This window comes from Vibrio hangzhouensis, from assembly GCF_900107935.1.
Taxonomy (GTDB): domain Bacteria; phylum Pseudomonadota; class Gammaproteobacteria; order Enterobacterales; family Vibrionaceae; genus Vibrio; species Vibrio hangzhouensis.
The window spans coordinates 1-57671 of sequence record NZ_FNVG01000006.1; the positions used below are offsets into that span (position 1 = coordinate 1).

Annotated in this window: 56 protein-coding genes (1 of these 56 running past the window's edge); 15 read left to right on the forward strand and 41 right to left on the reverse strand. The window is 44.4% G+C overall.

Annotated elements, in window-relative coordinates:
• Positions 1 to 158: 158 nt before the first annotated feature.
• The 8 genes from C4S60_RS07680 to C4S60_RS07720 form a co-directional block, all read right to left on the reverse strand.
• Positions 159 to 308, reverse strand: a complete 150-nt coding sequence (locus C4S60_RS07680) for a YoaH family protein (RefSeq protein WP_103879764.1) — start codon at positions 306 to 308, stop codon at positions 159 to 161.
• Between the two features lie 79 nt (positions 309 to 387).
• The gene (locus tag C4S60_RS07685; protein ID WP_103879765.1) at positions 388 to 1506 is read right to left on the reverse strand and encodes a conjugal transfer protein TraF; all 1119 of its coding nucleotides are present in this window, start codon (positions 1504 to 1506) and stop codon (positions 388 to 390) included.
• A gap of 92 nt (positions 1507 to 1598) precedes the next feature.
• Positions 1599 to 2477, reverse strand: coding sequence for a DUF2861 family protein (locus C4S60_RS07690; protein WP_103879766.1), 879 nt, complete (start codon positions 2475 to 2477; stop codon positions 1599 to 1601).
• Positions 2477 to 3136, reverse strand: coding sequence for a response regulator transcription factor VxrB (vxrB, locus tag C4S60_RS07695; RefSeq protein ID WP_103879767.1), 660 nt, complete (start codon positions 3134 to 3136; stop codon positions 2477 to 2479). The genes C4S60_RS07690 and vxrB overlap by 1 nt, the downstream gene beginning before the upstream one ends.
• Positions 3111 to 4505 carry a sensor histidine kinase VxrA gene (gene vxrA, locus C4S60_RS07700; RefSeq protein WP_244183066.1) on the reverse strand — a complete coding sequence of 465 codons (1395 nt, stop codon included), beginning with the start codon at positions 4503 to 4505 and terminating at the stop codon, positions 3111 to 3113. Before vxrA ends, vxrB begins: the two co-directional genes overlap by 26 nt.
• A gap of 722 nt (positions 4506 to 5227) precedes the next feature.
• Positions 5228 to 6604: a Re/Si-specific NAD(P)(+) transhydrogenase subunit beta gene (gene pntB / locus C4S60_RS07710; protein WP_103879770.1), complete on the reverse strand. Its 1377-nt coding sequence runs from the start codon at positions 6602 to 6604 to the stop codon at positions 5228 to 5230.
• Positions 6605 to 6613: 9 nt separating this feature from the next.
• Positions 6614 to 8152 carry a Re/Si-specific NAD(P)(+) transhydrogenase subunit alpha gene (pntA, locus tag C4S60_RS07715; protein ID WP_103879771.1) on the reverse strand — a complete coding sequence of 513 codons (1539 nt, stop codon included), beginning with the start codon at positions 8150 to 8152 and terminating at the stop codon, positions 6614 to 6616.
• 322 nt (positions 8153 to 8474) lie between these two features.
• Positions 8475 to 8750 (reverse strand): HlyU family transcriptional regulator, encoded by a 276-nt coding sequence (locus C4S60_RS07720; protein ID WP_103879772.1) that lies wholly within the window; start codon positions 8748 to 8750, stop codon positions 8475 to 8477.
• A gap of 300 nt (positions 8751 to 9050) precedes the next feature.
• Here C4S60_RS07720 and C4S60_RS07725 point away from each other — a divergent pair, with 300 nt between their 5' ends.
• Positions 9051 to 10289, forward strand: a complete 1239-nt coding sequence (locus C4S60_RS07725) for a GGDEF domain-containing protein (RefSeq protein ID WP_103879773.1) — start codon at positions 9051 to 9053, stop codon at positions 10287 to 10289.
• Positions 10290 to 10291: 2 nt separating this feature from the next.
• Here the strand turns inward: C4S60_RS07725 and C4S60_RS07730 are convergent, their stop codons facing one another.
• Both C4S60_RS07730 and C4S60_RS07735 read right to left on the reverse strand, forming a co-directional pair.
• On the reverse strand, positions 10292 to 11248 hold the full coding sequence (locus C4S60_RS07730) for a Solitary outer membrane autotransporter beta-barrel domain (RefSeq protein WP_103879774.1): 957 nt from the start codon (positions 11246 to 11248) through the stop codon (positions 10292 to 10294).
• 160 nt (positions 11249 to 11408) lie between these two features.
• On the reverse strand, positions 11409 to 12371 hold the full coding sequence (locus tag C4S60_RS07735; RefSeq protein WP_208623255.1) for a GGDEF domain-containing protein: 963 nt from the start codon (positions 12369 to 12371) through the stop codon (positions 11409 to 11411).
• A 234-nt stretch (positions 12372 to 12605) separates the two neighbouring features.
• Between C4S60_RS07735 and C4S60_RS07740 the strand changes: the two genes are divergently transcribed.
• Positions 12606 to 13046, forward strand: coding sequence for a DUF3069 domain-containing protein (locus C4S60_RS07740; protein ID WP_103879776.1), 441 nt, complete (start codon positions 12606 to 12608; stop codon positions 13044 to 13046).
• Between the two features lie 31 nt (positions 13047 to 13077).
• Here the strand turns inward: C4S60_RS07740 and modC are convergent, their stop codons facing one another.
• The 4 genes from modC to C4S60_RS07760 are packed head-to-tail and all read right to left on the reverse strand — an operon-like array spanning position 13078 to position 17111.
• Entirely contained in the window at positions 13078 to 14190 is a 1113-nt protein-coding gene (gene modC, locus C4S60_RS07745; protein ID WP_103879777.1) for a molybdenum ABC transporter ATP-binding protein ModC, read from the reverse strand.
• Positions 14187 to 14879, reverse strand: coding sequence for a molybdate ABC transporter permease subunit (modB, locus tag C4S60_RS07750; RefSeq protein ID WP_103879965.1), 693 nt, complete (start codon positions 14877 to 14879; stop codon positions 14187 to 14189). Before modB ends, modC begins: the two co-directional genes overlap by 4 nt.
• A gap of 4 nt (positions 14880 to 14883) precedes the next feature.
• Positions 14884 to 15642 carry a molybdate ABC transporter substrate-binding protein gene (gene modA / locus C4S60_RS07755; RefSeq protein WP_103879778.1) on the reverse strand — a complete coding sequence of 253 codons (759 nt, stop codon included), beginning with the start codon at positions 15640 to 15642 and terminating at the stop codon, positions 14884 to 14886.
• Positions 15642 to 17111, reverse strand: a complete 1470-nt coding sequence (locus tag C4S60_RS07760; RefSeq protein WP_103879779.1) for a cobyric acid synthase — start codon at positions 17109 to 17111, stop codon at positions 15642 to 15644. The genes modA and C4S60_RS07760 overlap by 1 nt, the downstream gene beginning before the upstream one ends.
• 181 nt (positions 17112 to 17292) lie before the next feature.
• On the opposite strand from C4S60_RS07760, the gene C4S60_RS07765 reads away from it, so the two are divergent.
• Together C4S60_RS07765 and C4S60_RS07770 are read left to right on the forward strand one after the other, a co-directional pair.
• Positions 17293 to 17670, forward strand: coding sequence for a YgiW/YdeI family stress tolerance OB fold protein (locus C4S60_RS07765; protein WP_103879780.1), 378 nt, complete (start codon positions 17293 to 17295; stop codon positions 17668 to 17670).
• 112 nt (positions 17671 to 17782) lie between these two features.
• Positions 17783 to 18319 (forward strand): hypothetical protein, encoded by a 537-nt coding sequence (locus C4S60_RS07770; RefSeq protein ID WP_103879781.1) that lies wholly within the window; start codon positions 17783 to 17785, stop codon positions 18317 to 18319.
• 59 nt (positions 18320 to 18378) lie between these two features.
• On the opposite strand, the gene C4S60_RS07775 is transcribed toward C4S60_RS07770, so the two are convergent.
• The 4 genes from C4S60_RS07775 to nrdD form a co-directional block, all read right to left on the reverse strand.
• Positions 18379 to 19089, reverse strand: coding sequence for an ATP-dependent zinc protease family protein (locus C4S60_RS07775; RefSeq protein WP_103879782.1), 711 nt, complete (start codon positions 19087 to 19089; stop codon positions 18379 to 18381).
• A gap of 57 nt (positions 19090 to 19146) precedes the next feature.
• Positions 19147 to 20331, reverse strand: coding sequence for an amino acid aminotransferase (locus C4S60_RS07780; RefSeq protein WP_103879783.1), 1185 nt, complete (start codon positions 20329 to 20331; stop codon positions 19147 to 19149).
• A gap of 138 nt (positions 20332 to 20469) precedes the next feature.
• Complete coding sequence (nrdG, locus tag C4S60_RS07785; protein ID WP_103879784.1) at positions 20470 to 20940, reverse strand: anaerobic ribonucleoside-triphosphate reductase-activating protein; 471 nt, start codon at positions 20938 to 20940, stop codon at positions 20470 to 20472.
• A gap of 32 nt (positions 20941 to 20972) precedes the next feature.
• A complete protein-coding gene (gene nrdD, locus C4S60_RS07790; protein WP_103879785.1) occupies positions 20973 to 23093 on the reverse strand; it encodes an anaerobic ribonucleoside-triphosphate reductase in 2121 nt (706 codons plus the stop codon).
• Between the two features lie 326 nt (positions 23094 to 23419).
• Here nrdD and C4S60_RS07795 point away from each other — a divergent pair, with 326 nt between their 5' ends.
• The gene (locus C4S60_RS07795) at positions 23420 to 24280 is read left to right on the forward strand and encodes an endonuclease/exonuclease/phosphatase family protein (protein ID WP_244183067.1); all 861 of its coding nucleotides are present in this window, start codon (positions 23420 to 23422) and stop codon (positions 24278 to 24280) included.
• Between the two features lie 7 nt (positions 24281 to 24287).
• Here C4S60_RS07795 and C4S60_RS07800 read toward each other — a convergent pair whose 3' ends face one another.
• The 6 genes from C4S60_RS07800 to C4S60_RS07825 all read right to left on the reverse strand — a co-directional run bounded on the left by C4S60_RS07800 (position 24288) and on the right by C4S60_RS07825 (position 30200).
• On the reverse strand, positions 24288 to 24476 hold the full coding sequence (locus C4S60_RS07800; RefSeq protein ID WP_103879787.1) for a YgaP family membrane protein: 189 nt from the start codon (positions 24474 to 24476) through the stop codon (positions 24288 to 24290).
• 75 nt (positions 24477 to 24551) lie between these two features.
• A complete protein-coding gene (locus tag C4S60_RS07805) occupies positions 24552 to 27725 on the reverse strand; it encodes an efflux RND transporter permease subunit (protein ID WP_103879788.1) in 3174 nt (1057 codons plus the stop codon).
• Positions 27726 to 27734: 9 nt separating this feature from the next.
• Positions 27735 to 28733 carry an efflux RND transporter periplasmic adaptor subunit gene (locus tag C4S60_RS07810; RefSeq protein ID WP_103879966.1) on the reverse strand — a complete coding sequence of 333 codons (999 nt, stop codon included), beginning with the start codon at positions 28731 to 28733 and terminating at the stop codon, positions 27735 to 27737.
• 206 nt (positions 28734 to 28939) lie between these two features.
• Positions 28940 to 29383 (reverse strand): YeeE/YedE family protein, encoded by a 444-nt coding sequence (locus C4S60_RS07815; RefSeq protein WP_103879789.1) that lies wholly within the window; start codon positions 29381 to 29383, stop codon positions 28940 to 28942.
• Positions 29384 to 29395: 12 nt separating this feature from the next.
• Entirely contained in the window at positions 29396 to 29812 is a 417-nt protein-coding gene (locus tag C4S60_RS07820; protein ID WP_103879790.1) for a YeeE/YedE family protein, read from the reverse strand.
• Positions 29813 to 29906: 94 nt separating this feature from the next.
• A complete protein-coding gene (locus tag C4S60_RS07825; protein WP_103879791.1) occupies positions 29907 to 30200 on the reverse strand; it encodes an ArsR/SmtB family transcription factor in 294 nt (97 codons plus the stop codon).
• A 201-nt stretch (positions 30201 to 30401) separates the two neighbouring features.
• Here C4S60_RS07825 and C4S60_RS07830 point away from each other — a divergent pair, with 201 nt between their 5' ends.
• Together C4S60_RS07830 and C4S60_RS23540 are read left to right on the forward strand one after the other, a co-directional pair.
• Positions 30402 to 32105 (forward strand): FAD-dependent oxidoreductase, encoded by a 1704-nt coding sequence (locus C4S60_RS07830; protein WP_103879792.1) that lies wholly within the window; start codon positions 30402 to 30404, stop codon positions 32103 to 32105.
• 161 nt (positions 32106 to 32266) lie between these two features.
• Positions 32267 to 32428, forward strand: coding sequence for a hypothetical protein (locus C4S60_RS23540; RefSeq protein ID WP_160111346.1), 162 nt, complete (start codon positions 32267 to 32269; stop codon positions 32426 to 32428).
• A 65-nt stretch (positions 32429 to 32493) separates the two neighbouring features.
• On the opposite strand, the gene C4S60_RS07835 is transcribed toward C4S60_RS23540, so the two are convergent.
• From C4S60_RS07835 to C4S60_RS07855, 5 genes are all read right to left on the reverse strand, one after another.
• Positions 32494 to 32877, reverse strand: coding sequence for a cytochrome b562 (locus C4S60_RS07835; RefSeq protein WP_244183069.1), 384 nt, complete (start codon positions 32875 to 32877; stop codon positions 32494 to 32496).
• A 133-nt stretch (positions 32878 to 33010) separates the two neighbouring features.
• Positions 33011 to 33754, reverse strand: a complete 744-nt coding sequence (locus C4S60_RS07840) for a phosphatase (RefSeq protein ID WP_103879793.1) — start codon at positions 33752 to 33754, stop codon at positions 33011 to 33013.
• 69 nt (positions 33755 to 33823) lie between these two features.
• A complete protein-coding gene (locus tag C4S60_RS07845) occupies positions 33824 to 34300 on the reverse strand; it encodes an RNA-binding S4 domain-containing protein (RefSeq protein WP_103879794.1) in 477 nt (158 codons plus the stop codon).
• A 104-nt stretch (positions 34301 to 34404) separates the two neighbouring features.
• Positions 34405 to 34878: a hypothetical protein gene (locus tag C4S60_RS07850; RefSeq protein ID WP_103879795.1), complete on the reverse strand. Its 474-nt coding sequence runs from the start codon at positions 34876 to 34878 to the stop codon at positions 34405 to 34407.
• 9 nt (positions 34879 to 34887) lie between these two features.
• Complete coding sequence (locus C4S60_RS07855) at positions 34888 to 37002, reverse strand: LruC domain-containing protein (protein WP_167390967.1); 2115 nt, start codon at positions 37000 to 37002, stop codon at positions 34888 to 34890.
• Positions 37003 to 37340: 338 nt separating this feature from the next.
• Here C4S60_RS07855 and ylqF point away from each other — a divergent pair, with 338 nt between their 5' ends.
• The 4 genes from ylqF to C4S60_RS07875 all read left to right on the forward strand — a co-directional run bounded on the left by ylqF (position 37341) and on the right by C4S60_RS07875 (position 42528).
• Complete coding sequence (gene ylqF / locus C4S60_RS07860; RefSeq protein WP_103879797.1) at positions 37341 to 38279, forward strand: ribosome biogenesis GTPase YlqF; 939 nt, start codon at positions 37341 to 37343, stop codon at positions 38277 to 38279.
• Positions 38280 to 38563: 284 nt separating this feature from the next.
• Positions 38564 to 40735: a YccS family putative transporter gene (gene yccS, locus C4S60_RS07865; protein WP_103879798.1), complete on the forward strand. Its 2172-nt coding sequence runs from the start codon at positions 38564 to 38566 to the stop codon at positions 40733 to 40735.
• Positions 40736 to 40896: 161 nt separating this feature from the next.
• Positions 40897 to 41109, forward strand: coding sequence for a hypothetical protein (locus C4S60_RS07870; protein WP_103879799.1), 213 nt, complete (start codon positions 40897 to 40899; stop codon positions 41107 to 41109).
• Positions 41110 to 41268: 159 nt separating this feature from the next.
• A complete protein-coding gene (locus C4S60_RS07875; RefSeq protein ID WP_103879800.1) occupies positions 41269 to 42528 on the forward strand; it encodes a hydroxymethylglutaryl-CoA reductase in 1260 nt (419 codons plus the stop codon).
• 51 nt (positions 42529 to 42579) lie between these two features.
• Here the strand turns inward: C4S60_RS07875 and luxQ are convergent, their stop codons facing one another.
• The 5 genes from luxQ to C4S60_RS07900 form a co-directional block, all read right to left on the reverse strand.
• Positions 42580 to 45147, reverse strand: coding sequence for a quorum-sensing autoinducer 2 sensor kinase/phosphatase LuxQ (gene luxQ / locus C4S60_RS07880; protein ID WP_103879801.1), 2568 nt, complete (start codon positions 45145 to 45147; stop codon positions 42580 to 42582).
• Positions 45148 to 45149: 2 nt separating this feature from the next.
• A complete protein-coding gene (locus C4S60_RS07885; protein ID WP_103879802.1) occupies positions 45150 to 46253 on the reverse strand; it encodes an autoinducer 2-binding periplasmic protein LuxP in 1104 nt (367 codons plus the stop codon).
• A 68-nt stretch (positions 46254 to 46321) separates the two neighbouring features.
• Entirely contained in the window at positions 46322 to 46612 is a 291-nt protein-coding gene (locus C4S60_RS07890) for a GIY-YIG nuclease family protein (protein ID WP_425275112.1), read from the reverse strand.
• A gap of 59 nt (positions 46613 to 46671) precedes the next feature.
• Positions 46672 to 47328 carry a YceH family protein gene (locus C4S60_RS07895; protein ID WP_103879803.1) on the reverse strand — a complete coding sequence of 219 codons (657 nt, stop codon included), beginning with the start codon at positions 47326 to 47328 and terminating at the stop codon, positions 46672 to 46674.
• 100 nt (positions 47329 to 47428) lie between these two features.
• Positions 47429 to 47644 carry a hypothetical protein gene (locus C4S60_RS07900; protein ID WP_103879804.1) on the reverse strand — a complete coding sequence of 72 codons (216 nt, stop codon included), beginning with the start codon at positions 47642 to 47644 and terminating at the stop codon, positions 47429 to 47431.
• 191 nt (positions 47645 to 47835) lie between these two features.
• On the opposite strand from C4S60_RS07900, the gene C4S60_RS07905 reads away from it, so the two are divergent.
• Together C4S60_RS07905 and C4S60_RS07910 are read left to right on the forward strand one after the other, a co-directional pair.
• On the forward strand, positions 47836 to 48153 hold the full coding sequence (locus C4S60_RS07905) for a DUF496 family protein (RefSeq protein ID WP_006072802.1): 318 nt from the start codon (positions 47836 to 47838) through the stop codon (positions 48151 to 48153).
• A gap of 278 nt (positions 48154 to 48431) precedes the next feature.
• A complete protein-coding gene (locus C4S60_RS07910; RefSeq protein ID WP_103879805.1) occupies positions 48432 to 48677 on the forward strand; it encodes a YgjV family protein in 246 nt (81 codons plus the stop codon).
• Between the two features lie 62 nt (positions 48678 to 48739).
• Here the strand turns inward: C4S60_RS07910 and C4S60_RS23875 are convergent, their stop codons facing one another.
• The 3 genes from C4S60_RS23875 to C4S60_RS07920 form a co-directional block, all read right to left on the reverse strand.
• Positions 48740 to 48862, reverse strand: a complete 123-nt coding sequence (locus tag C4S60_RS23875; RefSeq protein ID WP_279626942.1) for a hypothetical protein — start codon at positions 48860 to 48862, stop codon at positions 48740 to 48742.
• A 115-nt stretch (positions 48863 to 48977) separates the two neighbouring features.
• On the reverse strand, positions 48978 to 49553 hold the full coding sequence (locus C4S60_RS07915) for an SOS response-associated peptidase (protein ID WP_103879806.1): 576 nt from the start codon (positions 49551 to 49553) through the stop codon (positions 48978 to 48980).
• Positions 49554 to 49958: 405 nt separating this feature from the next.
• Entirely contained in the window at positions 49959 to 51668 is a 1710-nt protein-coding gene (locus C4S60_RS07920; protein ID WP_103879807.1) for a bifunctional metallophosphatase/5'-nucleotidase, read from the reverse strand.
• A 246-nt stretch (positions 51669 to 51914) separates the two neighbouring features.
• On the opposite strand from C4S60_RS07920, the gene C4S60_RS07925 reads away from it, so the two are divergent.
• Positions 51915 to 53546 (forward strand): ATP-dependent endonuclease, encoded by a 1632-nt coding sequence (locus C4S60_RS07925; RefSeq protein WP_103879808.1) that lies wholly within the window; start codon positions 51915 to 51917, stop codon positions 53544 to 53546.
• A gap of 56 nt (positions 53547 to 53602) precedes the next feature.
• Here C4S60_RS07925 and C4S60_RS07930 read toward each other — a convergent pair whose 3' ends face one another.
• Both C4S60_RS07930 and C4S60_RS07935 read right to left on the reverse strand, forming a co-directional pair.
• Positions 53603 to 54082: a DUF1097 domain-containing protein gene (locus C4S60_RS07930; protein WP_103879809.1), complete on the reverse strand. Its 480-nt coding sequence runs from the start codon at positions 54080 to 54082 to the stop codon at positions 53603 to 53605.
• Positions 54083 to 54206: 124 nt separating this feature from the next.
• On the reverse strand, positions 54207 to 55112 hold the full coding sequence (locus C4S60_RS07935) for a LysR substrate-binding domain-containing protein (protein WP_103879810.1): 906 nt from the start codon (positions 55110 to 55112) through the stop codon (positions 54207 to 54209).
• Between the two features lie 374 nt (positions 55113 to 55486).
• On the opposite strand from C4S60_RS07935, the gene focA reads away from it, so the two are divergent.
• Positions 55487 to 56935: a formate transporter FocA gene (focA, locus tag C4S60_RS07940; protein WP_103879811.1), complete on the forward strand. Its 1449-nt coding sequence runs from the start codon at positions 55487 to 55489 to the stop codon at positions 56933 to 56935.
• A 116-nt stretch (positions 56936 to 57051) separates the two neighbouring features.
• On the opposite strand, the gene C4S60_RS07945 is transcribed toward focA, so the two are convergent.
• Both C4S60_RS07945 and C4S60_RS07950 read right to left on the reverse strand, forming a co-directional pair.
• A complete protein-coding gene (locus C4S60_RS07945; RefSeq protein ID WP_103879812.1) occupies positions 57052 to 57621 on the reverse strand; it encodes a YceI family protein in 570 nt (189 codons plus the stop codon).
• On the reverse strand, positions 57618 to 57671 hold the 3' end of the coding sequence (locus tag C4S60_RS07950) for a cytochrome b (RefSeq protein ID WP_103879969.1). It continues 489 nt past the right edge of the window; only the last 54 of its 543 coding nucleotides appear in the window; its start codon lies off the right edge, out of view — the gene reads right to left on this strand; the stop codon is at positions 57618 to 57620. The genes C4S60_RS07945 and C4S60_RS07950 overlap by 4 nt, the downstream gene beginning before the upstream one ends.

Sequence of the window (57671 nt, forward strand, 5' to 3'; positions counted from 1 at the left end):
AAGAGAATAGTCTCTTTGGGTGCGTTTACTTGTTGATTTCATAACACTCTCCAATTTCATGTTGGAAATGTGTCAACCTTATTTAGGACGGTACATGGGTTAAAAAAAAGCCCTCGAACGAGGGCTTTTGTGTGTTTTATTTGATGTGAATAATGCAGTTAGGATTGTTGGGCCGATTTTTCCTTGCGAATTTCTTCAGCAATAATTTTAATGGCCTGTGCAGTACTAATGCCCTGCTTCATCAACTCTTGGATTCGCTCGACCGCTGCCTGTTGCTCTTCATGACTTAGGGATAAATCATCAAACATGTCGTCCTCCACAAAAACGGAAACTAAATAATGCTGGGACTATAAACTATTTACAGCAGCAAGCAAACTGAAACGACGTTTAGTATGTCGCCAGGAAGTTGATCGATGCACCCATTGCTTGCGGTGAGGTATAACTCGCCGCAATAGCCAGTTCAATAATGTTCAATGGTGATAGGCCAATACCTGCCGTTATCGTACCTTCTGAGTCACGGGCCATGTTTTTCATATAACCTCCCCTCAACTGGATTTGTCGTAAAAGGTCAATTTCAACACCTGCTCTTAGCATACGGACATCATCATCAAACTGGGTAAACTTCTTTTCCGTATTAATGTCATAATCAACAGACAACTGGAAGTAGTCGGCAACAAATCCTCCACCTACTGTGTAAAGCGGTTGTAGTTGGTATTCATATCCATATTCAATAGTCCTTCCACCGACATTTACAACGCCACTGTCCGTTTGAATGTTTCGCGACAACATATTTTTTGCCGAAAAACCTACACGAAATGGTCCATGAAACCATAGCGCACCTGCGTCCAGGTTAAAGGCGGTTTCACCTAAAGCGTTTTCACGAATGTTACTTAGACTAAAATCATTCAACGAGCTCACTGATGTATAAGTGTAAATTCTCTGTAGCTTGGGTGTAATGCCAAAGGAAAGGTGCTGACCGAATAGTGTTTGATATTTCGCCAAGGACACACCCACTTCAGTCACTGCCACTGACGCCGTCTTTACAGCAGAACGCTGAGCTTTATCAACCGGGTCACTTCCGGTCGTATCAATATCCGGTGTTGCGATGTTCTCAACGTACGCCTTGCCAAATATATTCGCCGCAATAAGACGATTAGGAATACCAAATGCGACCGCGCCTCCAAAATCAACTTTCGCCTGTGTTCCGTTCAGTTCGTTCAGTCCCGCTTCACTAGGCGAGTTCATTACATTCTCGATTTTGTCCAGCATCTTGTCTTCATCGTTGTAACTAACGCCCAGACTCGGAATCAACATGCCTGCGTCATCATTACGTCGATATATGGCTGTAAGAGCCGGGTTATAAAAAGGGGCAGTCAGGTAAGTAGCCGATACGACTCCCGTTCCGCCCATCGCATCACCACGCGCATCAATTGCAAGTGTCGAGGCAACAACTGAGCCAGGTACGGAAAGCATGACTAAAGAGAGTAATTTGATTTTGGTTTTCATCTAAAAAATAACGCCGTTAATCCTTTGTGTAGGTGTTAACGGCGTTATCCATAGATTCTTTAATGGTTTCGCTTAAAAACGTGGTCTATTCATCAATCATCATCAGACACATCAAACGTTTTACTAATGATTTGTGCCCTTTCGAATAAAATGGGTCCCTGCCAGCGGCTTTGTTTCATTGAAACTGCCAAAACATAACGTTCAGGTGGAATGTTTTCTGTTTCAAGCGACGTCGGATAGTCCGATTCATATTCTTTCGCCCATACCTGAGTATACTTGCCACGTATGTAGTCATACAGTCCTACCTCAAGTTTAGGTAAAGGACAGTATTGATTGAGCAAAGCGTTCTTTTCGATTTTCCATTTGTCTTTTGAAGCCCAACGAACTGTTTGTTTCAACGCATTGTCAGTGAAGATCAACCATTGACTCCACTTTTCACCATCCTGTAACTGTACATCTAGGCGGTATAGACCCACCTCGAGTGGAGACGTAAGATTATAACGGATACCATAGGTCGCTTCATTAGTTACAGTGTCACCTAGCGAGTTGACATAGAACTCATTGTCGCTAGAAACTCTACGGTCTACCCACTTCTTCAGGCTAATATCTGAAATCACGCGTTGAGAATCCAGTTCGATCGCAGAAAGATACGTATCTCTTCCCGGACTTTGGATACTTTGTTGGCGAATTACCACAGACTTTAACCAATCGGGAAGTGGTTTCGATGAGTAACCCTTTCCACAATCCACTTCTAGAGATTGCAGAAACAAGCGGTTGATATGAGTTTTGATACTCCTCGAAGGTTGTTGTTGCCACTCTTCGACCAACGATTGAAACATGGATTCCAGATCACTGTTAAGGAGGTGACGATGCGCTTGGGTAATCGTAGTATTGTTTTCGAACCAGTCGGCACCAACGGAAGCTGATGCCGACAAGAGCGCAAGCGCAAACATTTTAGACGCTTTTGACATTAGCCTTTCATTTTGTAGCCAACACCACGTAATGTTTCAATTTCAAGTCCAGGTAACTTCTGTCTAAGTTGAAGTACGTGGGTATCAACAGTACGAGTTGTTGGAAAGTGGTTGTAACCCCAAACGTGGTCGAGCAATTCATCACGGGTGAACACTCGGCCTAAGTTGCTTGCAAGGAACAATAACAAGTCAAACTCAGTACGTGTCAGGGTAATAAACTCCCCTTTGTAGTTTACTTCGCGGGTCGCTTTATCAATAACCAGACTTTCTGTGGTCACTTTACTAGCGTCTTCAGTTTCCGCTTCAGGTGCTCTGAGCTGAGCACGGATACGGGCAAATAGTTCTGCTTCGGCAAATGGTTTAGTGAGGTAGTCGTTCGCACCTGCATCTAAACCGGTCACTTTGTCTTTTACCGTTACTAACGCCGTCAACAAAATGACAGGTACATCTTTGATCTTCTTCCAGCCAGCAAGATGCTCTACCGAGTCACCATCAGGTAGCTGTCTATCGAGAATTACCAAGTCTGCTTCTTCCCAATGCTGCTCGACTTGAGAGATCAGTTCAGCATGTAGGCAGTGATAACCCGCCAACTCCAAACTAACTAAAAGTCCGTCAGCTAGATTCTTGTCGTCTTCAACAAGTAGCAGTGTCTGTTTCACAAGGTATCTCCAAAATAAATGTTGTCGGTGGTCCAACTAGGGACATCTTGCCCCCCATTCGACCTACCATGGATTCTACTATAGTAAGGCCTAGACCTAAGCCCGCCTTACTTACAAATGGCTTTCTAAGCTCTCGCCAGTCCTTTGCAGTTAATTGTCCATTGTCTATGACTTCGATTCTTAGTGAATTTGAGGAAGTCACAACATTCAAACTTACAGGGGCTACACCATACTTAATCGCATTTCGTATCAAGTTATCGATACATGTTCCTAACCAATATATGTTGATTTTAGCTGCTACATCCTGATTAATAGTCAATTTTACGTCAGCTTCAAACTCTTCTTCGGCTTTAAAGCTTAACCAGTCCTGAACGGAAGGCAGCCATTCCGTCGCTAACGGCTTATTATCTGATTGCAGATAGTCTTTGCTGGCCTCAGCCAGTTGCCGTAAACGCCTTGTGTCTTCACAAAGTCTTCTGAACTCATCATATACAGTTTCTGGCAAGTGCTCAAATTCTCGCCTAAAACCCTCCACAGTGAGCGACAGACTCGCAATAGGAGTACGAAGTTCGTGTGTCAGGATCTGTAACACTAGCATACGACTTCTCATTTCCTGTCGTTTGGTATTCCAGCGGTAGATTGCCCAACCAATAACCAGTAGGATGTTTGCAATGATCAAACTGATCATGCTAATTCTTAATATGTCGGAATGATCCTCCACTTCCCAACAGAGGTTACCTCTTTGAACAAAACAGGTCGTGGTTTGTGCCGCGAGTTTAAAACTGAGCCCAGCCTCTTTTGCATTAGTGTTCCAGGTAGCCGATGTGAAAAGATAGTAAACATCCCCTCTCCTTAGCCACATCTCTTCGTTTTCAACAAACATAGATGAACCTTTGATTAACGAAATCACGGTAGGTTCATCCATTACTTGAAGGCGGCCAAGCAATGATCCAGGTGGAGCCAGTTCACGTTCCTTGATATGCATGAACTTTTGCAGTTCTTCTTTTTTATCAGGGTATCTAGTAATGTAGCGTGCAGCGTATGTTCCACCGCCAGGATGGATTAAACCGCTGCGTGCAAACCACTTGGTCGATAACTCTCGTCCTCCACACATCGCTCTGGTAAAGACTAACGGTTCAGTGATCAACGGGCTCAGTGGTAGTGTTCCACTGCAGTTCTCCGCCAAGCGGTATAACTGCTGAATTTCCTTCAAAGGATACTTGCTCGTTTGAGGAAGCATAGAGACAGGGGTGAGTAACTGAGTAGGATAATCAGCCTGAATTACACGGATATCATAGGATGCGGTTGCTTGCTCGTAATCAAAATAGCTTACAAATTTATCTATACGTTCTGGTAAAGACTCCGCCATTGCTGAAGAAGCAAAACCGAGTGGTATTGATATTAATATTGAGTACGCTAATTTCTTCAAACGAGTTTTCTTGTATGGTTCGAGATTGCAATGAAGTTTTACACATTATCGGTAAGAACTACGCCAAGTGCACGCAATTATTTTGTTAAATATTGGTAAGTTGACTAAATAGCAGGCAAAAAGGTTAGCTTTAGATGACCATTTTTATGTTGCTTGAGTTATTAACTGAAGAGACTTCCTATTCTACCTTTCAGTTTGGCTAACTTCAGTTCTTTCGTTCGTTTTTGTCGGAGAAGACTATCCGCAGTCAGATAACCTGGGTCAATACAAACCCTATACTCATCACTGTTCATAGGATAAAGAGAATTTACATCCCTGGCATTAAGCGCCGTGCAATCATCATGATTGCTCTTCAGTACGTGGTTTATACGCTCTAAAGATTCGAGGTGTGCAGCATAGTACTGCTTAGAGTCACGTACGTAGTTAATTGAACCTACCAAGATCAACATTGCGCACAAAGCAGCAAATAAAATGGTTCTCATCATGTGCACGTCTCCCCCTAAGGTCGAATTTAAGCTGATATCAGCGTTTTTGTCGTGCGCAGTTTATCAACCTTAATCGTGCCATTAAGTTATATGCTTTATAAACAAAAGTTATCAACCAAATGTCAGGCAAAAAAAAGCCTGCTCGACGCAGGCTTTTGTTACAACTTCGAAATGCTATTAAAGGTGCTCTAGAATGTGCAAGCACGACTCTTTCGCATCACCGAACAACATAGAGGTATTCTCTTTAAAGAACAATGGGTTCTGAACACCAGCATAACCCGTATTCATAGAACGTTTAAATACGATTACGTTCTGAGAATTCCAAACTTCAAGTACTGGCATACCAGCGATTGGGCTGTTTGGATCTTCTAGTGCAGCAGGGTTAACCGTATCGTTAGCACCGATAACCAGAACCGTATCTGTTTCACTAAAGTCATCGTTGATTTCGTCCATTTCTAATACGATATCGTATGGTACTTTTGCTTCCGCCAGAAGAACGTTCATATGACCTGGTAAACGACCCGCTACCGGGTGAATACCAAATCGTACTTCGACGCCTTGAGCACGGAGCTTTTCAGTGATTTCATGCACCGGGTATTGAGCTTGAGCCACCGCCATACCGTATCCCGGAGTGATGATCACTGACTTGCTGTTCTTGAGCATATCAGCAACATCTTCAGCATTGGTTTCTCTGTGTTCACCCTGCTCTTCATCATCTGAAATTACAATTTCCTGGCCAAATCCACCAGCGATAACACTGATAAAAGAGCGGTTCATCGCTTTACACATGATGTAGGAAAGAATTGCACCTGAAGAACCAACGAGAGCACCAGTCACGATCAACAGATCGTTGGCTAACATGAAACCCGCTGCCGCTGCTGCCCAACCAGAATATGAGTTAAGCATTGATACAACGACTGGCATGTCCGCACCACCGATTGATGCGACAAGGTGATAGCCAAACACAAAAGCAATCAGCGTCATAACAATAAGAGCAAGCATACTGCCATCAGCTTTAACAAAGTAAACCATCAACAGCGTCGAAACAACGATTGCTGCCAGGTTCCACTTGTGCTTGTGTGGAATGTTCAACGGTGAAGAAGAGATAACGCCACGTAATTTACCAAACGCAACAATCGAACCGGTAAAGGTTACAGCACCGATGAAGACGCCAAGGAAAACCTCAACCAGGTGAATAACATGTTCAGCATGTGTTGCAGCTTCCGGAGCATCGATATAGCTGTTGTAGCCAACCAATACGGCAGCTAGACCAACAAAACTATGAAGGATGGCAACCAGTTCTGGCATCTCCGTCATTTCAACACGTTTCGCGTAGAAAATACCGATAGCACCACCAATGGCCATTGCAATTATGATCCAGGCAAAGCCTTGCGCTTCTGGGCTGAATATCGTTGCAATAAGCGCAATCGTCATACCAGCAATACCGTAGTAGTTACCGTTACGCGCCGACTCTTGCTTAGACAATCCAGCCAAACTCATAATGAAAAATAATGCAGCTACAATGTAAGCTGCTTGTACTAATCCTGCAGACATTGTAACTCCCTATCTATCTTTGCGGAACATTTCAAGCATGCGCTTGGTTACAGTGAAACCACCGAAAATATTGATACTCGCGATCAACACAGCAATAAACGACAAGACAGACACAACACCGTGACCTTGTCCGATTTGCAATAAGGCACCTACTACAATAATGCCCGAGATAGCGTTTGTTACCGACATAAGCGGAGTATGGAGCGCGTGTGTAACATTCCAAACCACGTAATAACCAACAACACAAGCCAATACGAAGACCGTAAAATGAGAAAGGAAAGCTGCTGGTGCGACAGACGCAACCCAGCCAAAGGCACCTACACCTACTGCCAGACCGATCAATTTCTTGACTGGTGAAACAGGCTCTTCTTCTTTCTTCTCAGCAATAGGTTGCTCTTGCTTAGGTGGCGCAGGCTGAGCAGATACTTGAATCGGTGGTGCCGGCCATGTTACTTCACCCTCTTTAACGACAGTAACACCACGCAAAACGACATCTTCGAAGTCGATGTCAATGTTACCGTCTTTTTCTTTACATAGAAGCTTAAGAAGGTTTACAAGGTTCGTCGCATAAAGTTGAGAAGATTGAGTTGGCAGACGACCAACCATGTCGGTATAACCAATTACCTTAACGCCATTGTCTGTCGTAATAACTTTGTCAGCGACAGTGTACTCACAGTTACCGCCATTCGCTGCTGCGAGATCGACAATAACACTACCAGGCTTCATCGCATCAACCATTTCCTTGGTTACAAGCTTTGGTGCCGGGCGTCCAGGAATAAGTGCTGTAGTGATGATGATATCAACGTCTTTGGCTTGCTCCATGTAGAGCTCAGCCGCTTTTTTGTTGAATTCATCGGACATTTCTTTTGCGTAGCCGTCACCTGAGCCTGAATTCTCCTGATAATCAACCTCAAGGAATTCTGCACCCATTGATTCGACTTGTTCTTTTACTTCAGGACGAACGTCGAAAGAGCGAACAATCGCACCAAGGCTACCCGCAGCGCCAATTGCAGCAAGACCAGCTACACCAGCACCGGCGACCAATACTTTTGCTGGCGGCACTTTACCTGCAGCCGTAATTTGACCAGTAAAGAAGCGACCAAACTCGTGTGCCGCTTCAACAACCGCACGATAACCCGCAATGTTTGCCATTGAGCTCAGTGCATCAAGAGCCTGTGCACGAGAAATACGCGGCACTGAATCCATCGCCATCACATTGATGTTCTTGCTAGAAAGCTTTTCCATCAATTCTGGATTTTGAGCAGGCCAAACAAAGCTGACTAAGCTCGCACCATCTTTCAGGGCCGCGATTTCATCATCGTTAGGCGCATTCACTTTGAGGACCAGGTCGGAATTCCAAACCTCGTCTAATGTAGCGATTGTCGCTCCCGCGGCAACGTATGCTGCATCATCAAAACTTGCAAGCGAACCAGCTTGCGATTCAATTGAGACATCAAATCCCAACTTTAATAGCTGCTCAACCGACTTGGGCGTCGCAGCAACTCGCGTTTCTCCGGCGAGTGTTTCTCTTGGCACACCAATTTGCATAGCTGTTCCTTAACTATTGGCAGAAGTATTGTTCTTTTTTAACCAACGAAATTCATAACATCAAGCATTTTGTAATAAAAAGACAATATTTCATTACATATAACTGAAAGTAATGACTTTTAAACAGGTAGATCTAGTAAAAAAACCACGCCAAACCTGACATTTAGAGGTCATACCAGTAGTATATTACTCATTTATAGACGAATTTCGTGTAGGTAGGTCATATTATGACAATAATTACTGCAAGCAGATGACCAACATCAATTTATTCAATTAACTGATACTGGTCTTTCCAGAGTAAATTCTCATCAATAAATGGGTACTAAAAAATACTGTCACCCATCTGGTCTATAAACATCTGCGCTTTCTTGAGCATCAGGTCGTTTGCATCCGCTTCATTACCCACTACGTCGGAGCGAATAAAACGGTGCTCTTTCAGCTCACCTTCTATCTCTTTGGTGATTCGACCCGCGATACGATACTGACCATTTTCAGCAATGGACTCCTGATATATCAGGAACCCTTTGTATTCGACAGGTTCTGTCGTTTTGGCTTCCACAGGTTTACCGCCACCAAATAATTTTGAGAAGAATCCCACTTTAGTTACCTCTTATGCTACAGATCTTACATCATGTTGTAGGCTTTAAATGGAAGGGTCAACCGCCAGAGCACGGAAAGTGAACTTTGATTACAGAATCGTGGAGAATTTTATCCTGAATCCATCATAGACGTTGAATGTGGCATTCGGACTAAGTGTGATATTCGTTGTATGTTCGCTTTGAAAAAGCGTCACGGGTTTTGAACGTATTATTAACAAAACACTTGGCAAAACATCAAATTATCGTATCCTAATGCATTGAACTATCAACCATTATGAAGTACTTGAGTCATATTTTTAATGTCGACATCTTTTGCTAGCACAACTCTGTTTAGGTTGTTTATTCCTATTCTCATTATGGCGTGCGTTCTTAGCAGCGTAACCCATATTATTGCTGCGACTCAGGCAAATTCCGGTTTCGTCACAAACTTACCCTATATTCTGTTTAGTACCGCTTTTGCTTTGAGCCATACTTTTAAACAGTCCCGCATCGCTATGGTCGCGTTGTCTATGTTAATTGCTTATGGTGTCATACAGTTGCGCCTGCAAAGTCCTTTAACAACCGGTACAACGCTTTTAGAACTGTCATTGCTATGCTTTTTGCTCCCCGTTGCTTGCTGTCTGGCATTCTTATTCCCTGACACGGGCGTTAATGATAGAAGCATGTATATATTTGTCATTATCGTTACCAGCTTCTTATTGTGGAGCTACCTGATCCTGACCCACTTTTATACCGGAGGCTTCACCGGATTTGACCAGGATCTGCTTATAGCAATCCCTGAAATATCCCGCCTTCCGCTGATCTTAGTGCTGTATAGCCTTGCTGTTACGGGCGCAACGGGTATTTTCCTACTTAGTTACAATCGGCCAATCGATGCCGTCGTGTATTCCAGTATATTTCTCGCTAGTAGCACCTTTATTTTCTTCCACGTTCCCCATATATCGAGCACATTATTTTCACTCGCCGGAATACTGGTCATCATTTATGTCATCTCAGCCAGTCATCAAATGGCTTTTAATGATCGCCTGACTAACATTCCTGGTAGACGCGCTCTGGAAATGGATATGAAACACTTAGGACGTAAGTTTACAATTGCAATGCTAGATGTGGACCACTTCAAAAAGTTTAATGATACCTATGGGCACGATACCGGAGATGATGTACTGAAACTGGTCGCCTCCCGTATGCTTGGGGTTGGTGGTAACGCAAAAGTCTACCGATATGGTGGTGAGGAATTTACCATTCTGATTAAAGGCAAAACCGCAAAAGACAGTAAAGTACTTCTGGAACAATTGCGTAAAGAAATTGCCGACTACGAAATGGTGCTCAGAGATACGACACAACGTCCAGACAATCACAAAAAGGGCGCAAAAAACCGCGTTAGCGACAAAAATGGTTCTACCGTTAGTGTGACCGTAAGTATTGGAGCGGCAGACAGTAAAACCACGCGAAATCCAGATGAAGTACTAAAGAAAGCCGACAAAGCGCTGTATCTAGCCAAAGAAAAAGGCCGAAATCAGGTACAATGTGCTAGGTAAGCTCATTCCTGATTAAAGAAAAGAACGATGCTCCCACCTTTCAATGCACTGCCGTAGTTAACACTTAATCCGATCCCCACATTATCAACAAACTGTATATGGAATGGTGGCGTCATTAGCCACCCAACTGTACCTTCGTAGTAATGACTGGCTCCAAGAACGCCAAGAGTGTCACCGCCAATATCCACTCTACGTAAACTGGTATAAACAGTTTGAATTGACCTTCCCCAGTCGGCGACATCATAAAACAGCTTAGCTTCATTAGACCAATACCACCCTTCAGGCGTGCCTACATCGCCATCATTCGCCTTTCCCCAGCCAACCCCGGTAAAATAGTTAAACGAGGACTGGAACTTCACATCGCCCCAGCGCTTTCGGTTTTCATAATTGAACCCGATTTTAGGGTGGAAATTCGCAGCCCAGGCTGAGGTGTTAACAACCTTGCCATCAATGAAAGGTTGAAACAGTTTTGAGAGTTCCGAGTTAAAGTCATAATTACTATGTAAGTATTGTAGGTGGACGCCTACACCCGTTTGGAATTGCCAATGCTCACTGAAGCGAATATCTTGCTCATAGCCAGAAAACACACCCAAAACATACTTAGTGTGATTATCTGGGCTCTCCAATATTTCATCTTCAATCTTAAGTGCGGAAAAGCGTACGACGCCACGCTGTTGAAAATCATTGTTGTTCCTGAGTGAAAACGTCAACGGTAGAGATGAAACAGCAATGTTCTTCCTTAGATCCAGTGCTTCTTTCGAGCCAATGTTCTCATTATCAATATTGAGCAATGTATTAGGATCAAAATCTTTAAAGCCAAGGGTCAAGGCATTGCTGTCAGTCAGAATGATCGCAGCGGCAAAGTCCTCTTCAAAAATGTCACGAAACAAGGGGTTTGCCTGAACTTGCGTAGACACGGCACATATACCGACAAGGAGTATAGTTCTGGAAGTAGACACACAGTTCCTTTTACAGCTGGATAGTTCATCTGACCATAATAAAGCGCAGACCAGGTCTTTGGAGTAACACTTTGTAATAGTAGTCTATTTGACAGAAAGAGAGTTTTTTCAAAGAGCAAGCTCTTACGGTGAGAGCCTGCTGAATAATAGACGGGCAATTCTAAGTTAGTGTACTCAGGAAGTCGCTCTCAAGAGCTGTAACATAGCGATTTCGCCCAGTTCGTTTCGCCTGATACAACAGCTTGTCAGCTTTTTCATACAGTTCATTTATAGTTTCATTCCCTTCTGGAATCATTGAGGAGACACCAAGTGACAACGTCACTGCGTCGGCTGTCGGTGAGTATTCATGAGGAATACCCAATTGACTAACGCCTTCCCGAACGCGGGCAGCATGTTCTTCGGCCTCTTCGATGCCACACTTTCCAAGGAGAATCACAAACTCCTCGCCACCATATCTACCCACATACTCACCACTCCTTGTAAACAATCCATCCAGATATTGGGCGATATGAATTAAACATTGATCCCCTTCTGTGTGCCCATAGTTGTCATTGAAGGCTTTAAAATGATCAACATCCATCAATATGACAGAGAGAGGCATTTGGTGCCTGCCATGCCAGTGAATAAGCTCCGACAGTTTCTTGTCCATATATCGTCGATTAAATAGCTTGGTCAGGCCATCTTCATTCGCCTGATGCAATAAAGCTCGATTGGCTTCTTCCAGTTGGGCACTCGCCTGCTTGAGCTCTCTACGCATATGAGCAATTCTTTGCATCGCCACTAATTTGGATTGCAGAACGATTTTGTTAACGGGCTTAACCAGATAATCATCCCCGCCCGCTTCGATCGCTTTTGCGATCATCTCTGGTTCGTCATGACTGCTCAGAAAAATGATCGGAATCCAGTCAGCTTGATAGCGGCGACGAATTTCTGCTGCTACCTGAAAGCCGTCCATTTCGGGCATTGAGATATCAAGGAGAATTAATTCAGGATCAAAATCTGGATAGATTGCCAACGCTTCACGACCGCTGGCAGCGACCTCTACATGATGGCCGAGTTGCTTAAGGCGTATCTGCAACTGCATGCGTTCTAACTGCGCATCGTCTACAAGAAGAATTCTCATTGAAGAATCCATAGATATCATAAGCTTCCTTGCCTCTACATAGCCTGCCTTAATCATTCAGGTATATCACATATTAGAACATTATTCACTCAATCCCACATTTTTGGGATTATAACGCATTGTTTACCTTGATTTGCCCAACAATAAGGAGGATTTTAGCGCCAAGTTAGATTATCATTGGGTTTTCTGATGCTTTTCCTTGTATTAGCAAACATTGTTTATTGAGAAATATCTATGTCTGAGACACAAAATAACGAGTCAACCAAAGTTGATCTAGAGTTGGTATCACCTGAATTACGTCAGGTAATTCAATTTGATGAGGTGCCTGAAGAACTACACAACATGGTGGTATCTATTCACGAAGTAACGGAAGAAGCCGTTCGTGAAGCGTGGGATGCTTTACCAGCAAGTGCTCAAAACATTCTTGATAACTTTGAGCAGTTCCATGCATTAATCTCAGTCAGCCAGGCATTCGCTGGGGTAAGCGCAATGGAAGAATTCACAACGATGGACTTCCCGGCGGACATGAACGACGAAGAGAAAGAAGACTATCGTGCACAATTGCTTGATAAAGTTCTGCAGAACTGCATCAAAGATATGGTTAAGCAGATCAAAAAAGCTCGCAGAGATGCAATTTTGAAACGTGACTTCAAAGAAGTGTTCGAAAAAAAATAGTTTTTAAAAAGAGCCACATTAGTGGCTCTTTTTAAAACTGAGGTTCTAATGCAACGTCTTTTTGAGAAACACTGACACCCTTTATCTGCGCCACGACCTTTTGCCCGACCTCCAATTCAAGATCATCAATAGCCCACTGCGTTACTGTCGCGAGTAATTGTTGGTAATTTGTGAGTTCCAGTACGACTTCAACACTCTGACGAGACGTCCCTTTACCACCAAGATTTATCGATTTGACAACACAGGATAAAACATTGCGGATTGACGTTTTTTGTGGACGTTCAAGCGCGATAGACACGTCATTAGCCCGGACTCTGAGCCTTACATTCTCCCCGACAATGCCTTCTGTATGTTGGACCCACAGATAGTGCTTCGGTGTTAATGCGACTTTGGTAAGACCGTAATAGCGATTTTGCTCAACAATTTCACCTTTGAATAGCGAGCTTTTTTCAGAGAACGATTGCCATGACTGCATGATGTTGGAGCTCCATACTCGTTCAATCGTATCGCACAGCTCAACCTGACCATCCTCAATAACCACCATATTCTGAGCCAGACGTAATATCTCATTAAGACTATGAGTTACATACAGTATTGGGATATCAACCGAGGAAGAGAGCTTCTCTAAAAATGGCATGAGTTCTCGCTTTCTGGAAATATCCAAAGAAGCAAGAGGTTCATCCATCAGTAAAATCTGAGGTTTGCTGAGTAACGCCCTGCCTATTGCCACGCGCTGTTTTTCACCACCAGATAAACTTGATGGGTATCGGCCTAATAATTCCTCAATTGCTAACAATGTAACGATTTCTGAGAAATGCTGCTGGCAGAACTTAGTGACGCCGTAACACAAATTACGTTTCACGGTCATATGGGGAAATAACCGCGAGTCCTGAAACACATAGCCCACCTGACGGTTTTCGATCGCCACATTGATGCCATTCTCAGAGTCAAACAATAAGCGGTCAGCGACTTCAATCACGCCGGCATCTGGCTGAACCAAACCACTGATTAAATTAATTAGTGTTGTCTTACCTGCACCGGAACGCCCAAATATTGCCGTAATTCCCCTTGCAGGAAGCTTCGCCTTCAACTGAAAGGCTTTGTCAGAAAATTGCTTGGTAACGTCTATACGAATCTCAGTCATTTTGCCACACCCAATCTATGGCTCATCCAGCGGTTTAATCCTTCAGCAAAGTAGAGCGAAGCTAGTGAGATTAGAATTGAGATAATACACAAACGCATAGCTGCATCCTCTGCCCCCGGTGTTTCCAGAAAATTATACATAGCCAACGGAATAGTTTGCGTTTCACCAGGTATGTTAGATACGAAACTGATGGTCGCACCAAACTCCCCCAAACTTCTGGCAAAAGACAACATCGTGCCACTAATCACTCCTGGTATTACCAAAGGAAGCGTAATGGTAAAGAAAACTTTTATGGATGAAGCGCCTAATGTACGGGCTGCTTGTTCGAGTTTGTTATCCACGCTATCCATTGACAGCCTGATAGAACGAACCATAAGCGGCAAAGACACAATCATGCATGCTAGCACCGCCCCTCGCCAGCTGAAGCTGAAGCTGATGCCCGTCAGTTCATAAATAAAGCGCCCAACAAAGCCTTGTCTTCCCATCGAAACAAGTAATAAATAGCCAATGACAACGGGCGGCAATACCAAAGGAAGGTGAACAAGACTGTCAAGAATACTCTTTCCCAAAAATTCCTTTTTGCTCAATAGCCAGGCGAGAAAAAGTCCAATAGGTATCAACCAGACCAGAGCAACTGCTGCCACCTTAAGACTGAGTAGTAATGCCTGTATTTCATATTCTGTTAGCATAATATTATTGAACACTCTTACCGACGACAAAGCCAAAGTGCTTCAAGATCTCCTGCCCCTTGTTGGACTGTACAAACGCTGCAAATGCTTCTGAGTGTGGTTCCTGATTCAGTGCAACCATAGGATACACGATCGGCTCATGACTGTTGCCGGGAAACTCTGCGACTACCTTGACCTGATGACTGGCCATCACATCCGTTTGATAAACCACCCCAAGCGGTACTTCATTCCGCTCCACGAGAGCCAAAACCTGTCGAACATTACTCACCGGCGCAAGCTTCGAACGCACAACTGGCCACACACCCAGTGATTCTAGAGACTGCTTGCTATATATACCAACAGGAACTGAAGTCACAGTTCCGACGGCAAGCCGATCATCCCCGAGGGTCCTCAACCACTCTTGTTGTGAAGTGATATCAAAATTGTCAGTTATCTGACGCGATTTATTGGTGACTAAAACGAGCTTATTTCGTGCAATGTCAACGATACGATCTTCACTGACGATCCCCGTTCCTACCAAATAATCGACCCATCGGGTGTTTGCAGATATAAAAATATCAGCAGGTGCCCCTAGTGACACCTGACGTGCAATTGACGAAGAACCGCCATAGACCGTGGACACATCATAGTGACTGTTCTGCTTGAACTCCATTGTTAGCGCGTCTACTGCATTAGTCATCGAAGCAGCCGCATATACATGTAGCTTATTGGCAAACGCAAAAGGTGACAGCGTCACCAATGCGGTCAATAAAAACGTCTTCATCAAACCTTTAACCTTAAGTCTGGCCATAATTGGTGTAAATCCAGATGGTTCTCTATCGCATCAGCAATGGTATCCAGCGCCTGTTCTTTTTCTTCTTCGATGGAAAAATGACTGAGCGACTCACCGTTAACCCAGTCTGCCAATACAGTGATAAACTCTGGACTGTCAAGTATGCCATGAAGATAGGTGCCAATGACTTGATTGTCTTCACTAATCGCACCATCTTTAGCACCACCACTAAAAACAAGAGGTTGATGACTGTTAATTGTGGATTGTCCCGCATGAATTTCATAACCCTTCACTGGGACGGTTTTATCGTTGAGGGTGAATGTCCCACTCATATTGGTTAATTGTTTTTCAGGCTGCAATTCGGTCACAACGTCCAAAAGGCCAAGTCCTTTGCTAGAGCCCGCAATACCTTCAATGCCTAGGGGATCATGAATGGACTTACCTAACATCTGAAAACCGCCGCAAATACCTAAAACTTTACCACCAAAACGTAAGTGTCTTAGCAGTTCTTTGTCCCAACCCTGCTCCCGTAGATACGCAAGATCATCACGGACCGATTTTGTTCCCGGTAGAATGATTAAATCTGCACTACCAATGCTTTCACCTTTACCCACATATCGGAAGTCAATATCAGGGTGTAATCGCAGTGCATCAAAGTCGGTGTGATTGCTAATACGGGTTAGAACGGGAACCGCTACGTTAAGTTTACTGTTCTTTGATACCGTTTGACTGGCGTTGATTGCGTCTTCAGCTTCAATATTGAGGCCATGGATATAGGGCAACACCCCTATTACAGGTTTTCCCGTCTTTTTTTCCAACCAATCAAGGCCAGATTCGAGCAGCGAGATATCTCCACGAAAGCGATTGATCACGAATCCGATTACGCGGTCCTGTTCTGATTGGGATAGCAGTGCAAGCGTCCCATACAAATGGGCAAAAACGCCGCCTCTGTCGATGTCAGCAACAATGATCACAGGAACGTCTGCCGCCTCCGCAAAGCCCATGTTAGCGATGTCATTCTCTCGCAAGTTAATTTCGGCGGGGCTCCCGGCTCCCTCTATCATGATCGCATCAAACTCTTTGGTCAGTTTGGAAAACGAGTCCAGAACATATGGCATTGCCGTTTTTTTATAATCATGGAAACCCGTCGCATCCATGTTGGCGTAGGCTTTGCCCTGTATGATAATCTGAGCCCCAACATCTGAATTAGGTTTGATTAACACCGGATTCATATGGACAGTCGCTTCAACACCAGCAGCTTGAGCCTGAACCGCTTGAGCACGACCTATCTCACCACCATCCTGAGTGACGGCACTGTTTAATGCCATGTTTTGCGATTTAAAAGGGGCAACCTTAATCCGCCTCCTTGCCAATACCCGGCACAGTCCTGCCACCAGCACACTTTTACCGGCATCGGAAGTGGTGCCCTGAACCATTAACGCTTTTGAAGTGAGGAGCATGTTGTCTCATGTATCTAAGAAGTCTTTGGTTAGTTTACCTTTTTTGTCGACAAGACCCAAATAATCACCCATCGAAAATTTCCTGAATTGAAAATGAATACTCACCTCAGCATTCGTTAAGTTAGCGACTGGTGTAATGAGTCCTGTTGACCTACCTAACAAGCTATAAAGGAACATCACCATGAAAAAAACAGCCTTAACTCTTGTCGCAGCACTCGTACTTACACCAACACTCGTGCTGGCCAAAGACGGCGGACATCGAGACCACCAAACCGGAGGCATTGTTTACACCGGTCCAGTGGAAACAGCATCTATAACTGATCTTCTCGCTGATACGAGTATGTTTACCGAGAAACACGTTATCGTTGACGGGTATTTGGTCAGGCAGCTCAAAGGAGACAAGTTTATCTTCAGTGATGGTAGTGCAGAGATCCAAGTTGAACTCGATGACATCCGACTATCCTCTCCCATCAATAACGAGACCAAAATCCGTATTTTTGGTGAGTATGAAGGGGGTAATACGCCAGAAATTGAGGTAGAGCACATTCAAATAATGTAAGGAAAATCACGACATAAGTTAAAATGGTCTGTATCTTGCAGGCCATTTTTCTATATACTGGACAAATCCATTTATAGAGACTATGTCGAATCCAATTTATCACGGAGTTCTCATGCTAGGTAAAGCAAGCCGTACTGCCCTGTTAACCATGGCAGTCGTCGCCCCAGCGTTGGTTCACGCTAACAATTTTAATTACAATTCCTTTCAAGTGCGCCTTGGAGCCAACCCCGGTACAATTGGTACAGAGTTCACCACCTTTTTTACATCAAATACCCACTTTGTCGCCCGAGCTGACAGTCGTTTTGAAGGCGACTGGGATATTGCCGGCGGTATTGGATTCAATGGTCCAATCGGACAATTCGCTGACGCGTATGGGCAACTTCTGGTTCACAACGTAAAAACCAAAGAGGATGAGAAGTTTAATAGTGAATTTATGTCCGAGTTTAATATTGGTTCCCGTATCTGGCTGCTTCAAAACGTTGAAGCGAACGGCCACATTGGTATGCTGAACCGTCGTGATAAAACCGTGTTTATCTGGAGCGCAGGCGCGCGTTTCCACTCTACCGACGCGTTGTCACTAGGGGCAAATGTGAAAGACGGTGGTGTCTACGGGCCTCAAGTAGAAATGTCCGTCAGATTTGAGTTCTAACGCCTTAGCGTAGAATTATGAGTAAAAAAATGGCTTTCCTCTCAGAAAGCCATTTTTTGTTATTTACTCGATGGTTTTGGCTGGACGTACTTGCGACCGACGTCGACAACCGCAATATCCCTAAAGAAACTGCGTCCGAGTAGCACTGGGTATTTCAAGTGAGTTCTGTCTGCAAGTGTAAACTCTGTCTTACTTGTCATATCACCAATCTTGATCACTGATAAAACCACAGCACGCTTATCACTCTCTTCTGAACTAGACTGTTTGACTTTAACCCATCGCTCAACAGGCATGCTCATCTCTTTAGACTCGACACCATTGTGCTTAACTTTAAATTTCACCCAGTCTTTTCCATCTCGCTCAAAGGGTACGATGTCAACTGCACTTAATGAAGAAGTTGTCGCACCAGTATCAATGCGTGCTTTTGTTGTAACCTTCATATCCACAAGGCGAACATATTCCTGCTCACCCAGAATAAGCTTCCCTTCCTCAGTTTTTACCGGAGCGGGTTTTGCGGCAGGTTCTTCCGGCTTGATTTCGGGCTTTTCTTCGGGCTTAGTTTCTACTACTGGCTCTGATTTCACCTCTTCAACTACAGGTTCTTTTTTTTCTGCTTCAGTAGCAACTTTGTCTGTTTCTTTTTTAGCAACCTCTATTTCTTGAGAAGGTTGCTCAGTTTGTGGCGGACTCACTGGCTCAGTTTGCGTTGTAGAACATGCAACCAAGCCACCACTTAACATCAGTGGTAAAATCACTTTCCACGATTTCATTCATTCACCTTTATTATTGTCTGATTGTTTAAATGGCTCATCGCCAACTTGTATTGATTACTGACTGACCGCCGCCAACGCATTAGCTACATACGGTAATTGAGTCTCAGATAATCCAGCAATATTAATGCGACCATCGTCAACACCGTAAATGGCAAATTCACTACGAAGACGTTGCATCTGCTCTGGTGTAAATCCTAGCACAGTAAACATGCCTTTGTGAGACATGATAAAGTCAAAGTCATTCGAAGAATGCGTATTTTTCAGTTCTTTACAAAGCCCGTCACGTAATGAGACCAAACGTTGCTGCATTTCTGACAGCTCAGTCGTCCACATATTTGTCAGATATTCATCTGCCAGGATAGTTTTAACCAGTGCGGCTCCATGATCTGGTGGCATCGTATACGTCGCGCGAGCAAGGGTCAGCAGTTTTCCCTTTGCATTTGCCGCTTCTGTGGCATTTTTACCAATTACAATGGCAGCACCAGTACGCTCGCGGTACAAACCAAAATTCTTAGAGCAAGAGGTCGTAAGCAACATCTCTTCCACATTTTCAGCCATAAAGCGTAGCCCATAAGCATCTTGCTCTAACCCATCACCAAAACCCTGATATGCAACATCGACAAAGGGAACAAAGCCATTGTTGACACTCAGTTCAGTGATGGTTTTCCAATCTTCAAAAGAGATGTCAGCACCCGTCGGGTTGTGGCAGCAACCGTGTAGCAGCACCACATCACCTTTGCCTGCCTGACTGATATCCGTCAGCATCGCCTCTCTGTCCACCTGTTTAGTGGCCACGTCGAAGTAACGATAGAATTTGACGTTTAGCCCAGCGGCTTCCATCACCGGTTTGTGATTGACATAACTAGGATTAGACAACCAAACCGTCGTTCCAGGTTGCGCGACATTCAGCAAATCACCGAGCATTCGAAGACCACCACTTGCGCCCGGTGTTTGAATTACAGACATTCGGTCGTAAATGGGGGTTTCGCCGAATACCACTTTGGCGATACTTTGATTGAATTCTTCGCAACCAGCCAAACCTACATAGGCTTTTGTCTGTTGTTCTGCGGTAACTATACGCTGAGCTTCAGCGATTGCCTTCATTATTGGCGTTTGACCTTCGCTATTTCTGTAGACACCGATACCCAAGTCAACCTTGTCGGTACGAGTATCATTTCTATAAGCAACGGAAAGAGAAAGAATAGGATCGAGCGCTGGCTCTGATAATTGGGAAAACATGAAAGTCACAACCCTTTGAAATTCAAGTAATGGGCATCACGTTATCATTAGATTAAAATTTTTGAAATAGTTTTGTTATAACTGGTCATGTAACGAGGTGTACAAAAAAGGGAGCATTACGCCCCCTCAGTTCATATCTTAAATGTCTGTGAATCGGTGTATCACCTGATTAGAACTACCACGCCATTCAAGCTCAGGATCCGCAAGATCCTTTTCAAACTTACCATCCACCAGAACATCAACAAGATCAATCACCTCTTTTTGTTCGGACGTTAGCTCATCAAGCAGATAACCGCTCCACAGCCAGATGTCTTTACCAGAACACTCACGCTTGACTCGCTGAACCAACTTCAGCACCGCTGCAACATTCGCGGGATGTAGTGGATCCCCTCCTGACAACGATAAGCCCCGTTTTTTTATACGAGTGTCGTTGAGATCAGCAATGATTTGGTCTTCCAGGTTCTGTGTAAACAGATGGCCAGAATGCAATGACCATGTAGCCTGGTTGTAGCAACCACGACACTGATGAATGCAACCAGAAACGAAGAGAGTACACCGCGTACCGGGTCCATTAACCACGTCGATGGGGTGATACTGATGATAATTCATTGGCGTCTCTCTACTGTTTCTATTCTTGCTGATTAAAGGTGCTTAACGCGACGCTTTACTTCTTCTTGTTTACCGAAGTTGAACGGTCTTGCATCAGGACTTCCTAAATAGCCGCATACTCGGCGCGTTACTGACACTCGAGTTGAGTCATGATTGCCACACTTAGGGCAAGTAAAGCCTTTACTGGTACAATCAAACTCACCCATGAAGCCACATTCGTAACATTCATCTATAGGCGTATTGGTTCCGTAGTAAGGTACTCGACTGTAGCTGTAATCCCACACATTTTCGAGCGCTTCGATGTTGCGCTGCATGTTTGGAAATTCGCCATAGCAAATAAAGCCACCTGATGAGACCTCTGGATACGGCATTTCAAAATCAATTTTATCGTATGGATTGACTTTCTTCTGCACATCGAGATGGAAGCTGTTAGTGTAATAACCTTTGTCGGTCACACCTTCAATCACACCAAACTCTTTGGTATCAATCTGACAGAAACGACTGCACAAGTTTTCACTTGGTGTTCCGTACAAACTGAACGCATAACCGGTCTCTTCAGCCCATTGGTTTACTACTTTTTTCATGTATTTGATAACGTTAAGCGCCATCTCGCGCATTTCGCTGTCGTCATACATATGGACTTCGTTACCAAACAGCGCTGTCACCATTTCGTGGATACCAATGTAACCCAGTGAGATAGACGAACGACCGTTTTTAAAGATTGGTGCAATAGAATCATCTGCTTTTAGACGCACACCACAAGCACCTTCCATATAGAGAATCGGGGCGACACGCGCTTTCACTTTCTCAAGACGGCTGATTCGTGTTTCTAATGCTTTACGGGCAAGAGTCAAACGGTCATCCAGTAGCTCATAGAACTTGTCTACACTGCCCTTCGCTTTAATCGCGATACGAGGCAGGTTAAGGCTGACAACGCCTAGATTGTTACGACCTTCATGTTGTAGCTCACCATTTTCTTCGTAAGTACCCAAGAAACTACGACAACCCATCGGCGTCTTAAATGATCCGGTAACTTCTACCACTTTGTCGTAGTTAAGGATGTCCGGGTACATACGTTTAGACGCGCACTCTAACGCCAATTGCTTAACGTCGTAGTTAGGATCTTCAGACTTATGGTTTAATCCATCTTTAATGGCGAAAACCAGTTTAGGGAATACCGCTGTCTTGCTGTTTTTACCTAAACCCGCGATTCGGTTCTTAAGAATGGATTTCTGTATCAGCTTCGATTCCCAACTTGTACCGAGACCAAAACCAAAAGTGACAAATGGTGTTTGACCGTTCGCTGTGTGCAAGGTGTTTACTTCATACTCCAGAGATTGGAATGCGTCATAACACTCTTTCTCTGTTCTTGCTGCCGCAAAGTCCTCAGGAGCATGAATATCCCACTCTTTTGCAATCTGCAGGTGTTTGTCATAACTGGCTGTCACGTACGGCGCTAAAACTTCATCAATACGGTTGATAGTTGTACCGCCGTAGATATGGCTTGCTACCTGCGCAATGATTTGTGCCGTTACTGCCGTTGCAGTGGAAATAGATTTAGGGGTATCAATTTCAGCATTACCCATCTTAAAGCCATGGGTCAGCATTCCTTGCAGATCGATGAGCATGCAGTTAAACATCGGGAAGAAAGGTGCGTAGTCAAGATCATGATAGTGAATGTCGCCCACATCGTGCGCCTGAACGACGTCACGAGGCAAAATACGTGTTTTCGCATAGTGCTTAGCAACAATACCGGCTAGCAAATCACGCTGAGTCGGGATCACTTTACCGTCTTTGTTCGCGTTTTCGTTGAGAAGATCAGCATTGCTCTCTTCGATCAAGCCTTCGATCTCTTTTGTCAGAGCACTTTTCTTTTCACGCGCAATGTCACGATCATGACGGTATTCGATATAAGAACGAGCAAGACCTTTATACGGTCCCTGCATCAATTCATTCTCAACCAAAGTCTGAATTTCTTGAATGTCTACGTGTTCGCAATCCTGCAGTTTGAGCTCTACCGCCAAAGCGACATTTTTAGCGTAGATTCCCAGCTCTTTATCTGCATGTTCCGCCGCACTTACCACAGCAGCTTCAATACGATCCTTTGTAAACGGAGCACGAGAGCCATCTCTCTTGATTACGATTGTTTTCACCCTTTCTCCTTACCCCTAGCATACTCACAGACTTATCCACAAACACACTATATAGGGTTGTTACTTTTTATTCTGACACAATATATTGTGGTGTATTTAACGAAAAGCACCAACCCAAAGTATTGATGTAGATCAACAAAAGCAGGGTGATGAACAATAAGAATTCAATCTAGATGAACTAGATCCCATATAGAATGAAAACAAAATTAAATGGCAAAAATGAGCTATTTTAAGTTGATTTTTTAGCAAGGCTTGCGGCACATTGGCTGGAGAAGATTCATGAGAATTCAAGGCCGATGATTAGATTAATCTGTTATTTAAAAAATATGTCGTTAGTGGCTTTAGCTATAAGCCTTTTTCCTACAACTGGCTATGCGTTAACCTTATCGACATGGAACATTGAGTGGTTATCCATTACTCCCTCGCAAAGGATCCCTCAAAGCCAACGCTCGACCGAGGACTTTCAAGCCCTTTCTGATTATTACTCTACACTGTCTCCTGACATTTTGGCTTTTCAGGAAGTCGACAGCATAGAGGCTATTCAGAAAGTTGTTGGTTCAGGCTATCGGTTTTACCTCTCTGACAGAGCACTGCCCGCAAACAAAAGGTTACAGTTTTCAGAGATCAATCAATACACCGGATTTGCTATCCGGGACACCGTACAGGTCACAGACCGCCCTGATTTCCCATTAACAAAGGGCGAACGTTTGCGTTTTGCCAGTTCAGTACAGATTAAACATCAAGGACAGGTCATCAATCTTCTGTCTGTTCATTTGAAAGCGGGGTGTAGCGGAAAGTACACCAACACCTCATCTTGCCGTACTTTGTCCCAGCAAGGACAAACACTGAACCAATGGTTGAAACAAATGGAGCGACAAGGAGAGTCGTATATTGTGCTAGGTGATTTTAATCATAACCTCGCTTTTCGCGGCGACTGGTTATGGACAACGATCACCGAAGGTCTCGCCTCCTCTCCTCGTCTCACCACCAAGGAGACTCAAGCTGTCTGTAAAGTGAAGTCGCGTAAAAACCCTGATAAAACTCATCGATTTCGATCTCTGATTGACCATATTATCGTGAGTCCGGACGTTGGAAGTACTACTGCGATTCAAAACCCTATGCCTACAGAGCAGGTGCTCGGATATCAAATGAGTGATCACTGCCCTGTAACCATAGAGTTGAATTAGCCCAACGCTACTCCTTAAGACCCAGTTTGAGGAGCAGTTTACGCGGTGGACAAAACCCAGTGAATCCACTTTGAATCAGATTTAATCCGATGAATACCGTAAACCAGACGAAATGATGGCTTACGTATACTGTTAGTAGTAATGAGATAAGGACCATTGTCCCAGCTAAGATTCGAATGCCATTTTCCACTTTCATAATCGACCCCTTATTAAGCGATTGCTAATACTAAAATGTAAATAAAAGCCCCGCCGACCCTGCGGGGCTCACTGTCTATATGTCTGCTTTCACTATTCCACGGTGAAGAGCGACATAGTAGAGTATTGGAATGACCAGTAGCGTTAACACTGTCGACACAAAGATACCGAAGATCAAACTGATGGCCAAACCATTGAAGATGGGATCATCGAGAATAAAGACCGCTCCTATCATCGCCGCCAATGCGGTAAGCATGATAGGTTTTGCCCTTACAATCGCAGACTCAATCACCGCCTCTCCTAGTTCTTCTCCAGCTTTAAGTTGGTGATTGATAAAATCCACCAGTAGAATGGAGTTACGAACTATGATGCCCGCCAACGCAATCATCCCTATCATAGACGTAGCGGTAAACTGTGCCCCTAATAGAGCATGCCCCGGCATGACACCAATGATTGTCAACGGAATAGGTGCCATGATAATCAGTGGTACCAGGTAAGACTTAAATTGAGCGACGACCAACAAATAAATCAAAACCATCCCTACCGCATATGCGATTCCCATATCACGGAAAGTTTCATAAGTAATGGTCCACTCTCCATCCCAGAAAATTTCAATATTTTCTAACCCTGAAGGCTGGTTGATAAAGTACTGCTCAATATCCAGCCCCTTGTCACTCATAGCTGATGATATTTCAGCCATGCCATAGAGTGGGCTGTCCAACTCACCGGTCATATCACCTACCACCATAATCATAGGTACCAGATTTTTATGAACGATATAGTTATCCATCGGCTCGCTGCGAACCGTAATTAAGTCTGCAAGCAAATACTGGGTGCCTTTCATTGAGCTGATCTTCATATTCATTACCTGCTCAAGACGAACTTTAGCGCTCTCTTTTGCCTGAATCTGAATAGGGATCGGGTACTTGCTCTGCTCACTGTGCAAATAGCTCACTGGTTTACCACCCACCGCCGTTGCCAATGTATCTACGATGTTTGAATAGGCAATACCCAGTCTTGACGCTTTATTTCTATCAATGACCACTTGCCATTTCTGATGCGATTCTGGCAAATATAGGTCGACATCGACGATGTCCTCTGTTTCCCTGAAAATTTCCCGCAACTGAAGTGCAGCCTGCTCACGTGCTTCTTGAGTCGGTCCATAGACCTCAGCAAGTATTGGAGACCAGACAGGGGGGCCCGGCGGCACTTCAACCACTTTAACTTTTCCGCCAAACCTTTGGGCTATCTCAACCAATACCGGTCTTAACTCTGACGCAATCTCATGACTAGAGCGATCACGCTGGGATTTGTCCACGAGATTCACCTGAATGTCACCCTTCTCAGGACTCTGGCGTAAAAAATAGTGCCTTACCAGTCCATTAAAGTTAATTGGCGCAGCAGTGCCCGCGTAAATCTGGTAGTCCTTAACCTCTTCCACATCATTTAGCGCATCACTGAGCTCAAACAATACACGCTGAGTTCGCTCTAAAGCATTACCTTCTGGCATGTCGAGAATGATCTGAAATTCAGATTTGTTATCAAACGGCAACATCTTCATGACAACCAATTGCTGAACCGGTAGCCACATCGAAACCACAATAGCCACCAACACTCCGACACCCAATAGTAGACGGTTACGTTTCTGTGAGCGACTCACTACAAAGGGTGACATCAAGCGTTTAAAGAACGCAGCTTGTTTGCCTCCCACTTCGTCACTATGCACAGCACTGTTTTTAAGCAGTATGCGAGCAAGCCAAGGGGTCAACACAAAAGCGATGATCAATGAAATTAACATACCCATCGATGCATTGATTGGAATCGGGCTCATATAGGGCCCCATAAGACCAGACACAAAAGCCATGGGCAACAGTGCTGCTATGACCGTTAATGTCGCCAAAATAGTTGGCCCACCCACTTCATCAACAGCGCCAGGGATAAGTTCCACCAGCTTTCTTTTGCCTTTGACCATATGTCGATGAATATTTTCAACCACTACTATAGCGTCATCAACTAAGATACCTATTGAGAATATCAAGGCGAATAAAGAAACTCGGTTTAGGGTGAACCCCCAAGCCCAGGACGCAAACAATGTCAGCAGTAAGGTGATGATAACCGCAACACCGACGACAACCGCCTCTCTTACCCCCATGGTAAACAGCACTAGCAACACAACGGCTCCGGTGGCAAACGCCAGTTTACCGATAAGCGTATTTGCTTTATCTGACGCCGTCTGTCCGTAATCACGTGTGACATCGACCTGAATATTGTCAGGAATAAGAGTACTTTCGAGTTCACCTAGACGTTTCTCAATCGCCTTAGCAACATCAACCGCATTTTCACCACTTTTCTTCGCTATCGCGATGGTAACAGCAGGTTTTAAATCTGACTTGTCACCGGTCCATACGACTTGGTTTGGTGTATCGATATCCAGTCTGATCTCAGCAATATCTGAAAGATACACAGGCTGACCATCATGAATAGCCACCACCAGTTGTTTCACTTGCTCAACATTAGTGAGGAACTCGCCAATTTGCAGCGGAATCGATTGATTGTCCTGTGTCAGTGTTAACATTTGAGAAGCTGAGTTTGCGTCAGGTAGCATCTGGTTTAATGCATCTATAGTGACACCGTAACCAGACATCTTTGCTGGATCCAGACGAACGTCAACTATAGTGGGGTGACGACCGACCGTATAGATATCACGCGTACCTTTGATACGTTTCAACTCTGTTTCCAAACCGTGAGCGACACTGGTCAGCTCCCGTAATGTCACGGCGTCCGCTTTAGGTGACAGTGTGACGTTTACAATAGGAACATCCTCAATGCCACGAGGCTTTATAATGGGTTGGCCTACTCCGAGATTTGGCGGTAACCAATCATTGTTGGAGTAAAGCTTGTTATAGATCTTGACCACCGCCTCACTTCTAGGGATACCCACGTCAAAGATAGCCACTATCATAGCGCCACCCGGTTGGGAGAATGAGTAGATCTTGTCGATGCCGTTTATCTCCGATATCACCTGTTCAGCCGGATTGGTTACCAGGCTCTCAACCTCTCGAGGCGATGCACCCGGGAAGGGTATATAAACATCGGCAAACGTCACATCAATTTGTGGCTCTTCTTCTTTTGGTGTAATGGCAATAGCCATTAATCCTAAAAGCAATGCCACCAGAGCAAGTAATGGCGTCATCGCAGACGACTGGAAGGCAGCCGCAATACGTCCTGAGATACCTAACTTATCACTCATATACACTCCTTACTTCTGCGCTAAGAAGGCAACAACATCAGAGACAATTTCATCTCCTACTTCAAGGCCGCTCAATACTTCCAGTTTACTGTCATAAGCAAGCCCAACTCTAATTGGGTTCATTTCCACCTTATTACCGTCTACCCGATAAACCACACTGAGTTCTCCCCGACGGATTACAGCGCTTTCAGGTATTAAGATGGCCTGTTTCTGCCCATACCGAAATGCAACCTTCACCCACTCGCCTGGTAGAATATGTTTGGGATCTTCCAGTAGTTCAAGGCGCAGCTTAAATGCTCTTGACTGTTGATGTGCATAATTGAAAAGTTTGGCTTCATAGGGCTCAAGTGTCTGTCCATCTAAAGAATGAATGGTAAACTGATCGGCATCTTTTACTTGCGCTCTGAACCGTTGAGGAATTTCCGTTACAACACGTAGCGGAGAAAGCGAGAATCCGGTAATAAGCTGGCTTCCTGGCGCTACCGTCTCACCCAGTTCTACATGGCGCTGAGTAACAACACCGGTATAGGGCGCTTTGATACTGGTATACCCTAATGATTCTTTTGCTTGAGCTACAGCAGCTTTTGCTGATTTGACTTCAGCGATAGCAGAACGTGCTTCTGCTTCTGCTCTATCTAACCTCTCTCGGGAAATTGCCCCCTTGGGAAATAGCTCACGATAGCGTTTCACTTGCGCAGTCGCCCGAACATTTTGAGCATTAGCACTGTTAAGCCTTGCAATCGCAGCATCAAGTGACGCAGACTGCTGCTCAGCGCTGATTTCTAGCAGAACATCTCCCTGATTAACAATATCATTTACATCCGCGTTTACCGCTACTATCCGTCCAGTAGTTTGTGCCGATAATGTACCGCGGTTAACAGCTTCTACCGTACCGTCCAATTCAACCACCGAATCGACCATAATCTGATCAACAACCGTGGTTTCATAAGACCATACTGCACCACTGAGTAAAGAACTTGTTAGTGCAACCCACTTCAATAACCCCATTTTCATGGATGCCTCCAATCTTTTATTTAGATGTAGCTAATATAAACCACTCAATTAGCTTTGTCTAATATTATTTATTAGTTTTTGCTAATTTAAATGACTATAGTAAGTTACTGTTAATAAAAAGATAGTAAGGAAATATTAAAAAAGCCCGGTACTTATACCGGGCTTTTTAAAACAATGTGATTTGTATCCAAACTGACTGATTACGACTGTTGAACTGGCTTCGAATCGCCCTGTTTTGTTAGCAACGCATCTCCTATCAGCATGCCAATCACCATAGTAAGGACAAAGCCTAAGATGCCAAAACTGCCGTTTGCTATTGAGGATACAGCTGGCCCTGGACAAATACCGGCAATACCCCAGCCTAATCCAAACAAAGCTGAGCCGCTGATCAACTGAGCATCAATTTTCTTGTTCTCATTGAGACAAAACTCATCGGTGCACACTGGACTCTGTTTTTTTCTTATCACGAGCCAATAGCTTGGCGCAAAAACCAACAACGCACCGCCCATTACAAAGGCGAGGTCAGGTGACCAGGCTCCGAAGATATCCAAAAACGCCACAACCTTAGCAGGATCCCCCATACCGGATACGATCATTCCGGTACCAAACAGGATACCGCTAACAAAAGCAATAAATCGTTTCATGATCAGGCTCCTTTAAAGTACGTGTAACATGATGTAAGACGTGACCATTGCCACAGCCATAAATGTCATAGTTGCTGCGATCGAGCGTACAGATAAACGCCCCATACCACAGATCCCATGACCACTTGTACATCCATTACCCAACTTCGTGCCCAATCCGACCAGAAGGCCTGCCACAAGCACTAACGGCATAGGGACAATCATCTCGGCTGGTTGTATTCCCAACAACTTTGCACTTACAACACCGCCAAAAATCATCCCTAAAACAAAGATCAGTCGCCAGCTAGTGTCCCCTTTTCTCCCTTTGTAGATTTTGCTAACAATCCCACTAATGCCCGCTATTTTTCCGTTAAATAGCAATAATAGAGTCGCAGAGACTCCAAGCATCATGCCACCAAGCAACGATGCCCAAGGAATCGAAAATTCCATAGTTACCTCATAAATTTCGAACTTAAAATCATTTAAGTTGCAAAATTCGCTTCAAATTCTGCAAGTTAAAGCATTTTAAGCATTGAGATTGCTATCAATGACAATACAAAGAATGTAGCTGTTGGATAAGTCCAACCACTCTGTCATCCTTGAGTGAGTAGTAGACATGCTGCGACTCTTTGCGTACTGAAACCAGATCCGCTCTCTTTAATACAGTTAAGTGTTGGGAGAAGGCTGACTGGCTTAAATTCGAGTTAGACTGCAATTGACCAGCCCCCTGCTCTCCATCAACTAATTGGCAAAGCACAAACAAGCGGTCTGGATGTGACAGCGTCTTTAAAACATCCGCTACATCTGCAGCTCTGCTCTTCATCTGCACTAAATCCATAAGACATACCTCTACTAGTCAATAGTAATATGGCGTCATTATGTATCCGAGCCATTAGTTTAGTCAATACTTAATTAGTTATTTTGTATTTAGCAAAATATATATTAGACATTTCTAAATTTGATGTTATAGTGTCCGCAGTTGATTATTAAGAACGTGACCTTCACTGAGTGAGTAGAGGTCAGACGATAGAGGTAAACTATGACTAAGATTCTGATTGTTGGTGGTGTTGCAGGTGGTGCTTCAGCGGCTGCACGTGCACGACGTTTGAGCGAAGATGCTGAAATCATCATGTTTGAACGTGGTCCATTTGTGTCTTTTGCCAACTGTGGCTTACCATACCATATTGGTGGTGACATCACTGACCGCTCAAAGCTCTTGCTGCAAACGCCTGAGAGCTTCTTAGCTCGTTTCAATGTAGATGTTCGTGTAATGAACGAAGTCACTAAAATAAACAGAGCTGACAAAAGCGTAACGATCAAGAACTTGCTAGATGGCACTGAGTACACTGAGTCGTATGACTTTCTTCTACTTAGCCCTGGTGCTGCACCCTTTATTCCGCAAATTTCCGGGATCGATAATCCCCTTACCCACTCATTGCGTAACATTCCAGATATGGATCGTATCATCCAAACGATTCAAATGAATAAGCCAGAGCATGCGACCGTTGTTGGCGGAGGCTTTATTGGACTGGAAATGATGGAAGCGTTTCACCAGTTGGGTATCAAGACAACATTGATCGAAATGGCAGATCAGGTCATGACCCCGGTAGACAAGGAAATGGCTGGGTTTGCTCATGCTGAAATCAAATCACACGGTATTGATTTACGTTTGGGTTCGGCTCTTGAAGTCGTTGACTACATTCCTAATGACCATGTCGCCGACAAAAATGCTGGTGAATCGCATGAGCATCAACACCTTCAGGGCTCGCTTGAATTGACTCTGAATAATGGCGATAAGCTCAACACCGACATTCTTATTATGGCTATCGGTGTGCGCCCAGAGACCAAACTGGCGCAGGAAGCAGGACTTCAGCTGGGTGAATTAGGCGGTATTTATACTAACGACGCCATGCAGACCAGCGACCCTTACATATACGCTGTTGGTGACGCCATTGAAGACAGAGATTTCGTAACAGGTAAAGCAGGTTTCGTTCCTTTAGCGGGTCCGGCAAACCGTCAGGGGCGTATGGCAGCTGACAATATGCTTGGACGTCAAGAAACTTATCAAGGAACGCAAGGCACTGCCATCGTGAAGATCTTTGATCTGGCAGTAGCGTCTGTTGGCAAGAATGAAAAAGTTCTTAAGCGCGAAGGTATTGCGTACGAGAAAGTGTATGTGCACACGGCAAGTCACGCAGGTTATTACCCAGGCGCTGAAATCGTATCACTGAAAATGCTATTTAGCCCTGAAACGGGCAAAATCCTTGGCGCGCAAGCTGCAGGTAAAGACGGTGTCGATAAACGTATTGATGTGTTGGCCGTTGCCCAACGCGCTGGAATGACGGTAGAACAGCTACAGCATCTGGAGCTTACCTATGCGCCACCGTATGGCAGCGCTAAGGACGTTATCAACCAAGCTGCCTTCGTTGCGAATAACATCATTAAAGGCGATTCAACGCCAATTCACTATGATGAAATTAACAACCTGAACGAAGACCAACTTCTTTTGGACGTCCGTAACCCAGGTGAACTAGAAAACGTTGGCTTTATTGAAGGTGCCATTAATATTCCAGTCGACCAACTTCGCCATCGCATGAGTGAGTTACCCAAAGACAAAGAGATCGTTATCTATTGTCAAGTTGGGTTACGCGGTAACGTAGCCTATCGTCAACTGGTAAATAGTGGTTTCAAGGCGCGTAACTTAATTGGTGGTTACCGTACCTACAAGTTTGCACAAGCATAACAATGATAACTACACTGTAAGTTTGGAGCACCTTGGTGCTCCTTTTTTATTGTCTAACAAAAAACCTGACGTACCCCACCCGGGGTACGCATGTTGCATTTATGTAACAAGATTGGTAAATCTAGTTACGTACACATCATGCTAACTTTAAGGTAAATTTCATGGATGATTTGCAGTTCTACTTAGTAAACGACTTCTGCTCACAATGTAATACAATAACCAGTCACGATGCATTCGAGCTCAAAGAGAGCAAAGACGAGCAAGCGGTACTAGACCCAATTAAAACCGAGCACGTTTGTGGACATTGTCACTCGGTAAATTAAAACTTGTCGCCTTCACCTCTGAGTTATTCACTATGAACAACGCTTCAGAACAACTCAGAGGCTCGTTAGCCAAACAAACGCTTCCAGATACTTGGATTTCGCTTGTCATGGTACTCTAACCTTAGACTGTCTACTTCTCTGAGAGTCTGTTTAGCCGCTTCCAGATCACCCTGTTCTAATTCAGAGTCGACTTGTTTAACAACGCCAGAGAGTTTGTTAAAGCCTTCCATATACAGATCGGTTTTTTCAGCGGGATATTGACCTCGTTGAGTCTCAGCGACCAGTCGATCTAATTTTGCGACTGGCTGTTTCATTTCCTCAACAGTCTGCGCTTCCGCTGCTTGTTTGAAGGCCAGTTTCATCGCTTGCATGTTCTTCTTTAAGTCGACGCCCTGCGCAAGAGCGTTGAATGAAAGCAGGGCAGAAAGAGTGACGAGGCTGACGGACATTGTTTTTATCATGGTTATTCCTTTTAAAGATCTAAATACTCAAGTCACATAAAGTATTTGGCCTGCAAGTCTACTAAATAGTGTTTGTAATCTGTTAATCAAATTGTATCTAAACGTTAGTGAAATTTGTTCACTACATTTGAGAGAACTCAGCGATAGGTTCCCTTCCTCGTAGTTCAAGGAAACTAAGAAACTGCTTGGCACTGCAGGTTATGATTTTTTCGGTAGGCATCTCTACTTCGCTCAGAAGCTTTTGAGTCAGAGTAAACTCTCCGACGGTGTCACAGAAGTGGGAATCGGTCCCGGTAGTGATGAAACCACCAGCCCTTTTGACAGCTTTTGCAATGTCATAACAGCGGTCAACACTGCCTGCTCGACTGTGCCCCTTTAAAGTTGAATTGTTGATTTCAATTGCCACATTGTATTCAGCTGCACATTGAGCGATCACATCAAAATTGAAGTCGAAATTTGGATTCCCTAAATGCCCAAGCGCATCAACGTTACCACCCTTAATCGTGTTCATCAGCGCCTCCGTGTGAGCATCCCTGTCCATTGGCCTGAATACCGGCTCATGAAAGCTGCCAATAATCCAATCAAGTGACTTAAACGACGTAGGGTTTACGTCAATCTCTCCTTGAGTGTTAAGAATATTGGCTTCAATACCTCGTATGATCGCAACACCAGACAAAAAACGGGGAATGACCCGTTGATTAGAGAAGAACCAGAAGTGCGGTGCGCCCGGCATTGATTCAGCATGATCTGTGGTACAGAGTATTTTCAAACCGGATTGTTGCGCTGCTTTGGCATTTTCAATGATCGTACTGTATGCATGTCCACTCGCGTAGGTATGCGTATGAGTGTCTACCTCAAACTTCATGGCTGTTCTCCTCTCAATTTCGCATCGTTATTGTTTATCAATGGCGGGGTAATTTAACGGCAATGGTTGCTAAAAGAAGTCAATACCACCTCTTCCACTGTTAGGATCTTTAGGCTTAGATGCTTTTTGCCTGTTGTTTGCATCCGTATCTTTACTCTGTTTGGCACGGTTTTTCTTAGACGCTGAGTTTTTCTTTTTTCCGCTTTTGTTAGAGCCGCCTGTTGAGTCAGGTTGATTCTTGGTCTTTTTTATTGACGCTTCAGCTGGTTCGATAGGTGGTTGGTCACACACCACTACATAGTACTCCTGGTTAAACTCAAAGAAGTCACCATCGTACATTTTGCGTCGCTTGCGCGTTTCCAGCTCACCATTAACGGCAACATAGCCCTCTGAAATCAGATGTTTCGCCTCTCCGCCACCGCCCACAAGGTTGGCAACTTTAAACAGTTTGTAAAGCTCAATAGGGTGACTTGAGACTTCAATACCAATTGCTTCGATTTCTATCTCTTCGTCGTCGTAATGTTCTTCTGAAAATTCCTGATTCATAACTTTGCTTATGGTTGACTGTTTTCAGGCATTGTACTGTGTTGTCAGACAGCAAGCCATTAAAAAGCCCCGTATAAACGGGGCAAATCGTGGTTTCCTCTTTTCTACCAGGTCAATATAGAGTCCTCTGCAGAGACAAGTTTTTGCCGTGGAGGTTGACCATCGTAGGTCCAAATCTCGACTAAAAACGCATTAACATGCTCCGCAGCAGTAAACTCTATGCGAGCACTCCCATTGGACAGCCCCGTTGATGCTATACGTGAATCGTAGTCAGGCAGATACTCGCCGGAAGAAGCACTTTGATAATCGGTATACACCGACACAAACGCTCTGCCACTCACCTCATTGCTCGCGTCAACCGTCAGCGAGTAGCCTTCCGTTGGTTTGTAATCCATCGTGTCTGGTATCGACAACTCTTCCATCGTTCTCACTACTGGCTGTGCGGGTGGAGACGGCTCCGATGGCGCTGAGTCTGAGGTATTTCCGGTGGAACCATCAGATGCATCTCCGCCGCCTCCACCGCCACAAGCGGTGAGTATTCCTAGAGCGATCATTGGGATAATGTATTCAGTTTTCATAATCTTCTCCTAAGGAATATAGCATTTGTCAGCGTTTGCGAATTGCAATTCAAACCAAGTCTGAGCTACTTCTCCTGACGACTCAGCATAAGACGCAAATAGCGGATAAGCGACCACCAAATCTGTTTTCTCGAGTGGCCATTCCCACTCATCATTAATCAGCAGAACCCAGGGTAGGTTTTCAGCGGTTTTGAAATAGATACCAGAACTGACATTGCTCACATCTCTGCCAAGTCCTGCAAACATCTCAGCGTCGAACTGTTCTGTTGGCTCGTAATTTGGCAGGTGAACTTCCCATTTTCGTCCTGGCTGGAAATAACCTTCACCATGGTAATACTCTGGTGTGGCGAAGATAAATGGATCATACGGCATATCCATGAGGTTGGCGGTATCTGAACCGTTGTTAAAGTTTACGTGGACTGTAAAATTCAACTGCACATCCTCAGTCTGAGCGCAAGACGCTAAGGTTCGGTGAAATTCACAACCCTCTACTTTGTATGCCGTGGTGTCTTCACTAATCACAAATATTGCTTCTTCAGAGATTTGCTCCAGACCACTTGCCGCCAATTGAACACCATTATGAAGTTGACGTGTCGTCGTGGTATCGATCGCTGACCTATTGACACCTTTTAGCCTGATGGCAAATCCATTATGGAACTCTGCACCAACAGCCCCTAAATACCCATCGATTTTTGACTTAACAACCTCATCGTTTTTCAGTACTTCGGTAATTCGATATCGAACAACAACATCGTTCATATCGTAGTCTGCGGTATAAGGCCAGTTATCCTCAAATGCCACCGTTGTATAACCGGTCGAGTTCGGATAATACCTTACAGATATGCCCTCTCCTGTAACAGCCAATGCGTGATCCTCAACTTCACCTGTTGTTGCCCCGCCGAAATAGGACAATCCGGTTTGCTGACTAAATCGGAAGCGGCTCCATGTTGGACCTACTAACGCGTCAAAATCGGCAGTAAATACGAGATCGTTATTACCTGCTGATAGTAACTGGTCGGTGAAAACCTGTTCACCGTCATCGGCAAAATCACCATCCTGATTCCAGTCAATCCATGCCGACAGATATCCTGATGTCGACGCGTTAACTCTGACAATGCTGTCCAATCCTGGTTCGACAGCAGTAACAAAACCGACACCGTTTTCATCGTCAACGCCGATTTCATCATCCGCCAGATTATTGTATCGGCCATCCTGCTCCCCATCCGGTTCCGATGCTCCTAGCCAGGTCACACCATCTAATCCGTGTCTTGGTCCATTATCAGCAAGTTTTGTAGAGTAAGATTCTGGCGCATCACCAAAATCGATATTGGAATCCTCGTCGATAACAGGGGCATTAGCACAACGTGCACCATCATTCTGATTTGAACTTGGACCGTCAGCAAACTTCACCGCGGTCACCACCCCAGCCTCAATATTTGCTGAGTTGTCCGGAGAGAGGTTTATACGGTAAATTTGGCCGTCCTCGTTACGGGATACATAATAGTAGCCATCAACATCAAAGTAACCGGCACCAAATGTACCTAGTTGGCCTGTGTCACCAACATAGCTTTCCTGTCCTGTGCTGGCATTAAATGAATAAAGAGCGCCACTATTGTTGTCTACACCATAAAGTTTTCCATCACTTGGATGAAATGCAAAATCTGTCAGATTTACCACGGCACGTGTACTGACCCTATTCACAGACAGAACAGCATTGCTGTCCGCCTCCAGTGGAGATAAGTCAATGGTAAATAGCCCTTTGCCCTTTCGGTAAAGGTAATAAACACTTTCATACACATCACCGACAAAAAATGTATGATCGGTTGGAAGACCGCTGGTATTGATCGCTTCCGCCTGAAAGTCTTCACCCAATCGAACGATACGTTTGTTTGTTGTGTCGTATCCGAGGATATATCGATTATCAAAATCAAAACCAACGGCATTTATTCCGACATCCATGCCGGTATCACCCTGTAATAAGGTGGTCGAACCCGTTACCAGATTGACGCCATAAACCTGCACCGGAGTAGACTGAAAGAGGTAGGCCTTACTTGGACACGAGTCAAATGGGCCTGCATGCACATTCGCTGCGTAAGTCAGGGTCAACAGTATCCCTGCACTCATGCGCTGGATGACCCTACTTCCATTTTTGTCTTTCCTCATTTGCTTTTCCTTGCTGTTAGTTACGTAACTAACAACCAACAAAAGACGTGCCAACTATTTTATCCCATAAAAACAACAAGATAGAATAATAGTTAGTGCGGATTTTATTCTGCAAATCAAATTGGCATAGAAATTTACCCGCTCAGGCGATATGAGAACATTGCCATTGACTTTATGACATGGCCTCCATCAACGCCAGCTAGTGGCGCTGACAGCAAGTGTTAACGGCAAGTTCAGCTTTACTATCTCGATTTACCTCCTACAATGTGCACAAATTTCAAAAATTAAGGTTTTCATTCATGTCAATTCAATGGTTTCCGGGCCACATGCACAAAGCTCGTAAAGAGATCGAAGAAGTCATTCCCCAAATTGATGTCATCATCGAAGTTCTTGACGCTCGTATTCCTTTCAGTAGTGAAAACCCAATGATCTCCGAGCTGCGCGGTGACAAACCAGTCGTCAAAGTGCTCAATAAACGCGATCTGGCTGATCCAGAAAAAACCGAATTGTGGATCGAGCACCTTGAGAAGGAACAAGGCGTAAAAGCCATGGCAATCACTACGAGCAACACACAGGAAGTACACAAAATTCTCGAACTGTGCCGTAAACTTGCTCCCCATCGTGAAGAGATTGGTAAAAATATCCGCACCATGATTATGGGCATACCTAATGTTGGTAAATCAACTATCATCAACACATTAGCGGGTCGAACAATTGCCGTCACTGGTAACCAGCCAGCCGTGACCCGTCGTCAGCAACGTATCAATCTACAAAACGGAATCGTGCTATCTGACACTCCCGGCATTCTATGGCCAAAAGTTGAAAATCCACACAGTGGTTTTCGTCTGGCAGCTACCGGAGCGGTTAAAGATACCGCCATCGAGTACGATGAAGTGGCGTTTTACACTGTTGAGTATCTGGCGCAACATTATTCGGAAAGACTTAAAGAACGTTATCAGATCGATGAGGAGCTACCGGATTCCGATATAGAACTGATGGAATTGATTGGTCGTAAACGGGGCGCACTTCAATCTGGCGGACGTGTTAACCTTCACAAAGCGTCTGAAATCCTTCTTCACGAGCTTAGAAATGGTACCCTCGGTCAAATTACCCTTGAGCTACCAGAAATGATCACTCAAGAGTTGATCGAAGTGGAAATTGAAGCGACCAGAAAAGCCGAAGAGAAAGCTAAGCGTAAAGAAGAACGTCGCAAACGTTATCTCAAGAACAAGCGATAATTCATCACTAATTGCACCCATCCATCTCCTTGAAAAAGGGGATCTCATTCAGTGTGGCGTGAACCTATTACAAATAATTTGGTCGATGCACTCTGGAAGATCCCCACTTTGATGAGGATGACAGCCCTATAGAAAAAAGATTCAACCTCTTCGGCAACATGGCGGTTTTCCTTTGTGTTTCAGTTTGTTGCCCAAAAACTTTACCCACTATTCGGCTAATTCGCCTGTATGTACACGCACAGTTTCTGCTAGAATAACGGTTTTATCAGACACAGTCTTCTATTGTGAGCATTCTCGGTCAGCTACGCCTTCAGTGGGCGAATAAAACCTTCAATTACAGTGTGTTAATGTTAATCACTCTGCTCGGAGTTGCCTTACCTACTTGGTATTTAAACGAGCATACTTGGATTACCCCCCTAATTCTGGGTGTGATCGCTGCCGCTCTAGCCGAAAGTGATGACAGCTTTGTCGGACGACTAAAAGCAATTTCTCTAACACTAATCTGCTTTGCCATCGCCGCTTTCTCGATTGAATTGCTTTTTAATATTCCCTGGCTGTTCGCCATCGGGTTATTTTCATCTACTTTCATATTTATTCTTCTTGGCGCGATCGGGCCTCGCTATTCCAGTATCGCTTTTGGCTCTCTTTTGATTGCCATCTACACAATGTTAGGTGCCCATGAAAGTCTGAATCTCTGGTTTCAACCGGTACTGCTACTTGCGGGCGCCAGCTGGTACTACCTTGTTTCCATGGTTTGGAACAGTTTCTGGCCTCTACAACCTGTACAACAAAGTCTTTCAAATGTATTCAACGAGTTAAGCTTATACCTTGACGCCAAAAGGAATTTATTTCACCCGACACTTAACTTAATACCACAGCCACATCGACTCAGAGAGGCCAGTCTTAACGCCTGTACAGTTTTTGCCCTCAACGCCTGTAAATCAACCTTACTTAACCGTTCTCGGCGGGGTCACGTTGACGGACCAAGTGATCGCTTTCTGAAGGTGTATTTTATTGCTCAGGACATCCACGAACGAGTAAGCTCCAGCCACTATCGTTATCAAGAATTGGCCACACAGTTTTCTCACTCTGACGTACTGTTTCGATTCAAGCATGTTCTTGAGATGCAGGCAAAATCCTGTAAAGAAATTGCATTGGCATTAAAGCTTGGAAAAAAATACTCTCACAGCAATGACTCAATCAAAGCACTGGTAGAACTCCAAGACTCGTTGGAGTTTTTAGAACAGCAGAACAATTCCGATTGGAAACCTCTTTTAGTTCAACTTAACTATCTGTTCAACAATCTGGCCACGGTTGAAAAATTGCTAAGCAACGTCAGTAACCCCGACAGTTCGGTGCTAGAAGACGGCATGCTCGATGACACTAACCCACACACTATAAAAGCTATGTGGAATCGTATTAAAGCAAGTATGTCGCTTGACTCGATATTATTTCGCCATGCGGTGAGACTCTCTATCGCTCTCACTTCTGGCTATGCGATCATTCAGGCTTTTGATCTCGATCGAGGTTACTGGATCCTGCTCACTACCCTGTTTGTTTGCCAGCCCAATTATAGCGCTACCCGTCAAAAACTGTCCGCGCGGATCCTTGGGACACTGGTTGGTTTGTTGGTCGGCGTCCCGCTATTGACGCTGTTCCCGTCTCCGGAAAGCCAACTGTTTCTTATTGTCCTTTCTGGTGTGATGTTTTTTGCGTTCAGAATCAACAATTACGGTTACGCTACCGGCTTTATCACCGTATTGGTTTTACTCTGTTTTAATCAGTTAGGTGAGGGATACGCTGTTGTTCTTCCAAGATTAATGGATACGCTAATCGGCTGTGCGCTCGCCGTAGGCGCAGTGTATTTTATCTTACCGGATTGGGAGTCAAAGCGACTGAACAAAATCATGGCGAATGCTCTACACGCTAATCGTCAATATTTGCTGCAGATCATTGGCCAGTATCGCTTAGGTAAGACAGACGACCTTAGTTACCGTATCGCCAGAAGAAATGCACACAATGCAGACGCTAACCTATCGACAGCCATCTCCAACATGCTTGCAGAGCCCGGCCGATATCAGATTGCAACCGATGAGAGCTTTCGTTTCCTTACTTTGAACCACGCTCTGCTTAGTTATGTCTCTGCATTGGGAGCCCACAGACAGAGACTCAAAGATGAGTCTATACATCTACTGGTATTAGAGGCCCATCGGACTATCAATCACCATATTGAGCTGCTAGAAGTGCAGTTTAGCGGCCAGTCAACAGAATGCCACCAGGCGACCGTCGACCAATTTGATATTCATCGTCGTTTACTAGAGTGGCGCGATGAAGATGATCGCTCTGCGCGTATGGTACTTCAGCAGTTACATTTAATTTACCGTATGCTGCCAGAACTCCACTCGTTAGCGGATAAACTCACCAATGCGACACTGCCTGAGCCAGCAAAAAATTAAGGCTCTTCTCAATAAATCATTCGAATGTCCTGCTTCCTGTTCGTCATGTGGTCAGGACATTGCCAATCTTACACATCATTCAACCCGCGCTAACATTTCTCGGACAATTTATCACCACTTCATCTATAAATTAGTTATTAAAGCCATTTAATGACGCGAAGATGAACGGAACTCAAACTGCATCAATAACTCAAATAGCCGAAGGTAATCTGATGTCGACACAACAGTTTGAACTATTGCGCGAGCAACTTAAGCTACTGACACCACAGCAATTAAAAGCATTGCAAGGCGAGATTTCTAATCAACTAACTCCTAGCGCTGCAAGTATCCTCAGCGACGAAGAACTGCATGCCCTGACACAACTGTTCAAGTAACACCGCACAAAATTGTGTTGCAAAGTATTGCTATACTGCTCAGTAAACTCTTTGATATCAGTAACAAAGTAATATGATATTGCTTCAGGGTACTCAAACACCTTGTATCTATGAAGCAGCTCGGTAAAATCCTTCCCAAATTGTTTTACTAAGATCATCATGCCCAAAGTTAACCTCCATAAACGTGACTATCTAGATAACATTGACCAGGATTTTGCCAATCCAGAGTTCATTGATAAGTTAGCGCCCAAGTTCCATTCTTCGGACCTGCGGGTCAACCGAAGTCCCTATCTGACTGAGCGAAACGTCAACTACCGCTGGAAAGCGTTGGGAAATGAGGAGTGTCGCCGCCAACTGCTTGATCCTCATACACAGGAACAGATGGCGCTCTATAGTAAAAACATCGAATTTTTCGTCGGAACACTGAAAATGCCCGTTGGTACCGCTGGACCACTTCGGGTTAATGGATTATTTGCACAAGGTGACTATCAGGTGCCATTGGCGACTACGGAAGCTGCGTTAGTCGCATCTTACAATCGCGGAGCCAATTTAATCACTGCTAGCGGTGGCGCCAGTGCTATGCTGTTGAACGAAGGTGTCACTCGCACACCAGGTTTCGCTTTTAAATCACTGATTGAGGCGGGTCAGTTCGTTGCCTGGCTGGTCACTCAGTTTGACCATTTCAAGGTGCTGGCCGAGTCGACAACCTCACATGGCAAGCTCAGTGATATCAACGTGAATATTGAAGGCAACCATGTCTATCTGGTATTCGAGTACCTGACGGGCGATGCATCTGGACAAAACATGGTGACCATCGCCACAAACGTTGTCTTTGACTATATATTGGCGCACTCACCCATTGATCCTGACTATGCATTTCTGGATGGCAATCTTTCTGGCGACAAGAAAGCCAATTCACAAACACTACGCAGTGTACGTGGCAAGAAAGTAACCGCAGAAGTCACCATCCCAGAAGAGTTAGTGCAAAAGTACCTTCACACAACACCTAAGAAGATGGCTCAGTTCGGTCAAATGACGACTGTGGGTGGGGCACTTAGCGGAACTATCGGCATCAACGCACACTATGCAAATGCGCTAGCGGCTCTGTATATCGCCTGCGGCCAAGATGCAGCTTGTGTTGCCGAGTCTGCCATTGGTATGACGCGTATGGAAGTGACTGATGAAGGCCAGCTTTATGCGAGTGTTACCCTTCCCAACCTTATGGTTGGCACTGTTGGTGGCGGCACTGGACTACCAAGCCAAAAGGCCTGCCTCGACTTACTAGGGTTGCATGGCAATGGTAAGTCACAAGCATTGGCTGAAGTCGCGGCGACACTCTGCTTAGCAGGCGAACTCTCGATAGTCGGCGCATTTTGTGCGGGCCACTTTTCAAGAGCTCATCATAAGTTGGCAAGATAGTGCTCGGTAATCCCCGTGGCAGTTTAGCATGGTTAAATGCTAAGCTGCTGCTTAGTGATAATGGTACTGTTTGAAATGTTTTAACGCTTCATTCAGTGACTTCTCTTTGATTGGTTTAACAATGACATAATCAGCTCCAGCAGCAAAAAACGCTTGTCTTGTCGTATCCAGATTGTCAGCGGTACACGCATAAATCGGAACGCTTTTACTCACCGTGTCTCTCACTTGCTTCGTCACTTCGATACCCGAAACTGAGGGAAGTTGGTTATCCATAAGAATCAGGTCAAAATCCATATTGCCCAAGAAGTCTAGCGCTTCTTGTCCATCTTTAGCCCACATTACATTCATGCCATATTTCTCACAGAACGCTTTGGCAATGAACGCATTGGTGTGATTATCTTCAACCAGAAGAACATTCAGTGCTTCTGTAAACAAATCAAAGTCAATCGCAGACTCTTCAGTCATGCTGTCTGTCTGTAACTTCACCGTTTCCACTGGTACATGAACTTCAAAGCGTGTACCTAGCCCTACCTGACTATCTACCTGAATGTCACCATTAAATATTGTCACCAGATTCTTTACGATGGCTAAACCAAGGCCACTACCACCATACTCTCTGGTGAGAGTCGATTCTGACTGAATAAAAGGATCGAATATTTGCTGCAACTGGCTCTGCAAGATACCGATGCCAGTATCTTCTACCACGATGCTTAACGTTGCACTTCCTTTTATGTTCGTCTTGCCGATAGCGAATGAGATCGTCACCTGTCCATGGTGAGTAAACTTAATGGCATTGCTCACTAAATTGAAAATGATCTGATTGAGTCGAACTTGATCCGTATTCAGTGCCGCTCCGGGCATTAAATGGTTTTTCACAACCAATTTGATGTTTTTGCTTTCACATTGCGGAGCAAAAATCCCTTCTAGCGCAGTAATAACTTCATGAAACTTAAAGCTGTGTTTCTCCAGTTTAAAGCTACCATTTTCTATTTTAGAGAAATCCAGAATATCATTGAGAACCGCTAGCAAATGCTCGCCACTGTTACACAGCACATCGATTTTTTCTTTATATTGTGGGTCGCCACCACCTTGTTTAAGAAGCTGAGATATACCCAAGATACCGTTAAGCGGTGTGCGGATCTCATGACTCATTTTAGCCAGAAAATCTGTCCTCGCTTTCGCAGCCCACTCTGCTTCTTCGCGTGCCTTGATACTCTGTTTCTCTGCTTCAACCAACTTTGTTATGTCCAGCCCTTGAGAGAGAACCAAAGTTTTGTCATCACGCGTTTGAATAGCAGAAAGGTTCCAGCGGTAGATCTGATTGCCAATTGGTACATCAATACCCGTTAATGTTGCTCCAAGGTTGGCCTTTTTAACCAAAGGTGACATCTGTTCAACGAACAAAACAAAATGATCATTATTCGCGTCACTGGCCTTATCAAAAAGTGCCAGAGATTTTTGAGCTGCAGGGTTAATCTGCAAAATAGACGCATTTTCGGTCCACACGATAATAGGCGAAAGCGAGAAGTTGAACAGATCCTGAAACAGCTTCTCTTGCTCGGACAGACGTTCAAACGTATTACTCAGTGTTTTACCGATATGATTAAACTCATGAATCGATGACCCTCTAAAGCGCTCTACTCCATCTTTGTTGACTGCAACCTTTGTGTAAAGCATTAACTGAGCGAGCTCTCTGGTTACTTTCCTGTTCAGCCATCGCCTTGTAAAGAAAGAGACTGTGGTAATAACAACCAAAGAGAAGAAAATCCAGAACAGGTAACTGTTTCGTAGAGCCAAAACGCTTGGATTTCTTTGTACAGAATAAACGGTTAATGCGTCTGTCTGAGAACCAATTGAAAGTTTAGTTTCTGTAATCAATAGCTTACTAAGATCAGTTTCACCAATGTTAATCTGGTGAATGACCGATTCCATTGTGTAGCTATCATCAGTAGATATCGTCGATGCAATGTAGGTCTTGTTGAACTTCAAAAGTACATCATCGCTGTTACTTCCACGCGTTAAACTCGCCAACAAACCAGCGTTATCATCCAACACTATACCCACAAATAGAAACCCAAGAACCTCGCCAGACTCACTATTAATGACAGGTGTTCGTCTGATCAAAGTATGACGGTCACCCAATTGCGACTCGATCACCAAGGCATTCCAGTTGCTGTGAATATCGACCTGTTCGAGAATTCGCACGAGGCTCACATCCTCAAAGCCATAAAACAGAGCGTTTCCATCATCCCAGATGACATCACTAAGGTGCGTGATAAATCTGAAGTCCGGGGAATGTATCGGTTCTAAGTTATCTTCACGCAGAAAGAAGTAATCGAGAGAGCGTGTATCATAATCATCGAAAAACGTCTCTACTGTGTCACTTTTTGCATTACTATCCTGAAGAATTTGCAGTGAAGCTAAACGGTAATCGAAGAAATTCACGACCAGTGTGCTTGTTTGTCTTGAAGTACGCTGCACTTCTTCCTGAACGATATCACGGCTTAAGTGCCAGGTTTGAGCTAACACACCAAGAACAAAAAGACTCACCACCCATACAACGGTACGAGTGATGATTGTGGCAAGCGTTTTTCTATTGTTAAAATCAGTTAAAGGCATGATTATTGGTCGGAATATCTAAAGGCTCGTTTTTTCAAACTATCGATTCTTGCTTTTGAGTCCTGGCTCGTCACTAGTTCAAAACTACCGGAGTATACCGTCGGCACGGGTTTTCCTTCTATATCCCACTTGATGGCTTCAGCCATTGCAATGCCGGTATCGTCATTCATTCTCATCACAGTCACATCCAGTTGCCCATTTGAAATAGCTTCTAACTCAGCCGACCCTCCGCCCCAACCATTGATCGAAACTCCATCACGTTTAAGCTCCCTAATGGCATCCGCCGCACCCAGTGCCACATCGGTGGAACACGCATAGATAAAGCTGATTTCTGGATTTTGTTCTAATGTATTTAAGGCCGCTTGGTAGCCACTCTCTTTATTGGCTTTTGTGTAAAATGAAGAAGCCAGCCTGTAACTTCCGGCGTTCTGCATTTGCTGAATAAAAGTGCCACCACGCGCATCACTCACGTAGCCCTCAGAGAAATAGAGAACAGAATAGGAATGTTTGTTCTTAAACTTTGTTTTAAAGTAATCCGCCAGTATCAGGCTGCCTTTTACATGATCAAAGCCGACATACATAAAAGGCTTCGTCTCTTCCCAGTCTTTAACCGGTGTCGTGATGTTCTGCAGAATAAGTTTGGTATCCGTTGAGTGAATCACATGCTCAATAAACTTACGGTGTCTCGTTGTATCCAGAGTGAATATAAGATAGCCGGATTTATTTTTGATCGCCTCCATCAAAGAGACGCTCTGTTGTCTGGTATCGATATTTGGACGAGTAAACACCTGATTGAGTTCATACTCGATCCCGAGCTCTTCCATCCTCGATTCAAATGCTTTGATATTTCGCACCCAATAATCAGAAAGCTGCTGTCCTGGATAGACAACGGAAATGGTGATCGGACTTGGCTGTTCAACAGACAAAGGTATGGGCGCTAAACTAACGGTCTGTTCCAGTTCATTAGTCAATTGCTGCTGTTCGGGGTGATGGTCTAAATAGTCCTGATAGTCCCAAAATCCGGGCAAAATCCCCTTGTCGGCTTCTGCCCATGAAATAACAGGCAAGGCAATGGCAAATATCAATGTATAGCCGATTTTTTTCATTTGTTCTTATTCTTTATTTGTTTAGCAACAAGTGTATACAACAACGCCGAATTCAGCCAGTTACCGCACTATATCTTGGAGCGATTAAATTTGCCATTGTTGGCCACCAAACGTTCCTTCTGTTGCTTATTAAGTTTCTTAATTGCTATTTCAGTTTTAAGAGCGTCACTCTTAGTGTGCTCTAGCTGGCTCCAAACGAGTTCGAGTGGTCCGCGACCGCGTAAAGACTTTGCACCTTTACCCGCCTGATGTTGCTTCAAGCGTCTTGCCAAATTGTTGGTAATTCCGCAATAGAGCTTCGCCTCAGATGTTCTTAATAGATACACAAACCACGCGTCAGTTACATCGCATTTCATCATTAGTGTCGGTTTCGTTATATAAAAAAAGGCGGCAGCTTTCCGCCCCCGCCTTGAATCCTCTAAAGAAGAGAGTTGACCAACGCTTTGACTTCTGCCAATTCTGCTTTCAGCGACTCTACTTCATTTTCAAGTGCCTGAATACGGTCTGTTGTCGGCGAGTTTACTGCAGGTGCAGATGCTTGCTGAGCAAACTGTTCCATGTCCACCTCGCCACTAAACAAATGCATATAGCGCGACTCTCGCTTTCCAGGTTCACGCGGCAGTTTCACGACCAGTGCACCACTTTCCCGACTTGCCATTGCGTCTAGAACCGCTTCAACCTCTTTAACATCCACAAACTCACACAAACGATTAGTACGTGTTCTGAGTTCGCCGGGCGTCTGCGGGCCACGAAGTAACAAACAGCATACGATCGCCTTTTCTTGCACACTTAGCTTAAGATCACCGAACTCAGTGTTACAAAAACGATGCTGGAACTTGGAAACTCGACTGTTAAAACTGCTTTCATCACTGACTAATCGGCGTGATATCAGAGCATGAGTTGCATCCTGGACATCTGCCTCGCTCAACGCCATAACAGGTTCACGATTGCTCTTTTGGTTACAGGCCGTGGTCAAACTATTGAGAGTCAACGGATAATGGTCTGGCGTAGTGACTTCTTTTTCAATCAAACAACCGATTACTCGTGCCTCGACTAAGGAGAGTTCTATATTCATTTTTATATCCCTTTTTATTTGCTAAAGCACTGCAGATTTTTGCAGGCTTTGTACTCAGACAACCTCAACATGCAGGTTAGACGGCCTAGGTCTGAGTAGTTTAATGCTCTGATAAAAATGGAATTCTTATGAACTTGCCATTTTGATCAATCATTACAATTCGACTTCTGTTTAGTTCGACCTCTGTTAACTCCAGTTTAGCGCGTTCATTAACATAAGCGCCTTTCAATCTGTCTACCGGAGTAACTTCCGACTGTTCACTGTCAATTACAATATCACTCTTGAAGTCCGGAAGTGCTTGAGGGTGAGGTAACATGGTTCTCTGTTTTCGACTATATTTTTGGATTGAGAAATCATAGCGCTAACTGTGTCTCTAACTCAATTGTTTATTCAGTTGAATGGCGACATTGTGAGCAATAGATTGATACTATTGATCTCGGGGCTGTTATAAAGAGTTTCGTTGTGTTTTAATCAAATCAGTTTCAGACATTAATTAGGAAAGGACTTATGAGTAGCGTATTCGAAATCGTTGCACAAGCACGTCGTAAAAACAAGCTCAAGCGCGAGCTTCTTGATAACGAGAAAAAGGTTCGCGACAACCGTAAACGTGTTGATTTGCTTGAAAACCTGATGGACTACATCAAGCCTGAGATGACTCACGATGAAATCGTTACCATCATCAAGAATATGAAAGCAGACTACGAAGACCGCGTTGACGACCACATCATCAAAAGCGCTGAGATTTCTAAGGCTCGTCGTGACATCAGTCGCCGCATTCGTGAACTGACTGAAGAAGACAAACAAATGGTACAAGGCAAAAAGTAATTACCTTGCTAACCTACATTGAAAGCTCGCAATGCGAGCTTTTTTTTATACAGCTATCAACAAATTTAGAGTTTGCTAAAGGATTGAAACTGGCAAAACGTTTGCGTAATCGCTAACCTTCTCCGTTCCGCAAAGTGAGGCTTCCATCACATAACTTACCCTGATATAGTGCATCGCGAAATGAGCAACACCGTTCGAGGCAAGGAGCTTCCTCGTAAATCTCATGATGAGAAGGATTGGTACCAGATAACTTACTGGCGAATTTAGAGGAGCACGCTATGGACATGAATATGGTTGAACTTTTGGGTTATGCAGCATCAATTATGGTTGCAATTTCACTCACAATGAAAGACATCGTAAAACTGCGTGTCTTGAACTTTATTGGATGCGGACTATTCACAGCATACGGCCTGGCGATTGACTCGATGCCAGTGGTCATCACCAACGGATTCATTGCTTGCGTTAATGTTTATTTCCTAGTGAAAATGCAGCAAGAAAAGAGAATCGTTAGCTCAAACGCTTAAGAATTTCTAAAAAAAGCCCCGAACACCGTTCGGGGCTTTTTTTATGTTGAACCCCAGAAAACCTAGTTCAAAGAGAACCATCGACTAAACCAGGTAACTTCACCATAGGAAATCAAGTCAAATATCGTTAGAAACACTGCGGTAATAACCGCAAGCTTAAGCAGTTTATAGACGATGAGCATCATAGTAAGAATTACCTTTACCTCTTTGGAATCTACCTAAAGTTTACTGCTCTGCCGCCATGAAGCAAAGTACCTTATTCACCAACTCCTGACTGTGTTATTGATCTAACCCATTGCCTTAGCTAACAAGCTTGCTTATCCATGGTACCCTGTCCACACAATCATTGAGCAAAGTTACTGCAGCCTCTTTGTTATCGGTAAGCCAGATTTTTGCTTCATCGATACCTAACAGCATAGGCATACGGTGATGATATTCTTCATAGCGACGGGAAGGGCTAGTTGTAAGCGACACCACCTCTTGGGTCTCAGGATACCCAATCCCCGCCATATATAATGGCTTTTCTGTAATCTCGCTAAACAAGTACTTTACTTTGTTTCCTTGTCCCTTATCGCTCCATTCATACCAACCAGAACACGGAATTACTGCGCGATGGTAACTAAAAGCATCTCTAAATGTCGGTTTTTGGTGAACTGATTCTGACTGTGCATTAATAATGACCTTCTTGCTCCAACTAGGCTTGATGCCCCAACGAAGGGGTATCTGAAATAACTCACCATTTGGTGAAGCCACCACACAGTCTATTACGTCCGTTGGCCGAAGGTCAGAATTCGGTTTGGTAGAAAATGCCAACCCCAGCTGTTCTGAAACGATCTGACTAAAAGGATCATCAATAATGTTAAGTCTGCCGCACATAGTAAAACTAATCCGTTTTTTTAGCAGAATTATAGCGGATCACGTTCGATTTCTCTTGACCTAGCGTGCCGTCGCTTTTAGTTTTGCTATCGGAACGCCTTTGCTTGCGCGTCTGGAACGGCCGAGATTTAGTTGTGCTCGGCCAACCCCTTATTAATTCCAGCCAAATAAGAAGCCAGCTCATAGAGCTGGCTAATAATATATATACTCAAGTATACAGTGTGAACTATATGGCCCCACTCGGTACAAAGTAGACAAGCATTGACCATGCACCTATCCAACTCAACACCACGAGCGTATCAATCCAATCTTTGTTCCACATGGTTCCTCCAGTGAATGTGGCAATATCTTCAGTGATAGACTGCCGCTAAAAAGATCAGTTCAATGAAAGCAATTAGTGTTCCACTATTTTGGAACCGAGCTCAAGCTGTTGAGTTTTATATGATTCACAATGTCTGGGTGTTCGGATAACAACTTCACAAAACAATCCGCCATCGACCAGGTTGTCACCTCACTGTCGGATTCCATGTTCAGAATTGCATCATAGCCCTCTTTTCCCTTCATGGTATAAGCGCTTGAACTACCAATATAAACCTTATCGGGGTCGAGCGGATGACCACCGATAGTCACTGCGGACACTCGCATTCCTTTGGTTTGTTCCTTGTCATAGTGAAAATCAAGTTGCGACGTGTATGGGTAGCTGCCTGAACCAGTCCCCGCAACCCCGTTGCCTATTGCATTGTCAATGGCACCCTCAATAATCGCAGGTATATATCGCCCCTCTATCGCATAAACACCAATAGGCACGGCAAAAGGCAACAGTTTTCCGGCAACATCGGCAATCGTGACCGGGCCGGCATTCAATGAGTTTCGCACCCCTCCAGCATTATGCAACGCAAAGTCAACTGGATAACCAAGAGACTTCATCGTATAGAGAAATGAATGCGCGACCAATGGTGCCAACTCACTTCCACCAAGAGCATCAGGAATTCTAATATGCCTCAGGGGTGTTTCAAGACAGGCAATTTTCTGCTGTTGCAATGACCTGACTCTCGGCTGATATTTCTCAGCCAAAATCCTTTTAATCCCGGTATGTTTTCGACATACGACAACATTGGGATGAGACTGTACCTGATCACGCACCGCTTCATACGGCACTAGAGACGCCTCATGATCAACATCCATAAACACACGACGCCCGACCAGCAACTCATTACGCCCTTCCAACTGTGTCACACGACCTTTCTCGTCGAAGTGTACCCGGCAGTGACCCAGTGTCATCGCATGAAACCCAGCCTGAACCACATAGGTATCGTTAACCCGCACACCGTATTCGTCCTGAGATACCAAACCCAACTCAGAAAAATCTCCCTGAAGTACGTGACTATGCCCACCAACGATAAGCCCTATACCGGGAACCTCAGCGGCCAGTTTCAGGTCTGCTTCGTACCCCATGTGACTCAACAGAACAATCTTGTTAATACCCGTTGCTCTAATCGCTGCAACTGTTTTTGTTGCGGTCGCTAATACTGGCTCAAAGTGAGTATCACTATCAGGGTTAGCAATATCGGCCATCTTTTCCATCGATAAACCAAAAATTGCCAGTTTTTCACCATCTATGGTCTTCTCGAGCCAGCGAGCTGTTCTGGTCTCTGTGTCATAGTGGTATACATTATCAAGATCTTTGATGGGGTACTGCTTGCTACCCTCTTCTGAAAGATTCCAGTTGCCAGCTAAAAAGGGAAATTCAATCTCACGGACAAATTTTCCGACGGGCTCGTTTCCCATGTCCAGTTCATGGTTTCCTAGTGCCATCGCATCGGGCGCTAAAGCATTCAGTAGTTCAGCGTTGGCCTCACCCTTAAATAGAGAGAAATACAAGGTACCCTGAAAACAATCACCAGCATGGAGAAATAAAAAGCCCTGCTCTTGGTTTTCTGCCTTGATTTGATCAAGGCGGGTAGCAATTCTGGCAAACCCACCCGCGCTCACGAACGGTTGATATGGCACATTTTTGTGAACCACAGACAGTGCCAGCGACGTAGGATCAAAGTAAGAATGGGTATCATTGATATGAGCGATGGTGACAGTGAGAGGTTTATTGTTTCTTATCATAGTATTTTCTCTTTAATCTCCTCTCAGATGGTAGACCGCTTTATGTGACATTCCAATGAACTCTATGAAATGGAACAGACATTATACAGGTCTTTGTATGATATACATCACATAAGTTCCACTGCTAAAATTTAAATTTGTATGAACTTCGTTACAGCCCTATACGAGAAAGTCTCTTATAATTGAAATAGATAGCGAGGATTGTCCAGCCCATATTCCAGAATGCACGTGTGCAAGGAGAATTGGATGAAGTTAGAACGAATTGATATCTCCGGCTTTCGCGGCATCAAGCGTCTCTCACTAGCGCTTAATGACCTTACTACATTAATAGGCGAAAATACCTGGGGTAAATCGTCCCTGCTGGACGCATTGTGTGTTGTATTGCCATCCGATGGCCAGCTATACCAGTTTACGATGAAAGACTTTCATGTCGATTATGCCGCCTCTCATCCCCAGACCCAAAATCTTCAAATCATTCTCTCTTTCGTTGCCACAGAAAAAAACGAAACCCGAGCAGGTCGTTACCGAAAACTAAAACCGATTTGGCAACGAGATGAAAACGGTATCGACAAATTCTACTACCGGATTAGTGCAAATCTGAGCGGCTATGACATTGACCAGAGCTACGCCTTTTTAGACCTAGAAGGTAACCCACTCAGGCTCCATCATTCGGAAAAAATTGCTCAGGAACTGATGACATTACACCCGGTAATTCGTCTCCGTGATTCGAGGCGCTTTCATCATCACGAACACCCTGGCAATGGCAATAACTCTCGTTCAGAGAAGCGCATTAACAACACTGTTCGTCGTCTTCTGGCCATTCCCGGGCATGTCAATAAAGGTGAAATGAAAAGTAGCCTGAACTCAATGAAGGCGCTCGTCGAGCACTATTTTTCTTTTAAAAGTCACGCCAGAAATTCACCTCAAAATAACCGCGACGGCATTTTCTTTACAGGGGGAACCAGTGACAAAAACCTCATTCAGGTCATTGATGAAACTAAAAACCATCAAACCCGATTATTGTTGCTAGGCTTACTCAATGCCTACCTTCAGGCCAAAGGCCCCAACGAGTTGCGCCGCTGTGCTCGACCCATTTTGATCATCGAAGATCCAGAAGGACGACTCCATCCAACGCACCTGTCACGCGCCTGGAGTCTGCTGCAACTATTGCCTATGCAGAAAATTCTTACCACTAACAGTAGTGATCTTCTGGGTGCCGTCCCGCTTCAATCCATTCGCCGCCTGGTAAGACAATCTGACCGAACTGTCACCACCAGTATCTCCACTAACAATCTGACTAAAGATGAGTTAAGACGCGTCGGTTTTCATATTCGCTTCCATCGCTCTCGAGCGTTATTCGCTCGCTGTTGGCTTTTAGTCGAGGGGGAGACAGAAGTTTGGTTGTTTAATGAACTCGCCAACTTATCTGGCTATAATTTAGCTGCGGAAGGGGTGCAGATCATCGAATTCGCACAGTCAGGACTTAAATCGCTAATCAAGGTAGCGAAAGCATTTGGTATTGACTGGCATGTCGTGACCGATGGCGATGCTGCGGGTAAAAAATACGCCACAACTGTCATGCATCAATTAAAAGGTGAGCACCCACGTCATCATCTTACCGAATTACCAGAACGCGATATTGAGCACTACCTATACATCCACGGGTTCGAAGAGTTTTTCAGAGATTTGATAAAAATCCCCCATGATCATCCAATACCACCGAAAAAAGTCGTCACTCGCGTACTCAAAAAGTTTGCCAAGCCCGACTTAGCTCTGGCCATCGTCGCAGAGTGCGAAAGCCGGGGAACAGAGAGCATTCCACTGTTAATTCGTTGGATTCTTAAACGCGTTATTACAATGGCTAATGGGAATACCTAGAAAAAAAGCGCCTATCAATTTTGTTGATAAGCGCTTTTTAACGTTCTTATATATGACTATTCGTTGGCAAATTCTGTTGATGAAGGCGCCGTCAACTGGCGGTGCAACCAAAGGCCACTCGCTTTCATTAAATAGCCAAACACTCCCCCCAAAATAAGAGATGGAATGACAAGTTGCCAAGCGCCATTGGCCGCGAACGTAGCGCATGCGCCAATGAATGTCCCTGGAATATAACCCAACCACTCACGCTTAGCTTGCACACACATAAAGAATGAAACCAGTGCCGTCATGATATAACCGACGATCTCCATATTAAATAACGAAGATCCTTCAATAATAACTATTGCCCATACCACGCCAGACATATTGGTAAGTAGACTCTGAGCCAAACCTTTTACACCATCCTTTGGTGATGCGAAATAACTGGTGCACCCCAAAAATCCAGCCCAGGAAAGTAACCCTAAAGACATGGCTGTCCAGCCCCAAATTCCCGACAGAATTCCAGTGGTAATTGAAATAGCAATTAGTGGGCTCATAGACGTTACCTAGCAATATATTAGTCATGCTAGGTTAACCAATTAGCCAGCACTCTTAAGTGATATTCGTCACAGTAACATTATGCAACGTACAATAATTACATATTAGTTGTGATAAAGATCACTACAATACCGATGGACGTCCTTTCATCATCCTTAGTCCCTCGCGTTTCACGCATTCAACAAGAGGGTTTTCTGCCATATCTGCACGCCAGATAAAAGATAACGTCCGCTCCATCTCTAACTCGGGTACATTTAATGCAACAAGTTGACCAGCTTCTATAAATCGCTCAACATCAAGATAAGGCAAGCATGTCAGATACTGTCCATTTGCCACCATACTTCTGAGTACTGGAACATGTTCATATTCACGCCATACATCAAGGTCTGCTATCAAGTGATGAATAGAACTATCAAAGATCATCCGAGTACCAGATCCGTGCTCTCTCAAAACCCACTTTGCTTGTTCTAATTGGGACAAACTCACTTTATCTCGGCGAGCAAATGGATGGTGTGCAGATGCGACTACCGTAAGATGGTCGCGGCACCAAACTTCCTGATGAATACGATTGTCGTCACAACGCCCTTCAATGATGCCCAAATCGTACTTGTAATCGAGAACACCTTCGATCACCGAATCGGTACTTTGAACCCCTAGAGAAATTCGCATTTCAGGAAAATCGTTGTCAATTGCACTGATTAAATCTGGGACAAGGTGTTCCGCGGGAGTTTGGCTTGCACCCAACTTTAACTCACCACTCAGTAGATGCTGCTCGTAAAAACCCATTTCAATCTGTTGCGCATCCTGCAACAATCGTTTCGCTTTTGGCCTTAGCCACACGCCCCAGTGGGACAGAGCCATCTGCTTTCCTTGTCGTTCAAACAGTGGCCGACCCAACATTTTTTCAAGCTGAGCCAATGACATGCTTGTCGCAGACTGAGTCAGTGATAATCGCTCAGCAGCCTGACTCACACTACCTGTATCCGCAACTGCGTCAAAAACTGCCAACTGCTTTAATGAATACCGCATCCGTTTTCCTTCCACTACAAAATTTTCTATTACTAACGTAATCGACCAAGGGCGTTCGACTGTTTAACAATCAATTTTTCTAATGCCTTATTAAAGGTGGAATGTTGTGATGTTTTTTTCACCACTTCAATAAGCCTAGCCCAATCCATCTCTCACTAAAAAACAGTACGTTATGCTTCACATCCCTTATTCTACCTTGTGCAGATAAGTTATCAATAATTCTGATTTGGTTTTTAAATATTATCAATTTTACCACTAGGTTGCTTTGCCCTTAATCTGGATACGAACACGGCATGGGGCCTTGTTCTCGCACTTTGATTAAGGAGTTATGAAATGCGCGAACCAAACAATAATGACAGAGTAAGGAGAAGTTAATGGCATCAGCTAGCTCCGATAATCACCTACTCTTTTCACCAGTGGAAATGATGGCTGAAGCTGAAAAGTTCGCTTTAAGCAAAGCGAAAAAAACCAGCGGAATGACAATGAGCCTGGCAATCATGGCCGGTGCCTTCATTGGCCTGGCGTTCCTGTTCTACATAACAGTCACTACCGGCAGTGCGGATGCAGGTTGGGGGCTAAGTAGGCTGGCAGGTGGCCTTGCATTCAGCATGGGACTAATACTTATCGTTATCTGTGGAGGTGAACTGTTCACTAGTTCGGTGCTTTCCAGTATTTCATGGGCCAATAGACAAATTAGCTTCAGCAAAATGCTGTCTATTTGGGGAAAAGTCTATGTCGGTAACTTTATTGGCGCGATGTTCCTACTTCTTATCGTCTCGGCCGCTGGTTTGTATCAAATGGACAACGGTCAGTGGGGAATCAATGCGCTCAATATTGCACAACACAAGCTGCACCACACCTGGATTCAGGCCTTTGCTCTTGGTGTCCTGTGTAACCTGCTGGTTTGTTTGGCAATTTGGCTGACATTCAGCTCAGCCAATGCCATGACTAAAGCCGCCATGACGGTACTTCCTGTCGCCATGTTCGTCAGCAGTGGCTTCGAACACTGTGTCGCTAACATGTTCATGGTTCCACTTGGCATTGTCATTCAAAACTTCGCGGGTAGTGAGTTTTGGGCAGTTACAGGGGCGAGTGCCGCTCAATATAGCGACCTCACACCGATGCACTTTCTGAGTAACAACTTAATACCTGTCACTCTCGGCAACATCATTGGTGGCGCGGTTTTGGTGGGGCTCGCTAACTGGAGCATCTACCGAAGACCACAACTAAAAGCAGCAAACATCAGCGCAATTACAACAACGACCGCGTTAACGTCAGTAAAGGAGACGCAAATGAACAACAACATCATCGTAAAAGACATCATGAATACCCAACCTGTAACGCTAAGTGTAGAAATGCCTACCGCTGTTGCGCTGGATACTCTTTTAGACCACAACCTGACCAGTGCACCTGTAACCGATATTGAAGGCCGTCTTGTTGGATTCTTCTCTGTACATGACGTAATGGTCGATCTTTGGTGTCAGGATTACATTCCAGAACAAGGTCAGAAAGTCGTCGACCTGATGAGTCGCGATGTTGTCGCTGTCAATGCGACAGAAAAACTGGTGGATGTTGCAGAGTTTCTATGTATTGACAAAGAGCAGTTGTATCCAGTGAGTTCGATGGGTATTGCCACAAGCTTTACTACCCTATCTCTGGAAGAACGCGCTAAAGCAATGAAGGTAAATAAGCCACATGTTTTACCTGTCCTTGAAAACGGACTTCTTATTGGTGTGATTTCAAGAGCAGAAGTAATGAAAGCCGTTCGCCCCATCTACGGTGAGCGCCTGAACGTTGTACATCGCGAGCTTGAAAGCGCGTAATACAACACACCCTTTTTTGGCTAGGAAATAAGTCGTTTGGCCGAAAAAAGCCCCGGTGTAAAAACCGGGGCTATCTTTTAGATTTTTATCAGTAAATCAGGTTATCTCTGGCAGTATTACTTCTGAATACCTTCAACGTGAAGTTCCATCTCTACATAGCTGGAATCACCCATCACTGGGATTTTAAAATCTGCCAGTTCAAGGCGCGTTGTGCCGTTGAAGCCAGCACGTTGACCTCCCCATGGATCCTGACCTGCACCGACAAATTCAGCAGCAATGGTAATAGGTTGTGTCACACCATGCAGTGTCAAATCACCCATGATATCCATCTTACCGTCGCCTTTATCTTTTACGCCTGTGCTCTTAAAGACGGCTTCTTTATATTTGCCAGCATCAATAAAGTCAGAACTACGAATGTGCTTATCACGCTCCGCATGATTAGAATCAAGACTTGTCGTATCAACCGTTACTTCAACTGAAGACGCCGCAAGGTTTGCAGGGTCATAGCTAAACTCACCAGCAAAGTTATTGAAGCGACCTTTGATAAAACTGTATCCAAGGTGGCTGACTTTAAAGTTAATGGAAGCGTGAGCGTTTTTGCTATCAATCACGTAGTCTGCTGCATTTGCACCTAGAGGCAACATCATTGCCACTGCCATTCCGGTAGCGATTAGTGTCTTCTTCATTTCGAAACTCCTAACATTTTTCGAAGAGTATTATCTTTATTGATAAAGTG

What these genes read in the sequence shown, in the direction of transcription:
- C4S60_RS07680 (WP_103879764.1), bottom strand. Translation starts at nt 308, where the DNA reads ATGTTTGATGATTTATCCCTAAGTCATGAAGAGCAACAGGCAGCGGTC.
- C4S60_RS07685 (WP_103879765.1), bottom strand. Translation starts at nt 1,506, where the DNA reads ATGAAAACCAAAATCAAATTACTCTCTTTAGTCATGCTTTCCGTACCT.
- C4S60_RS07690 (WP_103879766.1), bottom strand. Translation starts at nt 2,477, where the DNA reads ATGTCAAAAGCGTCTAAAATGTTTGCGCTTGCGCTCTTGTCGGCATCA.
- vxrA (WP_244183066.1), bottom strand. Translation starts at nt 4,505, where the DNA reads ATGGCGGAGTCTTTACCAGAACGTATAGATAAATTTGTAAGCTATTTT.
- pntB (WP_103879770.1), bottom strand. Translation starts at nt 6,604, where the DNA reads ATGTCTGCAGGATTAGTACAAGCAGCTTACATTGTAGCTGCATTATTT.
- pntA (WP_103879771.1), bottom strand. Translation starts at nt 8,152, where the DNA reads ATGCAAATTGGTGTGCCAAGAGAAACACTCGCCGGAGAAACGCGAGTT.
- C4S60_RS07725 (WP_103879773.1), top strand. Translation starts at nt 9,051, where the DNA reads ATGTCGACATCTTTTGCTAGCACAACTCTGTTTAGGTTGTTTATTCCT.
- C4S60_RS07735 (WP_208623255.1), bottom strand. Translation starts at nt 12,371, where the DNA reads ATGAGAATTCTTCTTGTAGACGATGCGCAGTTAGAACGCATGCAGTTG.
- C4S60_RS07740 (WP_103879776.1), top strand. Translation starts at nt 12,606, where the DNA reads ATGTCTGAGACACAAAATAACGAGTCAACCAAAGTTGATCTAGAGTTG.
- modC (WP_103879777.1), bottom strand. Translation starts at nt 14,190, where the DNA reads ATGACTGAGATTCGTATAGACGTTACCAAGCAATTTTCTGACAAAGCC.
- modB (WP_103879965.1), bottom strand. Translation starts at nt 14,879, where the DNA reads ATGCTAACAGAATATGAAATACAGGCATTACTACTCAGTCTTAAGGTG.
- modA (WP_103879778.1), bottom strand. Translation starts at nt 15,642, where the DNA reads ATGAAGACGTTTTTATTGACCGCATTGGTGACGCTGTCACCTTTTGCG.
- C4S60_RS07760 (WP_103879779.1), bottom strand. Translation starts at nt 17,111, where the DNA reads ATGCTCCTCACTTCAAAAGCGTTAATGGTTCAGGGCACCACTTCCGAT.
- C4S60_RS07765 (WP_103879780.1), top strand. Translation starts at nt 17,293, where the DNA reads ATGAAAAAAACAGCCTTAACTCTTGTCGCAGCACTCGTACTTACACCA.
- C4S60_RS07770 (WP_103879781.1), top strand. Translation starts at nt 17,783, where the DNA reads ATGCTAGGTAAAGCAAGCCGTACTGCCCTGTTAACCATGGCAGTCGTC.
- C4S60_RS07775 (WP_103879782.1), bottom strand. Translation starts at nt 19,089, where the DNA reads ATGAAATCGTGGAAAGTGATTTTACCACTGATGTTAAGTGGTGGCTTG.
- C4S60_RS07780 (WP_103879783.1), bottom strand. Translation starts at nt 20,331, where the DNA reads ATGTTTTCCCAATTATCAGAGCCAGCGCTCGATCCTATTCTTTCTCTT.
- nrdG (WP_103879784.1), bottom strand. Translation starts at nt 20,940, where the DNA reads ATGAATTATCATCAGTATCACCCCATCGACGTGGTTAATGGACCCGGT.
- C4S60_RS07795 (WP_244183067.1), top strand. Translation starts at nt 23,420, where the DNA reads ATGTCGTTAGTGGCTTTAGCTATAAGCCTTTTTCCTACAACTGGCTAT.
- C4S60_RS07800 (WP_103879787.1), bottom strand. Translation starts at nt 24,476, where the DNA reads ATGAAAGTGGAAAATGGCATTCGAATCTTAGCTGGGACAATGGTCCTT.
- C4S60_RS07805 (WP_103879788.1), bottom strand. Translation starts at nt 27,725, where the DNA reads ATGAGTGATAAGTTAGGTATCTCAGGACGTATTGCGGCTGCCTTCCAG.
- C4S60_RS07810 (WP_103879966.1), bottom strand. Translation starts at nt 28,733, where the DNA reads ATGGGGTTATTGAAGTGGGTTGCACTAACAAGTTCTTTACTCAGTGGT.
- C4S60_RS07815 (WP_103879789.1), bottom strand. Translation starts at nt 29,383, where the DNA reads ATGAAACGATTTATTGCTTTTGTTAGCGGTATCCTGTTTGGTACCGGA.
- C4S60_RS07820 (WP_103879790.1), bottom strand. Translation starts at nt 29,812, where the DNA reads ATGGAATTTTCGATTCCTTGGGCATCGTTGCTTGGTGGCATGATGCTT.
- C4S60_RS07825 (WP_103879791.1), bottom strand. Translation starts at nt 30,200, where the DNA reads ATGGATTTAGTGCAGATGAAGAGCAGAGCTGCAGATGTAGCGGATGTT.
- C4S60_RS07830 (WP_103879792.1), top strand. Translation starts at nt 30,402, where the DNA reads ATGACTAAGATTCTGATTGTTGGTGGTGTTGCAGGTGGTGCTTCAGCG.
- C4S60_RS23540 (WP_160111346.1), top strand. Translation starts at nt 32,267, where the DNA reads ATGGATGATTTGCAGTTCTACTTAGTAAACGACTTCTGCTCACAATGT.
- C4S60_RS07835 (WP_244183069.1), bottom strand. Translation starts at nt 32,877, where the DNA reads ATGTCCGTCAGCCTCGTCACTCTTTCTGCCCTGCTTTCATTCAACGCT.
- C4S60_RS07840 (WP_103879793.1), bottom strand. Translation starts at nt 33,754, where the DNA reads ATGAAGTTTGAGGTAGACACTCATACGCATACCTACGCGAGTGGACAT.
- C4S60_RS07845 (WP_103879794.1), bottom strand. Translation starts at nt 34,300, where the DNA reads ATGAATCAGGAATTTTCAGAAGAACATTACGACGACGAAGAGATAGAA.
- C4S60_RS07850 (WP_103879795.1), bottom strand. Translation starts at nt 34,878, where the DNA reads ATGAAAACTGAATACATTATCCCAATGATCGCTCTAGGAATACTCACC.
- C4S60_RS07855 (WP_167390967.1), bottom strand. Translation starts at nt 37,002, where the DNA reads ATGAGTGCAGGGATACTGTTGACCCTGACTTACGCAGCGAATGTGCAT.
- ylqF (WP_103879797.1), top strand. Translation starts at nt 37,341, where the DNA reads ATGTCAATTCAATGGTTTCCGGGCCACATGCACAAAGCTCGTAAAGAG.
- C4S60_RS07870 (WP_103879799.1), top strand. Translation starts at nt 40,897, where the DNA reads ATGAACGGAACTCAAACTGCATCAATAACTCAAATAGCCGAAGGTAAT.
- C4S60_RS07875 (WP_103879800.1), top strand. Translation starts at nt 41,269, where the DNA reads ATGCCCAAAGTTAACCTCCATAAACGTGACTATCTAGATAACATTGAC.
- luxQ (WP_103879801.1), bottom strand. Translation starts at nt 45,147, where the DNA reads ATGCCTTTAACTGATTTTAACAATAGAAAAACGCTTGCCACAATCATC.
- C4S60_RS07885 (WP_103879802.1), bottom strand. Translation starts at nt 46,253, where the DNA reads ATGAAAAAAATCGGCTATACATTGATATTTGCCATTGCCTTGCCTGTT.
- C4S60_RS07890 (WP_425275112.1), bottom strand. Translation starts at nt 46,612, where the DNA reads ATGATGAAATGCGATGTAACTGACGCGTGGTTTGTGTATCTATTAAGA.
- C4S60_RS07895 (WP_103879803.1), bottom strand. Translation starts at nt 47,328, where the DNA reads ATGAATATAGAACTCTCCTTAGTCGAGGCACGAGTAATCGGTTGTTTG.
- C4S60_RS07900 (WP_103879804.1), bottom strand. Translation starts at nt 47,644, where the DNA reads ATGTTACCTCACCCTCAAGCACTTCCGGACTTCAAGAGTGATATTGTA.
- C4S60_RS07905 (WP_006072802.1), top strand. Translation starts at nt 47,836, where the DNA reads ATGAGTAGCGTATTCGAAATCGTTGCACAAGCACGTCGTAAAAACAAG.
- C4S60_RS07910 (WP_103879805.1), top strand. Translation starts at nt 48,432, where the DNA reads ATGGACATGAATATGGTTGAACTTTTGGGTTATGCAGCATCAATTATG.
- C4S60_RS23875 (WP_279626942.1), bottom strand. Translation starts at nt 48,862, where the DNA reads ATGATGCTCATCGTCTATAAACTGCTTAAGCTTGCGGTTATTACCGCA.
- C4S60_RS07915 (WP_103879806.1), bottom strand. Translation starts at nt 49,553, where the DNA reads ATGTGCGGCAGACTTAACATTATTGATGATCCTTTTAGTCAGATCGTT.
- C4S60_RS07920 (WP_103879807.1), bottom strand. Translation starts at nt 51,668, where the DNA reads ATGATAAGAAACAATAAACCTCTCACTGTCACCATCGCTCATATCAAT.
- C4S60_RS07925 (WP_103879808.1), top strand. Translation starts at nt 51,915, where the DNA reads ATGAAGTTAGAACGAATTGATATCTCCGGCTTTCGCGGCATCAAGCGT.
- C4S60_RS07930 (WP_103879809.1), bottom strand. Translation starts at nt 54,082, where the DNA reads ATGAGCCCACTAATTGCTATTTCAATTACCACTGGAATTCTGTCGGGA.
- C4S60_RS07935 (WP_103879810.1), bottom strand. Translation starts at nt 55,112, where the DNA reads ATGCGGTATTCATTAAAGCAGTTGGCAGTTTTTGACGCAGTTGCGGAT.
- focA (WP_103879811.1), top strand. Translation starts at nt 55,487, where the DNA reads ATGGCATCAGCTAGCTCCGATAATCACCTACTCTTTTCACCAGTGGAA.
- C4S60_RS07945 (WP_103879812.1), bottom strand. Translation starts at nt 57,621, where the DNA reads ATGAAGAAGACACTAATCGCTACCGGAATGGCAGTGGCAATGATGTTG.